Origin of the sequence: Streptococcus mitis B6 (genome assembly GCF_000027165.1) — a bacterium.
Lineage (GTDB): Bacteria > Bacillota > Bacilli > Lactobacillales > Streptococcaceae > Streptococcus > Streptococcus mitis_AR.
This window is the reverse complement of sequence record NC_013853.1, coordinates 1,899,177-1,956,847: the sequence shown is the minus strand read 5'-3', so window position 1 is coordinate 1,956,847 and position 57,671 is coordinate 1,899,177. Positions and strand designations below refer to the sequence as shown.

Genomic DNA, 57,671 nt, shown 5'->3' with positions numbered 1-57,671 from the left:
GTTTGTAAAAAAAGGCGACAAAGTTCGCGTAATCGCTGGTAAAGATAAGGGAACAGAAGCTGTTGTCCTTACTGCCCTTCCAAAAGTAAACAAAGTTATTGTTGAAGGTGTTAACATCGTTAAGAAACACCAACGTCCAACTAACGAGCTTCCTCAAGGTGGGATTATCGAAAAAGAAGCAGCTATCCACGTGTCAAACGTTCAAGTTTTGGACAAGAATGGTGTAGCTGGTCGTGTTGGTTACAAATTTGTAGACGGTAAAAAAGTTCGCTACAACAAAAAATCTGGCGAAGTGCTTGATTAATCACGAAGGAAAGGAGAAGTATAATGGCAAATCGTTTAAAAGAAAAATATCTTAATGAAGTAGTTCCTGCTTTGACAGAACAATTCAACTACTCATCAGTAATGGCTGTGCCTAAAGTGGATAAGATCGTTTTGAACATGGGTGTTGGTGAAGCTGTATCAAACGCTAAAAGCCTTGAAAAAGCTGCTGAAGAATTGGCACTTATCTCAGGTCAAAAACCACTTATCACTAAAGCTAAAAAATCAATCGCCGGCTTCCGTCTTCGTGAAGGTGTTGCGATCGGTGCAAAAGTTACCCTTCGTAGTGAACGTATGTACGAATTCTTGGATAAATTGGTTTCAGTTTCACTTCCACGTGTACGTGACTTCCACGGTGTTCCAACAAAATCATTTGACGGACGCGGAAACTACACACTTGGTGTGAAAGAACAATTGATTTTCCCAGAAATCAACTTCGATGACGTTGACAAAACTCGTGGTCTTGATATCGTTATCGTAACAACTGCTAACACTGACGAAGAGTCACGTGCATTGCTTACAGGCCTTGGAATGCCTTTTGCAAAATAATATAGGAGGTAAATCTAATGGCTAAAAAATCAATGATTGCTAAGAACAAACGTCCAGCGAAGTTCTCTACTCAAGCTTATACTCGTTGTGAAAAATGTGGTCGTCCACATTCAGTTTACCGCAAATTTAAACTTTGCCGTATTTGCTTCCGTGAATTAGCTTACAAAGGACAAATTCCTGGTGTAACAAAAGCATCTTGGTAATTTAAGATATCAAGGACGTCAAAACTCTAAGTGAAAATAGGAAACTTGACGAAGAAACTGAAGTTTCTAGGAAAGTTTATCTTTTTCACACAGAGTTTAGCCCGAGTTCAGTTGGGCTTGCCAATTTGAACACGAGCTACAGCTTTGGCAAAAAAGACCAGTTTTCTTTGGAGCATCGCTCCTGCATCAAATTGCCTATTTTTGCTCTTGCTGTTACGCTCTTTGTATCATGTATTAACTAGCAAGTGCAACTTGCAAACTACTAGTAAGAGGAGAAAAACAAAATGGTTATGACTGACCCAATCGCAGACTTCCTAACTCGTATTCGTAACGCTAACCAAGCTAAACACGAAGTACTTGAAGTACCTGCATCAAACATCAAAAAAGGGATTGCTGAAATCCTTAAACGCGAAGGTTTTGTAAAAAACGTTGAAATCATCGAAGATGACAAACAAGGCATCATCCGTGTATTTCTTAAATACGGACCAAACGGTGAAAAAGTTATCACTAACTTGAAACGTGTTTCTAAACCAGGACTTCGTGTCTACAAAAAACGTGAAGACCTTCCAAAAGTTCTTAACGGACTTGGAATTGCTATCCTTTCAACTTCTGAAGGTTTGCTTACTGATAAAGAAGCACGCCAAAAGAATGTTGGTGGTGAGGTTATCGCTTACGTTTGGTAATTGATGATGTGAGAGCGTTAAAAGAATGCAGTGAAAATAGGAAGTTTGTAGCAGGAGAGCTGCTCCAAGACAAACTTATCTTTGTCACCAAATTCTTAGCTCAAACTCAAATCAAGATACAAAGCTCGTAAAGAACAAAGCAAAATTAGAAAGTCGGAGAAGTTTGCATACAAACAAGCCAACTTATCTATTTTGCACAGTTCTTAGAGCGTGTTTAGTTCAGCTCTTGAACTAAATAAGTATCTGAACCCCGTGAAAACTGGCCGTTCTGGCCTGACAATTTAACAGGAGAATTAAAAACATGTCACGTATTGGTAATAAAGTTATCGTGTTGCCTGCTGGTGTTGAAATCACTAACAATGACAACGTTGTAACTGTAAAAGGACCTAAAGGAGAACTTACTCGTGAGTTCTCAAAAGATATTGAAATCCGTGTGGAAGGTACTGAAGTAACTCTTCACCGTCCAAACGATTCAAAAGAAATGAAAACTATCCACGGAACTACTCGTGCCCTTTTGAACAACATGGTTGTTGGTGTATCAGAAGGATTCAAGAAAGAACTTGAAATGCGTGGGGTTGGTTACCGTGCACAACTTCAAGGATCTAAACTTGTTTTGGCTGTTGGTAAATCTCATCCAGACGAAGTTGAAGCTCCAGAAGGAATTACTTTTGAACTTCCAAACCCAACAACAATCGTTGTTAGCGGAATTTCAAAAGAAGTAGTTGGTCAAACAGCTGCTTACGTACGTAGCCTTCGTTCACCAGAACCATATAAAGGTAAAGGTATCCGTTACGTTGGTGAATTTGTTCGCCGTAAAGAAGGTAAAACAGGTAAATAATGTTGAGTGGTTGATTTTCAACCACCAACCTATTTTCCAACTTTGTGCATAGCACACGATTTAAAACTAAAGAGGTGAAAACTGTGATTTCAAAACCAGATAAAAACAAACTCCGCCAAAAACGCCACCGTCGCGTTCGCGGAAAACTCTCTGGAACTGCTGATCGCCCACGTTTGAACGTATTCCGTTCTAATACAGGCATCTACGCTCAAGTGATTGATGACGTAGCGGGTGTAACGCTCGCAAGTGCTTCAACTCTTGACAAAGAAGTTTCAAAAGGAACTAAAACTGAACAAGCCGTTGCTGTCGGTAAACTCGTTGCAGAACGTGCAAACGCTAAAGGTATTTCAGAAGTGGTGTTCGACCGCGGTGGATATCTATATCACGGACGTGTGAAAGCTTTGGCTGATGCAGCTCGTGAAAACGGATTGAAATTCTAATAGGAGGACACTAGAAAATGGCATTTAAAGACAATGCAGTTGAATTAGAAGAACGCGTAGTTGCTGTCAACCGTGTTACAAAAGTTGTTAAAGGTGGACGTCGTCTTCGTTTCGCAGCTCTTGTTGTTGTTGGTGACCACAACGGTCGCGTAGGATTTGGTACTGGTAAAGCTCAAGAAGTTCCAGAAGCAATCCGTAAAGCAGTAGACGATGCTAAGAAAAACTTGATCGAAGTTCCTATGGTTGGAACAACAATCCCACACGAAGTTCTTTCAGAATTCGGTGGAGCTAAAGTATTGTTGAAACCTGCTGTAGAAGGTTCTGGAGTTGCCGCTGGTGGTGCAGTTCGTGCCGTTGTGGAATTGGCAGGTGTGGCAGATATTACATCTAAATCACTTGGTTCTAACACTCCAATCAACATTGTTCGTGCAACTGTTGAAGGTTTGAAACAATTGAAACGCGCTGAAGAAGTTGCTGCCCTTCGTGGTATTTCAGTTTCTGATTTGGCATAAGAAAGGGGATAAAATGGCTCAAATTAAAATTACTTTGACTAAGTCTCCAATCGGACGCATTCCATCACAACGTAAAACTGTTGTAGCACTTGGACTTGGCAAATTGAACAGCTCTGTTATTAAAGAAGACAACGCTGCTATCCGTGGTATGATCACAGCAGTATCTCACTTGGTAACAGTTGAAGAAGTAAACTAATGAATCTTTAGGGGATGTGCAGTATACCATCCCCTAAAACTAGATATAGTCATCTATGATGACGTCGTATAGGCGAGTTGATGGGGGAGACAACCTTTTCTCCCTTATCGGCGCTAGCATTTTACAAAAGAGGAGAAAATAAAAATGAAACTTCATGAATTGAAACCTGCAGAAGGTTCTCGTAAAGTACGTAACCGCGTTGGTCGTGGTACTTCATCAGGTAACGGTAAAACATCTGGTCGTGGTCAAAAAGGTCAAAAAGCTCGTAGCGGTGGCGGAGTTCGCCTTGGTTTTGAAGGTGGACAAACTCCATTGTTCCGTCGTCTTCCAAAACGTGGATTCACTAACATCAACGCTAAAGAATACGCAATTGTGAACCTTGACCAATTGAACGTCTTTGAAGATGGTGCTGAAGTTACTCCAGTTGTTCTTATCGAAGCAGGAATTGTTAAAGCTGAAAAATCAGGTATTAAAATTCTTGGTAACGGTGAGTTGACTAAGAAATTGACTGTGAAAGCAGCTAAATTCTCTAAATCAGCTGAAGAAGCTATCACTGCTAAAGGTGGTTCAGTAGAAGTCATCTAAGAGAGGTGACCTATGTTTTTTAAATTATTAAGAGAAGCTCTTAAAGTCAAGCAGGTTCGATCAAAAATTTTATTTACAATTTTTATCGTTTTGGTCTTTCGTATCGGAACTAGCATTACAGTTCCTGGTGTGAATGCCAATAGCTTGAATGCTTTAAGTGGATTATCCTTCTTAAACATGTTGAGCTTGGTGTCAGGGAATGCCATGAAAAACTTCTCAGTTTTTGCTCTTGGTGTTAGTCCCTACATTACGGCCTCTATCGTTGTCCAACTCTTGCAAATGGATATTTTACCCAAGTTTGTAGAGTGGGGTAAACAAGGGGAAGTAGGTCGAAGAAAATTAAATCAAGCTACTCGTTATATTGCTCTTGTTCTAGCCTTTGTGCAATCTATCGGGATTACGGCTGGTTTTAATACTTTGGCTGGAGCTCAATTGTTGAAAACAGCTCTTACTCCACAAGTCTTTATCATGATTGGTATCATCTTAACAGCTGGTAGTATGATTGTGACTTGGTTGGGAGAGCAAATTACAGATAAGGGATACGGAAATGGTGTTTCTATGATTATCTTTGCCGGGATTGTTGCATCAATTCCTGAGATGATTCAGGGCATATATGTGGACTACTTTGTGAACGTCCCAAGTAGCCGTATCAACTCATCTATCATTTTCGTAATCATTTTGATTATTACTGTATTGTTGATCATTTATTTTACAACTTATGTTCAACAAGCAGAATACAAAATTCCAATCCAATATACTAAGGTTGCACAAGGTGCTCCTTCTAGCTCTTACCTTCCTTTGAAGGTAAACCCTGCTGGAGTTATCCCTGTTATCTTTGCAAGTTCGATTACTGCAGCGCCTGCGGCTATTCTTCAGTTTTTGAGCGCTACAGGTCATGATTGGGCTTGGGTAAGAACAGCACAAGAAATGCTGGCAACAACTTCACCAACTGGTATTGCCATGTATGCTTTGTTGATTATTCTCTTTACATTCTTCTATACGTTTGTACAGATTAATCCTGAAAAAGCGGCAGAAAACCTACAAAAGAGCGGTGCCTATATCCACGGAGTTCGTCCTGGTAAAGGTACAGAGGAATATATGTCTAAACTTCTTCGTCGTCTTGCAACTGTTGGTTCTCTCTTCCTTGGTGTGATTTCTATTTTACCGATCGTAGCAAAAGATGTTTTCGGACTTTCAGAAGCGGTCGCTTTTGGAGGAACCAGTCTTTTGATCATTATCTCTACAGGTATTGAAGGAATCAAACAATTGGAAGGTTACCTATTGAAACGTAAGTATGTTGGTTTCATGGATAGAACAGAATAAAAGTATTTACTGATACTCTTCGAAAATCTCTTCAAACCACGTCAGCTTTATCTGCAACCTCAAAGCAGTGCTTTGAGCAGCCTGCGGCTAGCTTCCTAGTTTGCTCTTTGATTTTCATTGAGTATGAATTAGTAAATACTGAGGGAGTGGAGGTTTAAACTCTAACATTTGTGAGAGTTTGGTCTCCCCTCTTCTATTTTGTTTTTAAATAGGGGTGAAAAGACTTTTTGCTTCTATTTAAAAATAAAATAAGGAGATCGAATCATGAATCTTTTGATTATGGGCTTACCTGGTGCAGGTAAGGGAACTCAAGCAGCAAAAATCGTAGAACAATTCCATGTTGCACATATCTCAACAGGTGATATGTTCCGCGCTGCTATGGCAAATCAAACTGAAATGGGTGTTCTTGCTAAGTCATACATTGACACGGGTGAATTAGTTCCTGATGAAGTTACAAATGGGATCGTAAAAGAACGTCTTTCACAAGATGATATTAAAGAAACAGGATTCTTATTGGATGGTTACCCACGAACAATTGAACAAGCTCATGCCTTGGATAAAACATTGGCTGAACTTGGCATTGAACTAGAAGGTGTCATCAACATTGAAGTGAATCCAGATAGCCTCTTGGAACGTTTGAGTGGTCGTATTATCCACCGCGTAACTGGAGAAACTTTCCACAAGGTTTTTAACCCACCAGTTGACTATAGAGAAGAAGATTACTACCAACGTGAAGATGATAAACCTGAGACAGTCAAACGTCGTTTGGATGTAAATATTGCTCAAGGAGAGCCAATCATTGCTCACTACCGTGCCAAAGGTTTGGTTCATGACATCGAAGGTAATCAAGATATCAATGATGTCTTCTCAGATATCGAAAAAGTATTGACAAATTTGAAATAAAGCGTTTTTCACACTTGCAAAAATCCGCTACAAATGTTATACTGAGATAGTCTGACTTATAATTGTTGTCTCTGTGTCTAGAGGCATCGAATCGAAATTTATGGAGGTGCTTTTGCGTGGCAAAAGACGATGTGATTGAAGTTGAAGGCAAAGTAGTTGATACAATGCCGAATGCAATGTTTACGGTTGAACTTGAAAATGGACATCAGATTTTAGCAACAGTTTCTGGTAAAATTCGTAAAAACTATATTCGTATTTTAGCGGGAGATCGTGTTACTGTCGAAATGAGTCCATATGACTTGACACGTGGACGTATCACTTACCGCTTTAAATAATCGAAAAACTTGGAGGGATAAGAAATGAAAGTAAGACCATCGGTCAAACCAATTTGCGAATACTGTAAAGTTATTCGTCGTAATGGTCGTGTTATGGTAATTTGCCCAGCAAATCCAAAACACAAACAACGTCAAGGATAAGATAGAAAGGAGAAAACATGGCTCGTATTGCTGGAGTTGACATTCCAAATGACAAACGCGTAGTAATCTCATTGACTTATGTTTATGGTATCGGACTTGCAACATCTAAGAAAATTTTGGCTGCTGCTGGAATCTCAGAAGATGTTCGTGTACGTGATCTTACATCAGATCAAGAAGATGCTATCCGTCGTGAAGTGGATGCAATCAAAGTTGAAGGTGACCTTCGTCGTGAAGTAAACTTGAACATCAAACGTTTGATGGAAATCGGTTCATACCGTGGTATCCGTCACCGTCGTGGACTTCCTGTCCGTGGACAAAATACTAAAAACAACGCTCGCACTCGTAAAGGTAAAGCTGTTGCGATCGCTGGTAAGAAAAAATAATATAGGAGGTAAAAGTCTTGGCTAAACCAACACGTAAACGTCGTGTGAAAAAGAATATCGAATCTGGTATTGCTCATATTCACGCTACATTTAATAACACTATTGTTATGATTACTGATGTGCATGGTAATGCAATTGCTTGGTCATCAGCTGGTGCTCTTGGTTTCAAAGGTTCTCGTAAATCTACACCATTCGCTGCTCAAATGGCTTCTGAAGCTGCTGCTAAATCTGCACAAGAACACGGTCTTAAATCAGTTGAAGTTACTGTAAAAGGTCCAGGTTCTGGTCGTGAGTCAGCTATTCGTGCGCTTGCTGCCGCTGGTCTTGAAGTAACAGCAATTCGTGATGTGACTCCAGTGCCACACAATGGTGCTCGTCCTCCAAAACGTCGCCGTGTATAATCATCGCATTACACTGCTTTTCGTTTAAGAGGGAGTAACTAAATGATCGAGTTTGAAAAACCAAATATAACAAAAATTGATGAAAATAAAGATTATGGCAAGTTTGTAATCGAACCACTTGAACGTGGCTACGGTACAACTCTTGGTAACTCTCTTCGTCGTGTACTTCTAGCTTCTCTACCAGGAGCAGCTGTGACATCTATCAATATTGATGGTGTGTTACATGAGTTTGACACAGTTCCAGGTGTTCGTGAAGACGTGATGCAAATCATTCTGAACATTAAAGGAATTGCAGTGAAATCGTACGTTGAAGACGAAAAAATCATCGAACTGGATGTTGAAGGTCCTGCTGAAGTAACAGCTGGTGACATTTTGACAGATAGCGATATTGAAATTGTAAATCCAGATCATTATCTCTTTACAATCGGTGAAGGTTCTTCTCTAAAAGCGACTATGACTGTTAACAGTGGTCGTGGATATGTACCTGCTGATGAAAATAAAAAGGATAATGCACCAGTTGGAACACTTGCTGTAGATTCTATTTATACACCAGTTACAAAAGTCAACTATCAAGTGGAACCTGCTCGTGTAGGTAGCAATGATGGATTTGACAAATTAACCCTTGAAATCTTGACAAATGGAACAATTATTCCAGAAGATGCTTTAGGGCTTTCAGCACGTATTTTGACAGAACATCTTGATTTGTTTACAAATCTTACTGAGATTGCTAAGTCAACTGAAGTGATGAAAGAAGCTGACACTGAATCTGACGACCGTATTTTAGATCGTACGATTGAGGAACTGGACTTGTCTGTGCGTTCATACAACTGTTTAAAACGTGCCGGTATCAATACTGTGCATGATTTGACAGAAAAATCTGAAGCAGAGATGATGAAAGTACGAAATCTTGGACGCAAGAGTTTGGAAGAAGTGAAACTCAAACTCATTGATTTGGGTCTTGGATTAAAAGATAAATAAAGGAGGAATACATGGCTTACCGTAAACTAGGACGCACTAGCTCACAACGTAAAGCAATGCTTCGCGATTTGACAACTGACCTTTTGATCAACGAATCAATCGTGACAACTGAAGCTCGTGCTAAAGAAATCCGTAAAACTGTTGAAAAAATGATTACTCTAGGTAAACGTGGTGATTTGCATGCACGTCGTCAAGCAGCTGCTTTCGTACGTAATGAAATCGCATCTGAAAACTATGATGAAGCAACTGATAAGTACACTTCTACTACAGCACTTCAAAAATTGTTCTCAGAAATCGCACCTCGTTATGCTGAACGTAACGGTGGATACACTCGTATCCTTAAAACTGAACCACGTCGTGGTGATGCAGCGCCAATGGCGATCATCGAATTAGTATAAAATCATCAATTTTGTTGAGTGTTATGATGATGGAGTCTTGTGCTCTTAGTCTAGCTCTGGTCTACCGCTAGGATTTCGGTCCTAGCGGGAACACTCATCATAAGTTGGGATAGTAGACGCTTGTTTACGAAATTGTTTTTTGCTTAAGAACAACTTCGTAAGCAGGCGTTTTTGAGTATTTTCGTTAGAATTATGCTATACTATTTGAAAAGAATCCTGTTTAATGTTCAGGTTTCTTATTTTAAGAAGAATTGGAGTTTGCTTATGAAAGCGATTATAACTGTTGTTGGTAAAGATAAATCTGGAATTGTTGCAGGTGTTTCTGGTAAAATTGCAGAATTGGGTTTGAATATTGATGATATCTCTCAAACTGTCTTGGATGAATATTTCACGATGATGGCTGTCGTCTCTAGTGATGAAAAGCAGGATTTTACTTATCTGCGAAATGAGTTTGAAACTTTTGGGCAAACTTTGAATGTGAAAATCAATATTCAGAGTGCAGCGATTTTCGAAGCTATGTATAATATCTAGGAGGTGCACATGGATATTAGACAAGTTACTGAAACCATCGCCATGATTGAGGAGCAAAATTTCGATATCAGAACTATTACCATGGGGATTTCCCTTTTGGACTGTATCGATCCAGATATCAATCGTGCTGCGGAGAAAATTTATCAAAAGATTACGAGCAAGGCAGCTAATTTAGTGGCTGTTGGCGATGAAATTGCAGCTGAGTTGGGAATTCCTATCGTTAATAAGCGTGTATCGGTGACTCCTATTTCTCTGATTGGAGCAGCGACAGATGCGACAGACTATGTGGTTCTGGCAAAAGCGCTTGATAAGGCTGCGAAAGAGATTGGTGTGGATTTTATTGGTGGTTTTTCTGCCTTGGTACAAAAGGGGTACCAAAAGGGAGATGAGATTCTTATCAATTCTATTCCTCGTGCTTTGGCTGAAACGGATAAGGTCTGCTCGTCAGTCAATATCGGCTCAACCAAGTCTGGCATCAATATGACGGCTGTAGCAGATATGGGACGAGTTATCAAGGAAACGGCTAATCTATCAGATATGGGAGCGGCCAAGCTGGTTGTATTCGCTAATGCTGTTGAGGACAATCCATTTATGGCGGGTGCCTTCCATGGTGTTGGTGAGGCAGATGTTATCATCAATGTCGGAGTTTCCGGTCCTGGTGTGGTAAAGCGTGCCTTGGAAAAAGTTCGTGGACAGAGCTTTGATGTAGTAGCAGAAACAGTTAAGAAAACTGCCTTTAAAATTACTCGTATCGGTCAATTGGTTGGTCAGATGGCTAGTGAAAGACTGGGTGTGGAATTTGGTATTGTGGACTTGAGTTTGGCGCCAACTCCTGCGGTTGGAGATTCTGTAGCACGTGTCCTTGAGGAAATGGGGCTAGAGACAGTTGGTACGCATGGAACGACGGCTGCCTTGGCTCTCTTGAATGACCAAGTTAAGAAGGGCGGAGTTATGGCTTGCAACCAAGTCGGTGGTTTGTCTGGTGCCTTTATCCCTGTTTCTGAGGATGAAGGAATGATTGCTGCAGTGCAAAATGGCTCTCTTAATCTGGAAAAACTAGAAGCTATGACGGCTATCTGTTCCGTTGGTTTGGATATGATTGCCATTCCGGAGGATACACCTGCTGAAACCATTGCGGCTATGATTGCAGATGAAGCTGCAATTGGTGTCATTAACATGAAAACAACAGCTGTTCGTATCATTCCAAAAGGAAAAGAAGGTGATATGATTGAGTTTGGTGGTCTATTAGGAACTGCACCTGTTATGAAGGTCAATGGGGCTTCGTCTTTCGATTTCATCTCTCGCGGAGGACAAATCCCAGCACCAATCCATAGTTTTAAAAATTAAGAAAGTAGGAGAAAATGATGAAAAAAGAAATGAAACATGCTTTAGTAGCTTTAGGACTGTCGACTTTACTAGTCCCAACTTTTACCAATCAAGTAGTTTATGCACAGGAAGAAAGTCATGAAACTGCTACTAGTGTAAGTCCAGAAGAGGTTAGGAAAGTAATTGCAGAATATAAAAAAGCAAACCTAGAGTATATTGAGAAAGACAAAGAAAAACTACTTAAATTAGTTGAACAATTAGACTGGAGTTTAGTTTCTTTCTCACAAAACGATGTAGCATTAGTTAGAAATAAAATATCAGCACATTTTAGTAGAATTATTAGAGAGTTTATAGATTCTATTGATAAAGAAGAAAAGGAAATATTATCACATATAGGAGAATGGGAATATAGAAAAGAAAGATTTCAATTTCGTGAACCTCAAAATGAGAATAGAAATTATAATCTAGAAATAAAATGGTATATTTTTAGTACAATAGTAGAGAAGAAGAAAGAACTTGTCACTGCTCAAATTAAGAAAAATCCGCATTATACAAATCTTGAAAGAGAAAAAATGTTGCAATATATCAATCCCAATTATAGTTGGGGAGGACCAGGTGGACCTAATTGGTTAGATCAATATGAAGTATATAATGGTAAAGAGCAATTAACTGAATTTTTAAAAAGGTTACCAACTTTTCTATCAGATGATTTTCAAGCATTTTCATTAGCACCTACTGAAAAGAATATCAGAGAAGTTAATGCTGTTGCCTTTATGGAGAAGACAGCCATTAGTAATGACGATTCACTTTCGAAAGCAGATAAAGTTTCTATGTTTAGTAAGATTGATGACATAGTAGGAGAAGCTGTTAAAAAGATAAAAACAGAAGCGGATATACATGAGGATGGTAATTACAAAAATAGTCGAATGCTATCCCCTGAAGAGTTATCTGTCTTTACTAAGCGTATTGAAGATGTTTACCAAGGAAAAGCTAATCCTAAGGTTACGAAAGAGGAAGCTATTCAAGCGGTTTCTACTGGAACTTCATCCTCAGTTTCAACTTCATCTCAATCTACTGTTACATCTAATGAAGAGACTAAGAAAAATCATCAAGCAAGTAAGTGGTTTAAAGAGTCTGGCAAATGGTACTATAATGACCTTTCGGGTAACCTTGTAAGAAACCGTTGGGTAGGGCGTTATTATCTAAAAGCAGATGCTTCAATGGCTGCAAGTGAATGGATTTATGATGAAGATTATAAGAGCTGGTTTTATGTAGATTCAACTGGTAGTTATGTGGAGAAAGCTTGGCAGGGCGAATACTACCTAAAACGTGGCGGTTACATGGCTAAGAGTGAGTGGGTATTTGATTCTCAGTATGATAGTTGGTACTATCTTAACCAAGACGGCAAGTACGCTCGTAACCAATGGATTAAAGATGGAGATAAGTGGTATTACTTGTTAGCTGATGGGAAATTGGCAAAAAATATGACCATTAATGGCTATAAAGTAAACGAAAAAGGTGAATGGGTATAATTTTTTAAGCTCTATTTAAGGTTGGATGTGTATACTATAATCATTAAATAAAGACCTCCTAATATTATTTGAAACAGATAACTCTGATTTAGTTTGAATTTGATTTTCATCTAATATCTTTATTTAATAGAACTCCTAAACTTTTTCATAATAATCTCCTGCAAAAGTCACCTGTCTGGGTGGCTTTTGTTTTATCATCCATGATATAATAGAAGCAAACGGAGGACGGAAAATGGTAAAAGTACGATTGTATTTGGTACGTCATGGCAAGACCATGTTTAACACGATTGGTCGAGCGCAAGGTTGGAGCGATACTCCCTTAACAGCTGAAGGTGAGCGAGGGATTCAAGAATTAGGAATCGGTTTGCGAGAGTCTGGTCTACAGTTTGAGCGTGCTTATTCGAGTGATTCTGGTCGCACCATTCAGACAATGGGAATCATCCTTGATGAACTTGGTTTGCAGGGAAAAATCCCTTATCGCATGGACAAGCGTATCAGAGAATGGTGTTTTGGTAGCTTTGACGGGGCCTACGATGGCGATCTTTTCATGGGCATTATTCCTCGTATCTTTAATGTGGACCATGTTCACCAATTGTCTTATGCTGAACTGGCTGAGGGCTTGGTAGAGGTTGATACAGCTGGTTGGGCTGAGGGCTGGGAAAAACTCAGTGGCCGAATCAAGGAAGGTTTTGAAGCGATTGCCAAAGAAATGGAAGAACATGGTGGGGGCAATGCTCTTGTCGTTAGCCACGGAATGACCATTGGAACCATTGTTTATCTGATTAATGGCATGCATCCGCATGGTCTAGATAATGGTAGCGTGACGATCCTTGAATATGAGGACGGCCAGTTTAGCGTAGAAATTGTCGGCGACCGTAGTTACCGAGAACTAGGACGGGAGAAGATGGAAGAGACAAATAGTTAATAGAAGTTAGCTCCAAATGGGGGCTAATTTTTTATACTGCTAAATAAGCTGGATTTGCGATTCAGTCTTTCTTGCTATCCAAGTCTAAAAGAACATTTCTCGTCTTTCAAATTCCCCCAAAAATGGTATAATAGTAACATCACAAAATTGGAGAGAGACCATGAGTTTTTATAATCATAAAGAAATTGAGCCTAAGTGGCAGAGCTACTGGGCAGAACATCATACATTTAAGACAGGAACAGACGCATCAAAACCTAAGTTTTATGCGCTTGATATGTTCCCTTATCCGTCTGGAGCTGGTCTGCACGTAGGACACCCAGAAGGTTATACTGCAACCGATATCCTCAGTCGTTACAAACGTGCGCAAGGCTACAATGTCCTTCACCCAATGGGTTGGGATGCTTTTGGTTTGCCTGCAGAGCAATACGCTATGGATACTGGTAATGACCCCGCAGAATTCACAGCGGAAAACATTGCTAACTTCAAACGCCAAATCAATGCGCTTGGATTTTCTTACGACTGGGATCGTGAAGTCAATACAACAGATCCAAACTACTACAAGTGGACGCAATGGATTTTCACTAAGCTTTACGAAAAAGGCTTGGCCTATGAAGCTGAAGTGCCAGTAAACTGGGTTGAGGAATTGGGAACAGCCATCGCCAACGAAGAGGTCCTTCCTGACGGAACATCTGAGCGTGGAGGCTATCCAGTTGTCCGCAAACCAATGCGCCAATGGATGCTCAAAATCACGGCTTACGCAGAGCGTTTGCTCAATGACTTAGATGAACTAGATTGGCCAGAGTCTATCAAGGACATGCAACGCAACTGGATTGGTAAATCAACTGGTTCCAATGTAACCTTCAAGGTTAAGGGAACTGATAAGGAATTTACTGTTTTTACCACTCGTCCTGATACTCTTTTCGGTGCGACTTTCACCGTTTTGGCTCCTGAGCATGACTTGGTTGACGCTATCACAAGTCCAGAGCAAGCAGAGGCAGTAGCAGACTATAAACACCAAGCCAGCCTCAAGTCAGATTTGGCTCGTACAGACCTTGCCAAAGAAAAAACAGGGGTTTGGACTGGTGCTTATGCCATCAACCCTGTCAATGGTAAGGAAATCCCAATCTGGATTGCGGACTATGTTCTTGCTAGTTATGGAACAGGTGCTGTCATGGCTGTGCCTGCCCACGATCAACGTGACTGGGAATTTGCCAAACAATTTGACCTTCCAATCGTCGAAGTACTTGAAGGTGGAAATGTAGCAGAAGCTGCCTACACAGAAGATGGTCTTCATGTCAATTCAGACTTCCTAGATGGACTCAACAAAGAAGACGCTATTGCCAAGATTGTGTCTTGGTTGGAAGAGGAAGGTTGTGGACAAGAGAAAGTTACCTACCGTCTCCGCGACTGGCTCTTTAGCCGTCAACGTTACTGGGGTGAGCCAATCCCAATCATTCATTGGGAAGATGGAACTTCAACAGCTGTCCCTGAAAGTGAATTGCCACTTGTTTTGCCTGTAACCAAGGACATCCGTCCCTCAGGTACTGGTGAAAGTCCACTAGCTAACTTGACAGACTGGCTTGAAGTGACTCGTGAAGATGGTGTTAAAGGTCGTCGTGAAACCAACACCATGCCACAATGGGCAGGTTCAAGCTGGTATTACCTTCGATATATTGATCCACACAATACTGAGAAATTGGCTGATGAGGATCTTCTCAAACAATGGTTGCCAGTAGATATCTACGTGGGTGGTGCAGAGCATGCTGTACTTCACTTGCTCTACGCTCGTTTCTGGCATAAATTCCTCTATGACCTCGGTGTTGTTCCAACTAAGGAACCATTCCAAAAACTCTTTAATCAAGGGATGATTTTGGGAACCAGCTACCGTGACCACCGTGGGGCTCTTGTGGCAACCGACAAGGTTGAAAAACGTGACGGTTCTTTCTTCCATGTGGAAACAGGAGAGGAGTTGGAGCAAGCGCCAGCCAAGATGTCTAAATCGCTCAAGAACGTTGTTAATCCAGACGACGTGGTGGAGCAATATGGTGCCGATACCCTTCGTGTCTATGAAATGTTTATGGGACCACTCGATGCTTCCATCGCTTGGTCAGAAGAAGGTCTGGAAGGAAGTCGTAAGTTCCTCGACCGTGTGTACCGTTTGATTACAAGTAAAGAAATCGTTGCGGAAAACAATGGTGCTCTAGACAAGGTTTATAACGAAACCGTTAAAGCTGTCACAGAGCAAATCGAGTCCATGAAATTCAACACAGCCATTGCCCAACTCATGGTCTTTGTCAATGCTGCTAACAAGGAAGACAAACTCTATGTGGATTACGCCAAAGGCTTCGTCCAATTGATCGCTCCATTTGCGCCTCACTTGGCAGAAGAACTCTGGCAAACAGTCGCAGCAACAGGTGAGTCTATCTCTTACGTAGCTTGGCCAACATGGGACGAAAGCAAATTGGTTGAAGACGAAATCGAAATCGTTGTTCAAATCAAAGGTAAAGTCCGTGCCAAACTCATGGTTGCTAAAGACCTATCACGCAAAGAGTTGCAAGAAGTAGCTCTTGCTAACGAAAAAGTCAAAGCAGAGATTGACGGTAAAGAAATCGTGAAAGTGATTGCGGTACCTAATAAACTCGTTAATATTGTCGTTAAATAACGAGTTTATTAGCTCTATCTGCCACCTTCAATAGTCCACTGGACTATTGAAGCCAACCAAGCTTGTAAATATCGTAACGAAATAAATTTAAAAGTCCTTCAGAGTAGAATCTGGAGGATTTTTAATCAAAAAATATAATTCTATTCCCACTATCACACCACTTAACCTGGCATTTTAACCACTTGTCTTTGAAAGCCGTTTTTCCGACGGCTTTTTTGTTAGACTAAATGTGTTAGAAGGAGGGAGAAATATGATTTTACAAGCTAAACATTTAACAAAACGGTACGGCAATTACACGGCTGTTGACGATATTCAATTACAGTTTGAAAAAGGAAGTTTCAATGCTACTTTGGGTCCCAACGGTGCAGGAAAATCAACAACTATTTCCATGTTAATCGGTTTGAAAGAAGCAACACAAGGTCAGGTGCTATATGCTCCAAATACGAAAATCGGAGTTGTTTTTCAAGCTAGTGTACTGGACGAGATGTTGACAGTTAGGGAAAATCTCACGATTCGTGCTCAACAGTATAAGGGGATTGAAGCAAATCGTGTAGAGGATTTGATCCATCAACTGGGTTTGGCTGCCTTCCAGAAACAACTCTATGGAACTTTGTCAGGTGGACAAAAGCGTCGGGTTGATATCGCGCGTGCTCTTCTTTCGAAACCAGATATCCTTTTCTTGGATGAGCCAACAACGGGACTCGATATTCAGACTCGCAAATCTATCTGGGATCTCCTGTATCGACTACAAAAGGATGAAGGAATGACCATTGTTTTAACGACGCATTATCTGGATGAAGCTGATGAAGCGGACCAGATCTATATCGTTGATCATGGAAAAGTGATTGCGAAAGGTTCTGCGACAGCTATCAAGAGTCAGTATGCATCTAATATCCTAAAAATTCGTTTTAAAGAAATGAAGGACTTAGAAAAATGGCTACAGACTGAAATGACAGTAGAAGCAGAAAATGAGTTGGAATATCTTTTTTATCCAAAAACGTCACTCGAAGCCATTGAATATTTGGCACAAGTTCGAGAGGAAATTGATTCTTTTGAGTTTCGCCCAGGTACTATGGATGATGCCTTTATTGCACTTACAGGAAGAGAGGTTCGCTAATGCTAGCTTTATTGAAACGGAACTTTACCTTATATTTTCGTAATCGTTCAGGAGTATTTTTCTCATTATTGGGGGCATTGATTTCCTTCCTCCTTTATATCATTTTTCTGCAGAAGAACTTGACGGATGCTTGGTCCCAACTCCCTGATAAAACGAGCCTTTTAAATAATTGGCTGATGGGTGGAACCTTGGCTGTGACTGGGATTACAACCAGTTTTACGGCTCTTACACAAATGGTGCAGGATCGTGAACATCAAGTGGATCAAGATTTATTCTTGACAGATTTAGGTAGCTGGGGCTTACAGGCCTCCTATCTAATCAGCAGTATTGTCATTTCTTTTGTGATGCAGTTGTTTATGTTTGTGGTGATGAGCCTGTATTTTCAGGAGGCCCCAGTTTGGAGTCATCTAGCAGAAGTAGCTTTGATCATGTTGCTCAGTAGTGTGCTTTCTAGCTTGGTCAATGCTATTTTGATTCACCGGTTTCAATCTGTGGATAGCCTTGGAAAGCTAGCCACCATAGTGGGAACAGCTTCTGGATTTCTAGTGGGGACTTATGTCCCTCTTGGAGTATTGCCTAACTTTGCTCAACTTCTTATGAAGTGTACACCTGCAACCTATATTGCCTCTCTCTATCGACAAGTCCTTATGAAAGAACAACTAGCAGATACCTTTGTCGGGAATAGCGATTTATTAGCAGAATTTCAAGAAAAAATGGGGATCGAGTTAAAATGGCAGGAGCTGTTGACAAAGGAGAAAACATATCTTATAGTGGTAAGTATCAGTCTTGTAGCTATCCTTCTTTGGCTTTTATTGGTTAAAGTGTCTAGCAAGAGAAAATAAAGATGTATGGGAGTAAAGATGAAGATTCATTTTGAGATAACCCCAGAATTTTCAGAAAAGGATCCTCACATTCTCATTCAGGCAGCTCAGTTAACTGACCAAGCTCGAGAAGTGATGGATTATTTAGAACAATTTTCAACGAGCAATCAGGTGGTCATTCCTATTCGAACGGATGATCATCTGGTTATGGTGAAAATTGAGGATCTTATTCTAGCAGATATCGATAAGAACTTGTTGACCATTTATACGGTAGACGGGATTTATAAAACTAAGGAAACATTGATAAATTTTCAGAATCGGATTAATCGGCGTAACTTTATACAGATATCACGTCATTCAATCATAAACATTGACCACTTAGAATCGTTATCAGATAGTTTTTCAGGGAACATGATGGCTAAAATGACTCGGGGCATCAAATCTAGTGTGAGTCGGAAATACGTTAAGTCCTTAATGAATTATCTAGGTTTATAGGAGAAAATCATGAAACGATTAATTGATTATTTTGTATCGGGAATGCGTACGGCTTCCTTCTTTTATTTGAGTATGATGTTATTAGCTCAGTGTTATCCAAGCATTACCTATCCTGCACCAATGGCAAAAAATATTCTAGCTCTGTTTTTAATGGGTGGAATTATGGGGGTATTGACTTTAATACTTGAAAAGCTAGAGTTTCTTGCTTTTAGTATGCGTGTTGGAGTTCATTTATTAGTGACAGCTACTATTTTAGTATTGACCTCTCTAATTTTTGGCTGGGGTGCAGCCTTGTGGAGCCCTTTGCTTTGGTTCTTTTTCTTGTTAATTTATGGATTGATATGGCTGTATCAAATTTGGCGGACTCACAAACTCACCCAACGAATTAATCAAGCCTTAGAGGATAAAAGACAGAAAGCGGGTCACTAATATAGTGTTGAAAATGAAGTTTTAAGCCAGTGCTAGTTTCCAAAGAGAACAATTTGTGATATACTATTTTCAGCGTAAAACAAGGAGAAGAAAGATGCCAGTAAATGAATATGGTCAGATGATTGGTGAGTCAATGGAAGGTTATACACCAGGTGGACTGCCTTCTATTGATTTCTTAGAAGGGCGATATACGATTATAGAAGCTCTATCGGTGGAAAAGCATGCAGAGGATTTATTAGCTGTTTATGGCCCAGATAGTCCTCGTGAGATGTGGACCTACCTTTTTCAACCACCTGTGGCTAATCTAGAAGAGTTAATGGTAGCTTTGAAGCAGATGATTGAGCGAAAGGATCGCTTTTACTACGCGATTATCGATAAATCAACTGGTAAAGCTCTGGGTACTTTTTCGCTTATGCGCATTGACCAAGCCAATCGCGTCATTGAAGTTGGAGCAGTGACCTTTTCTCCGACTCTCAAGCACACAAGAATGGGGACAGAAGCCCAGTTTTTATTAGCCCGTTATGTCTTTGAAGAGCTCAACTATCGCCGTTATGAGTGGAAATGTGATGCACTAAATCTACCTTCTAGAAAAGCAGCAGAACGTTTGGGCTTTATCTACGAGGGAACCTTCCGTCAGGCAGTGGTTTATAAGGGGCGCACCAGAGATACGGATTGGATGTCTATGATCGATAAGGACTGGCCCAAAGTCAAAGCTCGTTTGGAAACATGGTTGCGTCCTGAAAATTTTGACAAAAATGGACGGCAGTACAAGAGCTTGAGAGAGCTTTAATAGGTGTTGAGATGATTACTATTAAAAAGCAAGAAATTGTCAAGCTAGAGGATGTTTTGCATCTCTATCAGGCTGTCGGTTGGACAAATTATACCCATCAACCTCTGATGCTGGAGCAGGCCTTGTCTCATTCACTAGTGATTTATGTGGCGCTTGATGGCGATACTGTGGTGGGCTTGATTCGTTTGGTTGGAGATGGTTTTTCATCAGTTTTTGTTCAGGATTTAATCGTTTTACCAATCTATCAGCGTCAAGGGATTGGTAGTGTCTTGATGAAAGAGGCTTTAGAAGATTACAAAGATGCCTATCAAGTCCAGCTGGTGACAGACCAGACAGAAAGAACCTTGGGATTCTATCGTTCTATGGGCTTTGAAATCTTATCCACCTATAATTGTATAGGAATGACTTGGATGAATCGTAAAAAATAACAAAACTTGTTTGTTCTTAAGCAAAGTTTAAGGATGATCTAGTATTATATAGTCATTAAATAAAGACCTCCTAACTTTATTTAATGAAATCCTAAAACTTTTTTCATCATAATCTCCTAATGAAGTCACCCAATCAGGTGGCTTTTTTGTGGGGTGAGGTGATGGTAATAGAAATTTTTTGCAAAATGGTAGAATCTGCGAAAAGTTAAGCTAGTTTTAAGCTTCGTCATGTATCATATAGTTATTAAATAAAGACCTCCTAACTTTATTTAATAAAATCCTAAACTTTTCTTTTTCATAATAATCTCCCTTAACTCCACCCAATCAGGTGGAGTTTTTTGGCTCTATTTCAGGCTTTTGGGGAGTTTTATAAATATCATTTTCCGATAACTTTCTCTTAAACTTGAAAGTCTTGTTGTAAAGCGGTTAAAGCTGGTAAATTCCCAAACTAACTTCCACCGCTAATCCAAGTGGAAGTTAGTGTGATAAAAATCGTAAAAACCAGTGAGAATCCGTGTCAGGGTAAGTTCCACTGGTTTTACTCATGCTTGATTTCATCGCTTTTGTAACCAAAATGAATCGAAAAAAAGAGCGCACAAAATCCCCTCATCTGAAAGCGTTTCAGATTAAGTTCCGCTATGGTGGAAGTTAGTGTGAGACGTTTGAATGGGGTTGAAGATTAGTTTTTAGAACTTATGTTGGAGTAATGTAGACGACTGGCAGACGTCTTCTGCAGGTATTTTAGAAATGCCTAGAAGCTTAGGAATCTCTTCTCCATAGGTAAAGGCAAAGAGTTCATAGGCTGACTTTCCATTCAAAGCAGCACGTTTGACACTGTTGACATGAGAACAAACGAGATTGATGTCCTCTTGAGTTAAATTGTCAAAAGAAGTTCCTTTAGGTAGAATGTCGCGAATCAGCGTATGATTTTTCTCAATTCTGCCTTTCTGGTCAGAGCGATTGGGTTCACAAAAGAAGAGTTTACTCTCTCCCCGCACATCCATTTCTATATCATCGACTCTGGCAAACTCTCCACCATTATCTGTCAGGATGACAGGAAAGAGTTGGAAGAAATCTTTGTCAGCTTGGTGAAGAGTGTTCTTGAGTTTATAGAGGTGTTTGGTAACCTCAAGGGCAGTTTTATTATCCAGCAGTCTAGCGAAGATAAAGTTACAGAAAGAGAGATTGAAGGTGAGTAGAACTTTACCTCCCATTCTGCCCATAACCGTATCCATTTCCAGCCAAGAGTCTAGTTGATTCAGTGCTAAATAGTTTTGGAAATCCTCATAGGAGCGACCTTTTTTAGCTTCTTTAGGAATGGAGGGGAGATTACGTTTCCGTCTTTCTTTGAATTTAACGGCTCTGGCTAGGTCAATAGGAGCGATAGATAGGTATCCTTTTCGGATATGTCGATATACAGTTGAGGAGCTGACATCAAGGTTATGAGTTTTGAGGATATGATAGATGTGTTGTCCCTTTTTAACCCCATCAGAAATGACTTTGTCCATTTCCCAGAAGGTCTTGGAATTGAGGGGAGTTCCTTCACGTGCTTCGACAAGAGTTTGTTCGTACTGTTTTTGAGCTTGCTTAGCTAGGTAGAAAATCTTCTTATAGTCACAATTTTGTCTTCTTTTAGGACATCCATTACAGACAAAGGGAGCTTTATCGAGTAGAGGGCAAGGAAGGTTATGGCATGTAGACTCTCGGACTTGTCTGTTTCGTTTGACTTCTTTGGAAACAGTAGTTGGGTCTTTTAGAATGGATTGTCCAATAGCTTTGAAGGTTTCACCGCGCTCTAAGCCTAGTTGGATGTCATTACGGTCTGAAAGGGTAAGGTGTTTATGTTTTGTCATAGTAGACCTCATTTCTAACTCAAACGTCTCATACTTAATTCCACCATAAAAATCCGTTTTAGACTAATTTCCACTTCGGTTAGGTAAGTGGAAGTTACTTTGAGAAGTTAGCAGCGGTTAAAGCTTGAGAAGCTGAGGATGTAAAGTTTTGACAAATTTTGTGAACTATGGGATAATAAAAGGGAATTAAGTATTGTGTCTATATCATAGGCTAGAAAAGACCCCAAGCTCACGACCAAATAAGCTTGGGGTCTTTTTGACACTATTTGTCCTTGTTTAGCCATTTATCGACTAATCGAAGAACGACACCGACCACAATTGGTCCGATGATAGTTTTAAGTATTGTATCCATCATGGGCTATCTCACCTCCTTTCGCAGGCGGTGTAGCAGTGCCGTAAAATATTATATCACATAAGTGCTAAAGTTGGGAGTGGCCTAATCAAGTGAAGTTTTTTGGCTCTATTTCAGGCTTTTTGGGACTATTCTAAAAATCATTTTCCGATATTTTTCGGATTTTGGTCGGGGAATTGGCGGGGACTTTTTGAGATTTTGGCGGGGATTTTTTATCGAATATGAGTAAGAAATAGGTCTGTTGTCGCTTCAGCAAGTTCAACCTCACTTTGAATTTAAGTGACTGTTAATTGAAGGACTAGAACTACTGTAATAATGCTCTTGGTTGTCAAGGAGTGAGTCATCATATTGTTAGCCGGCGGTTAAAGCTTGAAAAGCCGAGGATATAAACCTTTGACAAAATTTTTGAACTGTGGGATAATAAAAAGGAATTGAGTACTAGTTCTATATCATAGGCTAGAAAAGACCCCAAGCTCACGACCAAATAAGCTTGAGGTCTTTTTTGACACTATTTGTCCTTGTTTAACCATTTATCGACTAATCGAAGAACGACACCGACCACAATTGGTCCGATGATAGTTTTGAGTACTAATTCCATCATGGGCTATCTCACCTCCTTTCGTAGGCGGTGTAGAAGTGTCGTAGAATATTATACCACATAAGTGCTAAACTCAGGAGTCACCTAATCGGGTGGCTTTTTTGTTTGTGGCTTGGTTTTTTGATATAATAGAGCCATGAGTAGAATTTTAGATAATGAGATAATGGGGGATGAGGAGTTAGTAGAACGCACGCTCCGTCCTCAGTATTTACGTGAATATATCGGACAGGATAAGGTCAAGGACCAGCTCCAAATCTTTATCGAAGCTGCCAAAATGCGGGATGAAGCGCTGGATCATGTGCTCTTATTTGGCCCTCCAGGCTTGGGAAAAACGACCATGGCTTTTGTTATTGCCAACGAACTAGGTGTAAATCTCAAGCAGACGTCTGGGCCTGTCATTGAAAAAGCTGGTGATTTGGTAGCGATTTTAAATGACTTAGATCCTGGGGATGTCCTTTTTATTGATGAGATTCATCGCTTGCCCATGTCGGTGGAGGAGGTGCTTTATAGTGCCATGGAGGACTTCTACATTGATATCATGATTGGGGCTGGTGAAGGTAGTCGCAGTGTTCATTTGGAGTTACCACCTTTTACATTGATTGGTGCGACGACTCGGGCTGGTATGCTCTCAAATCCGCTACGGGCACGTTTTGGAATTACAGGTCATATGGAGTATTATGACCATGCTGATTTGACGGAAATTGTCGAGCGGACGGCAGATATTTTTGAGATGGAAATTACTCATGAGGCAGCATCTGAGTTGGCTCTACGTAGCCGTGGAACTCCTCGTATTGCCAATCGTCTCCTCAAGCGCGTGCGCGATTTTGCCCAGATAATGGGGAATGGGGTGATCGATGATCTTATTACCGATAAGGCTTTGACTATGCTGGATGTTGATCATGAAGGTTTGGACTATGTGGACCAAAAAATCCTTCGCACCATGATTGAGATATACGGTGGTGGCCCTGTCGGATTAGGAACTCTCTCTGTTAATATTGCCGAAGAGCGTGAGACTGTAGAAGACATGTATGAGCCTTACTTGATTCAAAAAGGCTTTATCATGCGGACACGTTCTGGACGGGTGGCGACTGCTAAGGCATATGAGCATTTGGGGTATGAATACAATGAAAAATAAGCAAGAAATCCTAGAGGCTTTTAGAAAAAATCTAGATATGATGGCTATTCTGACTGTCATCCGAAACTTGGAGTTGACAGATTCCTGGTTGGCAGCAGGTTCTGTCAGAAATTTTATCTGGAATCTCTTGTCAGACAAATCCCCTTTTGACTGTGAAACAGATGTAGATGTGATTTTCTTTGATCCAGATTTTTCTTATGAGGAAACCTTATTACTGGAGAAAAAGCTGAGAGAGGATTTTCCTCAGTACCAGTGGGAATTGAAAAATCAGGTCTATATGCATCAGCACAGTCCTCACACTGCTCCCTATACCAGTTCTCGTGATGCTATGAGTAAGTATCCAGAACGGTGTACGGCAGTTGGACTGCGCTTGAATGAAGAATCAGATTTTGAACTCTTTGCACCTTATGGTTTGGAGGATATTTTGAATTTTCAAGTTCGTCCAACTCCTTATTTCTTAGAAAATGAAGACCGAATGGAACTTTATCGAACACGTCTATCCAAGAAAAATTGGCAGGAGAAATGGAAAAATTTGATTTTTAAAAATACTTAAGGAAACTTTAAGCTAGGGAGTGTATACTAAGTCCATAAGTTAAGAAGACCTTAACTTAAACTCCTAAAACTTTTTCATAATAATCTCCCTATAAAAAATAAAGTCGCCCAATCAGGCGGCTTATTTTTTTGAAAAATGGGCTTTGTACCTGAGAATAATACTCAATGAAAATCAAAGTGCAAACTAGGAAGCTAGCCGCAGGTTGCTCAAAACACTGTTTTGAGGTTGCAGATAGAGCTGACGTGGTTTGAAGAGATTTTCGGTAAATTCCCAAACTAACTTCCACCGCTAATCCAAGTGGAAGTTAGTGTGATAAAAATCGTAAAAACCAGTGAGAATCCGTGTCAGGGTAAGTTCCACTGGTTTTACTCATGCTTGATTTCATCGCTTTTGTAACCAAAATGAATCGAAAAAAAGAGCGCACAAAATCCCCTCATCTGAAAGCGTTTCAGATTAAGTTCCGCTATGGTGGAAGTTAGTGTGAGACGTTTGAATGGGGTTGAAGATTAGTTTTTAGAACTTATGTTGGAGTAATGTAGACGACTGGCAGACGTCTTCTGCAGGTATTTTAGAAATGCCTAGAAGCTTAGGAATCTCTTCTCCATAGGTAAAGGCAAAGAGTTCATAGGCTGACTTTCCATTCAAAGCAGCACGTTTGACACTGTTGACATGAGAACAAACGAGATTGATGTCCTCTTGAGTTAAATTGTCAAAAGAAGTTCCTTTAGGTAGAATGTCGCGAATCAGCGTATGATTTTTCTCAATTCTGCCTTTCTGGTCAGAGCGATTGGGTTCACAAAAGAAGAGTTTACTCTCTCCCCGCACATCCATTTCTATATCATCGACTCTGGCAAACTCTCCACCATTATCTGTCAGGATGACAGGAAAGAGTTGGAAGAAATCTTTGTCAGCTTGGTGAAGAGTGTTCTTGAGTTTATAGAGGTGTTTGGTAACCTCAAGGGCAGTTTTATTATCCAGCAGTCTAGCGAAGATAAAGTTACAGAAAGAGAGATTGAAGGTGAGTAGAACTTTACCTCCCATTCTGCCCATAACCGTATCCATTTCCAGCCAAGAGTCTAGTTGATTCAGTGCTAAATAGTTTTGGAAATCCTCATAGGAGCGACCTTTTTTAGCTTCTTTAGGAATGGAGGGGAGATTACGTTTCCGTCTTTCTTTGAATTTAACGGCTCTGGCTAGGTCAATAGGAGCGATAGATAGGTATCCTTTTCGGATATGTCGATATACAGTTGAGGAGCTGACATCAAGGTTATGAGTTTTGAGGATATGATAGATGTGTTGTCCCTTTTTAACCCCATCAGAAATGACTTTGTCCATTTCCCAGAAGGTCTTGGAATTGAGGGGAGTTCCTTCACGTGCTTCGACAAGAGTTTGTTCGTACTGTTTTTGAGCTTGCTTAGCTAGGTAGAAAATCTTCTTATAGTCACAATTTTGTCTTCTTTTAGGACATCCATTACAGACAAAGGGAGCTTTATCGAGTAGAGGGCAAGGAAGGTTATGGCATGTAGACTCTCGGACTTGTCTGTTTCGTTTGACTTCTTTGGAAACAGTAGTTGGGTCTTTTAGAATGGATTGTCCAATAGCTTTGAAGGTTTCACCGCGCTCTAAGCCTAGTTGGATATCATTACGGTCTGAAAGGGTAAGGTGTTTATGTTTTGTCATAGTAGAGCTCATTTCTAACTCAAACGTCTCATACTTAATTCCACCATAAAAATCCGTTTTAGACTAATTTCCACTTCGGTTAGGTAAGTGGAAGTTACTTTGAGAAGTTAGCTGAAGAGATTTTGGTAACTTCTAAAACTAACTTCCAGTTTCCCACAACCTAGCTTTTAGTATGAGAAAAACGCGTGAAATCAGTGGAAATCCGTCTTAGACTAACTTCCACTGGTTTTCTTTTTCTTGATATATAAGGGTTCAAAAGCGAAAAGACTCAGAAAAAAGTGCACGACAAATAGCCCTAAAACAGAGTCGTCTTAGAGTAAATTCCAGTTGCTAGCGTTTAGTGTGAGACTTTTCGATGGTGATAAGATGTGTAGTTAGAGGGGAAAATTCCCTTTATTTCAATAAATCAGGTGATAGGTGTGTGTCTTCTGGTTTGACAAATTGGCAACCCAGAAGAGCAGCGATGTCCTCGCCAAAGGTGAAGGTGAAGATGTCGTAAGCAGATTTTCCTTGAAACTCTTCTCGTTTCAAGGAATTGACATGGGAAATGACTAGATTGACGTCTTTCTGAGTCAGCTGGTCAAAGGAAGTGCCCTTGGGAAGAATGGCTCGCAAAACCGTATGGTTCTTCTCAATCCGCCCCTTCTGGTCAGGACGGCTAGGGTCGCAGAAGTAGAGGTGAGACTTCCCATCAATGTCTCGCTCAAGCTCCTCCACATAGGCGAACTCAGATCCGTTGTCTGTGAGAATGACAGGGAACAGCTGATGGAACGCACACCCTCCGTCCATGACTCTTTCTTTCAAAGCTGCGAATTTAGTGGCGACCTCCAGAGCGGTCTTGTTGTTCAAAAGCAGGGCGAAGAGGAAGTTGCAGAAGGAAACGTTGAAGGTGAGCAGTAGCTTTCCACCAGGTCTGCCGATGACCGTGTCCATTTCCAACCATTTGAAGAAATCATCTGTTTCTCGTAACTCTTGGAAATCTTGATAGGTCCGCCCAATTTTCAGCTCTTTAGGAATAGCTACTTTTCTGGATTTTCTGCGTTCCTTGAACGTGACCATCCGAGGGAAATCAATGGGCTTGGCTGTCAGATAGCCCAGCTTGGCATGCCGATACACCGTAGCTTTCGACACAGGTAGGTTATGTGTCTGAATGATATGGTAGATGCTTTGTTTCTTCTGGATGCCTTGGGTTAAGACCTTGTCCATCTGATAAAAACTTTCCTTGTTTAGGGGAATTCCCTGTCTGGATTCCCTCAACATAGTCTCGTACTGCTCCTGTGCCTTTTTCGCGTAGTAAAGATAGCGGTTAAACCCACAATCCGTCCTCTTTTTTGGACAGTTGTTACAGACATAAGGAGCTTTTTTGAGAAGAGGGCAATCCGTGCAATCAGATTTGACGGATGTTGGATGCATGATGCGATTGCGCTTGATTTCCTTTGAAATCGTTGACGGGTCTTTCCCCATCTTCTCAGCGATGGAACGGAAAGTCTCCTGTTGGCTGATTCCAGTTTGGATGTCAATACGGTCTTCTAGAGTGAGATGTTTTTGTTTTTTCGTCATGAGGTGCCTCCTCACGAAAAGTCTCAGACTTAATTCTAGCATAATTCATCGTCTGAGACTAACTTCCAGTTTTGGGAGAGAGATGGAAGTTACTTTGAGAAGTTACGCTGAAGAGATTTTCGAAGAGTATAAATAGCTTAGTGATAGAAGAAAATGGGGAAATATGGTATAATGAAATGATAGATTTTTGAATAGGAATAAGATCATGTTTGGATTTTTTAAGAAAGATAAGGCTGTGGAAGTAGAGGTTCCGACACAGGTTCCTGCCCATATCGGCATCATCATGGATGGAAATGGGCGTTGGGCTAAAAAACGTATGCAACCGCGAGTTTTTGGACACAAGGCGGGCATGGAAGCATTGCAAACTGTGACTAAGGCAGCCAACAAACTAGGTGTCAAGGTGATTACGGTCTATGCTTTTTCTACAGAAAACTGGACCCGTCCAGATCAGGAAGTCAAGTTTATCATGAACTTGCCAGTAGAGTTTTATGATAATTATGTCCCGGAATTGCATGCGAATAATGTTAAGATTCAAATGATTGGGGAGACAGACCGCCTGCCTAAGCAAACTTTTGAAGCACTGACCAAGGCTGAGGAATTGACTAAGAACAACACAGGTTTGATTCTTAATTTTGCCCTCAACTATGGTGGACGTGCTGAGATTACACAGGCTCTTAAGTTGATTTCCCAGGATGTGTTAGATGCCAAAATCAACCCAGGTGACATCACAGAGGAATTGATTGGCAACTATCTTTTTACCCAGCATTTGCCTAAGGAGTTACGAGACCCAGACTTGATTATTCGTACCAGTGGAGAATTGCGTTTGAGCAATTTCCTTCCATGGCAGGGAGCCTACAGTGAGCTCTATTTTACGGACACCTTGTGGCCTGATTTTGACGAGATAGCCTTGCAGGAAGCCATTCTTGCCTACAATCGTCGTCATCGCCGATTTGGAGGAGTTTAGGAGGAAATATGACACAGGATTTACAGAAAAGAACCTTGTTTGCAGGGATTGCTCTGGCTATTTTCCTACCAATTTTAATGATTGGGGGACTCTTGCTTCAGATAGCAATTGGAATCATAGCCATGCTAGCCATGCATGAACTTTTGAAGATGAGAGGTCTAGAGACCATGACAATGGAGGGCCTCTTGACCCTCTTTGCAACCTTTGCCTTGACCATTCCTTTGGAGAATTACCTGACTTTTTTGCCAGTTGATGGGAATGTGGTTGCTTATAGTGTATTGATTTCAATCATGTTAGGAACGACTGTTTTTAGTAAGTCTTATACGATTGAGGACGCTGTTTTTCCTCTTGCTATGAGCTTCTACGTGGGCTTTGGTTTTAATGCTCTATTAGATGCTAGAATTGCAGGTTTAGATAAGGCTCTCTTAGCCTTATGTATCGTCTGGGCGACAGACAGTGGTGCCTATCTTGTTGGGATGAACTATGGTAAACGAAAACTAGCTCCAACAGTTTCTCCAAATAAAACCTTTGAGGGCGCCTTGGGTGGTATTTTAGGTGCGATTTTAGTAACCATCATCTTTATGATGTTTGACAGAACAGTTGCTCTTCCGTATGGAATTTACAAGATGTCAGTCTTTGCTATTTTCTTTAGCATTGCTGGACAATTTGGTGATTTACTAGAAAGTTCGATTAAGCGTCACTTTGGTGTCAAGGATTCTGGGAAATTTATCCCTGGACATGGTGGTGTTTTGGATCGTTTCGATAGTATGTTGCTTGTATTTCCAATCATGCACTTGTTTGGACTCTTTTAATCAAAAGACGGAGGAAATACTATGCTCGGAATTTTAACCTTTATTCTGGTTTTTGGGATTATTGTAGTGGTGCACGAGTTCGGACACTTCTACTTTGCCAAGAAATCAGGGATTCTAGTGCGTGAATTTGCCATTGGTATGGGACCCAAAATCTTTGCTCACATTGGCAAGGATGGGACGGCCTATACCATTCGAATCTTGCCTCTGGGTGGCTATGTTCGCATGGCTGGTTGGGGTGATGATACAACTGAAATTAAGACAGGAACTCCTGTCAGTTTGACCCTTACTGATGATAGTAAGGTTAAACGCATCAATCTTTCAGGTAAAAAATTAGATCAAACAGCCCTCCCTATGCAGGTGACCCAGTTTGATTTTGAAGACAAGCTCTTTATCAGAGGATTGGTTCTGGAAGAAGAAAAAACATTTGCAGTGGATCACGATGCAACGGTTGTGGAATCAGATGGTACTGAGGTTCGGATTGCACCTTTAGATGTTCAATATCAAAATGCGACTATCTGGGGAAAACTGATTACTAACTTTGCAGGTCCTATGAACAACTTTATCTTAGGTGTCGTTGTTTTTTGGATTTTAATCTTTATGCAGGGGGGTGTCAGAGATGTAGCTACCAACCAGTTTCATGTCATGCCCCAAGGGGCTTTAGCTAAGGTAGGAGTGCCAGAAACGGCTCAAATTACCAAGATTGGCTCACATGAGATTAACAACTGGGAAAGCTTGATTCAGGCTGTAGAAGCAGAAACTAAAGATAAGACGGCCCCAACCTTGGATGTGACTATTTCTGAAAAGGGTAGTGACAAGCAAGTCACTGTTACTCCAGAAGAAAATCAAGGTCGTTACCTTCTAGGTGTTCAACCGGGGATTAAGTCAGATTTTCTATCCATGTTTGTAGGTGGTTTTACAACCGCTGCTGACTCGGCCCTCCGAATTCTCTCAGAACTGAAAAATCTGATTTTCCAACCGGATTTGAACAAACTAGGTGGACCTGTTGCCATCTTTAAGGCAAGTAGTGATGCTGCTAAAAATGGAATTGAAAATGTCTTGTACTTCTTGGCAGTGATTTCCATCAATATTGGGATTTTTAATCTTATTCCGATTCCAGCATTGGATGGTGGTAAGATTGTGCTCAATATCCTGGAAGCCATCCGCCGTAAACCATTAAAACAAGAAATTGAAACCTATGTCACCTTGGCCGGAGTGGTCATCATGGTTGTCTTGATGATTGCTGTGACCTGGAATGACATCATGCGACTCTTTTTTAGATAATCGAGGAATATTATGAAACAAAGTAAAATGCCTATCCCAACGCTTCGCGAAATGCCAAGCGATGCTCAAGTTATCAGCCACGCTCTTATGTTGCGTGCTGGTTATGTTCGTCAAGTCTCAGCAGGTGTTTATTCTTACCTACCACTTGCCAACCGTGTGATTGAAAAAGCTAAAAATATCATGCGCCAAGAATTCGACAAGATTGGTGCCGTTGAGATGTTGGCTCCTGCCCTCCTCAGTGCAGAATTGTGGCGCGAATCAGGTCGTTACGAAACTTATGGTGAAGATCTTTACAAACTAAAAAACCGTGAAAAATCAGACTTCATTCTAGGTCCAACTCACGAAGAAACATTTACAGCTATCGTTCGTGATTCTGTTAAGTCTTACAAGCAATTGCCACTCAACCTTTACCAAATCCAACCTAAGTATCGTGATGAAAAACGCCCACGTAATGGACTTCTCCGTACACGTGAGTTTATCATGAAGGATGCTTACAGCTTCCACGCTAACTATGATAGCTTGGACAGTGTTTACGATGAGTATAAGGCTGCTTATGAGCGTATTTTCACTCGTAGTGGCTTAGACTTCAAGGCTATCATCGGTGACGGTGGAGCCATGGGTGGTAAGGACAGCCAAGAATTTATGGCCATTACACCTGCGCGTACAGACCTTGACCGCTGGGTTGTCTTGGACAAGTCAGTTGCCTCATTTGATGAGATTCCTGCAGAAGTGCAAGAAGAAATCAAGGCAGAATTGCTTAAATGGATGGTTTCTGGTGAAGATACCATTGCCTACTCAAGTGAGTCTAGCTATGCAGCTAACTTGGAGATGGCAACAAATGAGTACAAACCAAGCAACCGTGTTGTCGCTGAAGAAGAAGTGACTCGGGTTGTAACACCAGATGTTAAATCAATTGATGAAGTGGCAGCCTTCCTAAACGTCCCAGAAGAACAAACAATCAAGACCCTCTTCTACATGGCAGATGGTGAGCTTGTTGCAGCCCTTCTAGTTGGAAATGACCAGCTCAATGAAGTTAAGTTGAAGAACCACTTGGGAGCAGATTTTTTTGACGTTGCGAGCGAAGAAGAAGTGGCAAGTGTTGTTCAAGCAGGATTTGGTTCACTTGGACCAGTTGGTTTGCCGGAGAATGTTAAAATCATTGCCGACCGTAAGGTGCAAGATGTCCATAATGCAGTTGTCGGTGCTAACGAAGATGGCTACCACTTGACTGGTGTGAATCCAGGTCGTGACTTTACTGCAGAATATGTGGATATCCGTGAAGTTCGTGAGGGTGAAATTTCTCCAGACGGACAAGGTGTCCTTAACTTTGCGCGTGGTATCGAAATTGGTCACATCTTTAAACTCGGAACTCGCTATTCAGCAAGCATGGGAGCAGATGTTTTGGATGAAAATGGCCGTGCTGTGCCAATTATCATGGGATGTTACGGTATCGGTGTCAGCCGTCTCCTTTCAGCAGTGATGGAGCAACACGCTCGCCTCTTTGTTAACAAAACACCAAAAGGTGAATATCGTTACGCTTGGGGAATCAATTTCCCTAAAGAATTGGCACCATTTGATGTGCACTTGATTACTGTCAATGTCAAGGATGAAGAAGCGCAAGCCTTGACAGAAAAGCTTGAAGCAAGCTTGATGGGAGCTGGTTACGAAGTCTTGACAGATGACCGTAACGAACGTGTTGGTGTTAAATTCAGCGATAGCGACTTGATTGGATTGCCAATCCGTATCACTGTTGGGAAGAAAGCGGCCGATGGCATCGTAGAAGTTAAGATTAAAGCGACTGGTGATACCATCGAAGTTCATGCAGATAACTTGCTTGAAACGCTTGAAATCCTTAGTAAGAAATAAAAACTATAATCAGAAGAAAAACAAGGAAAAAATGTAACTAGTTTTTACCTTGTTTTTTCTGTATAATGGGAAAAATGAGTAGATAAAGAGGTAAATGTATGCTAAGATTTCCAAAGGATTTTGTCTGGGGATCCTCTACTTCTGGACCGCAGACAGAAGGACGTATAGCTGGTGACGGTAAGGGAGATAATCTCTGGGATTATTGGTACCAAGCGGAGCCAAATCGCTACTATAATGGAATTGGTCTAGATAAAACATCGACCTTTTATGAAAACTGGGAACAGGATATTGAGCTACTGGTAGAAACTGGTCACACGGCCTTTCGGACTTCTATTCAGTGGTCACGGATTTTTCCACAAGGCTGTGGGAAAGTCAATCCTCAAGGTGTAGACTTTTACCGTAAGGTTTTTGAGGCTATTAAGGCCAAAGGGATTCGTCTTTTAGTCAATCTTTACCATTTTGATCTGCCTTTTGCTCTTCAAGAGGATGGTGATGGTTGGGAAAATAAGGCGACTGTCTCAGCCTATGAAGACTATGCTCGTTTTTGTTTTGAGACTTATGGAGATTTAGTGGATCAATGGATTACCTTTAACGAGCCCATCGTTCCAGTAGAATTCGGCTATTTTTACGATGCACATTATCCACATAAGGTGGATGCAGAAGCGGCGGTTAAAGTAGCCTACCACACACAATTGGCTAGCAGTCGGGCGGTTAAGGCTTGTCATGAACTCTTGCCTGATTCCAAGATTGGGATTGTCCTCAACTTGACACCGGCTTATCCACGTAGCCAGCATCCTGCTGATGTCAAGGCAGCTCGTATTGCGGACCTTTTTCAGGCCCAATCTTTCTTAGATCCGTCTGTTTTGGGGACTTATCCACAGGAGTTGGTAGAAATCTTACATGAATACGGTCTCTTGCCTGATGCTACAGAGGAGGAGTTGGAGCTCATTCGTGAAAATACGGTGGACTTCCTCGGTGCCAACTACTATCAACCTTTGCGTGTTATGGCTCCTCGATTTGCTAAGCATCCAGAGAGTCCACTCTTACCAGAACATTTTTATGAGCCTTATGTGATGCCTGGACGTAAAATCAATCCTCACCGTGGCTGGGAGATTTATGAGCAAGGGATTTATGATATCGCCCAAAATATCAAGGAAAATTATGGCAATATCGAGTGGATATTGACTGAGAATGGAATGGGTGTTGAAGGGGAAGAAAAATTCCGTGAGAATGGAATGATTCAAGATGATTACCGTATTGAATTTGTAAAAGGTCATCTGCGTGAACTTCACCGTGCCATTGAAGACGGAGCCAATTGTAAGGGCTACTTAATTTGGACCTTTATCGATTGCTGGTCATGGCTCAACAGCTATAAAAATCGCTATGGTTTGGTCGAATTAGACTTGAAAACGCAAGAACGTCGTCTGAAGAAATCGGGTCACTGGTTCAAGGAATTAAGCGATAATAATGGATTTTAAAAAGGACTCTGGCTGATTATCCTAATTGGTCAGAGTTTTTTGGTTGCAAAAAAGTTAATTTGAACTATACCAATTTTTGCTCTTGACAAGTGAAAGAAACAAGTATATACTGTTTTTGCTGATTCTATAAAAGAGGAATTAGACTATACCAATTTTAAGGAGAAAGCACAGCTTGCCTGTGTCGTATATACTATGTGTGGAATTGTTGGTGTTGTTGGAAACACAAATGCAACTGATATTTTGATTCAAGGACTTGAAAAGCTCGAATACCGTGGTTATGATTCTGCGGGGATTTTTGTCCTAGGTGGTGCTGAAAGCCATCTAGTCAAGGCTGTAGGTCGTATTGCAGAATTGTCTGCTAAGACAGCTGGTGTTAAGGGAACAACTGGGATCGGACATACTCGTTGGGCTACTCACGGAAAACCAACGGAAGACAATGCTCACCCACACCGCTCTGAGACAGAACGTTTTGTCTTGGTTCACAATGGGGTGATTGAGAACTACCTTGAAATCAAGGAAGAATACCTTGTAGGTCACCACTTTAAGGGGCAAACAGATACTGAAATCGCCGTTCACTTGATTGGAAAATTTGCGGAAGAAGATGGCTTGTCAGTTCTTGAAGCCTTCAAAAAAGCCCTTCATATCATCCGTGGTTCTTATGCCTTTGCCTTGGTTGACTCACAAAATCCTGAAGTCATCTACGTGGCTAAGAATAAATCACCACTCTTGATTGGTCTTGGGGAAGGCTACAACATGGTTTGTTCAGATGCTATGGCTATGATTCGTGAAACCAACCAATACATGGAAATTCATGACCAAGAGTTGGTAATCGTCAAGGCTGATAGCGTAGAAGTTCAAGACTATGATGGTAACAGCCGTGAACGTGCTAGCTATACTGCTGAGCTTGATTTGTCAGATATCGGTAAGGGAACTTACCCTTACTACATGCTCAAGGAAATTGACGAGCAACCAACGGTTATGCGTAAACTCATCCAAGCCTACACAGATGAGGCTGGTCAAGTTGTCGTAGACCCAGCTATCATCCAGGCTGTTCAAGACGCAGACCGTATCTACATCCTTGCAGCTGGAACATCTTACCACGCAGGATTTGCTTCTAAGAAGATGTTGGAAGAATTGACAGATACACCAGTTGAACTTGGAATCTCATCTGAGTGGGGCTACGGTATGCCACTTCTCAGCAAGAAACCACTCTTCATCTTTATCAGCCAGTCTGGTGAAACAGCGGATAGTCGTCAGGTTTTGGTCAAGGCTAATGAAGTGGGAATCTCAAGCTTGACAGTGACAAACGTACCAGGTTCAACTCTTTCACGTGAGGCCAGCCATACTATGCTCCTTCATGCAGGTCCTGAAATTGCCGTAGCATCAACAAAGGCTTATACAGCACAAATCGCAGCCCTTGCCTTCCTAGCAAAAGCAGTTGGAGAAGCAAATGGCAATGCCAAAGCGCAAGCCTTTGACTTGGTTCATGAGTTGTCAATCGTAGCTCAATCTATCGAATCAACTCTTTCAGAAAAAGAATTGATTGATAGCAAGGTTAGTGAGCTTCTTGAAACAACTCGCAACGCCTTTTACATCGGGCGTGGTCAAGATTACTATGTAGCCATGGAAGCAAGCCTTAAACTCAAAGAGATTTCTTACATCCAGTGTGAAGGCTTTGCGGCAGGAGAACTCAAGCACGGAACTATTGCCTTGATTGAAGAAGGAACGCCTGTCTTGGCTCTCTTGTCAGATCCAGTCCTTGCTAACCACACTCGTGGAAATATCCAAGAGGTGGCAGCCCGTGGTGCCAAGGTCCTCACTATCGCAGAAGAGAATGTTGCTAAAGAGACAGACGACATCGTGCTTATGACCGTCCACCCTTACCTCTCACCAATCTCAATGGTTGTGCCAACGCAATTGGTCGCTTACTTTGCAACACTCCACCGTGGCCTTGATGTGGACAAACCACGTAACCTTGCTAAATCAGTAACGGTAGAATAGCTAAAAAGTCTAGTTATCTAGGCTTTTTCTTGTGAGCAGATTGGTTGCTTGTACTCAAGATTCGTGTTATACTCTTCGAAAATCAAATTCAAACCACGTCAGCTTCACCTTGCCGTACTTAAGTACAGCCTGCGGCTAGCTTCCTAGTTTGCTCTTTGATTTTCATTGAGTGTTAGAATAATTTGTCAAAATGAAGGACCGGAATAGACAAGGAGAATCACTGTGGTAGAATTGGGAATTTCAACATTTGGGGAAACAACGGAGCTTGAGGGGACTGGGCAAACTTACAGTCATGCTGAACGCATTCGCCAGTTGCTGGCAGAGATTGAACTGGCTGACAAGGTTGGTTTGGATGTGTATGGGATTGGGGAGCACCATCGAGCGGATTTTGCGGTATCTGCGCCAGAGATTGTCCTGGCAGCTGGGGCAGTCAATACCAAGAAAATCCGTTTGACCAGTGCAGTCAGCATTCTCTCAAGTATGGATCCGATTCGCTTGTTCCAACAGTATGCCACTATCGATGCTTTGTCAAATGGACGTGCGGAGATGATGGCCGGAAGGGGTTCTTTCACGGAATCTTTTCCCTTGTTTGGATATGATTTGAAAGACTACGAAGCCCTTTTTGATGAGAAATTAGACTTGCTTCAGTTAGTCAATGAAAAGACCAAGTTAGACTGGAAAGGTCGATTGACCCAAACAATCTCTGGCAAAGAAGTTTATCCCCGTCCAGTTCAGGATAAATTACCCTTGTGGATAGCGACAGGTGGTCATGTCGAATCAACAGTGAAGATTGCTCAGGCAGGTCTACCGATTGTTTATGCTATTATCGGTGGCAATCCTCGTTATTTTAAAAAGTTGATTCAGGCTTATCGTGAGATTGGGAGCGAAGCAGGCTATGCCAGTCAGGAACTAAAGGTTGGAGCTCATTCTTGGGGTTGGATTGCTGAAGATGGCGAGCAGGCTGTGAAAGATTATTTTCATCCGACCAAGCAAGTGGTGGATGCTATTTCCAAAGACCGTCCGCACTGGCAGGAATTGCGTTATGAGCAATATTTGGAGCAAGTTGGGCCAAATGGTGCTATGTTTGTGGGCAATCCAGATCAGGTGGTCGAAAAATTGATTCGTATGATTGAGAATTTAGGTTTGGATCGCTTTATGTTGCACCTACCTCTTGGCTCCATGCCTCATGATCAAGTTCTAAGAGCTATTGAACTCTTCGGCACGCAAGTGGCTCCAAAAGTACGGGCTTATTTTGCCATGAAAGATGCTTAATAAAAAATCCTAATCAAGCTTATTAGGAAAATAAATATTGTACAAAAATCAATCCCCCGGAGCGTTAAGGCTTGGGGGATTGTTCTATAGGAGGGCTAGTTTAGTTCTCTCTTTTGTTTTTTAACAAGAACCCGAGACCTAGAAGGGAAAGAATGCTGATTCCTGCAAACAGGAGTTTGTGATCGTTTTTGGTTCCTGTATTTGGAAGTTCAGCTTGTTTAGCTAGGGGTGCAGGTGTATTATCCTTGCTAGAGTTTTCTACCGATTCGTTTTGAACTTCCTCTTTTACAGATGATGCTTGTGCTTCTTGTGCTGGTTGTTGAGCTTGTGAATCAGCTGTAGATTGGCTAGGTTTATTTTCCGCATCAGCTACTTTGGCATCTGGTTTAGTAGAGTCAGGTCTAGCTTGTGGAGCTGGAGTTTGCTGTTCCGGTTTGACTACTCGGTTTGACATATTGTCTTGGATATTATATTGCCCTTGTTCTTGTTTTAAGCTAGAAAGGTCAAATTCTGGTTTATCTTCCACAGCTGGGGCAACGATGGCACCGCCTTGAGAGACTCGAAGAACAGTAGCTGTAAGGGCATTTAATTTCAAGCCTTTTTCAGTCCATTCGAGTCCTTTCGGGTTGGTAATTCCGACTGGCCCTGCTTGGTTTTCATCTGCCAAAACTTCAGCATTTCTGAGGTGGGCAAAGGCAGTTCCTAAGTTAAATTCGCGAGTTTTTTCGTCCGCATTGACAAAGACTGCGTAGATATCCCCATTTGGAGCAGTGATTTGGTAGCCAATTACTACGTCCTCTTTTTCCACGCCGTTTTGGCCTGGGACAGTGATGAGGTGGACGCGGTCTTTGATATCTTGGAGACTCTTAAGTCGGAAGGCATCTGTAGATTGACGAAGGGCAATCAAACCTTTCATATAGTCACGGCTCTTGACATTTTCAGGATATGCTTTTCCATCTGTAGCCTTAGTCCAGTCAAACTTGTTAACAGCATCACTCGAATCGTAAGAGTCATGGATGAAGTAAGGATAGTCAAATGGGTTGCCGTCCTTATCACGCAACAAGTGAGATTTGTTTGGAACCTTGTCTTCTGCGACTGGAGTCTTGTAGGCTGGGTCACGGAATTGTTTGGTGCGACCATATTCCTGACCAGAGTGGATAAATGGAGTTCCTTGAGCTGTCAAGACCATGAGGTTTCCAAGTCGCAAACGACGGTGGATTTCAGCATAGTTCTCAGCCTTGCTTGGGTCTTTTTTGATAGATTGGGCAATGATGTCAAAGAGGGTCAAGTTATCATGGGCTGCGATATACTGGATAACATCTCCAGGACTATCTGCTTCAAAGTTGGTTGGTTGAGCAATGAGATTTTTGAAGATGGTGTTGATATCACGCTTACCACCTGTGATAAAGGCAGGTTGCCCTTCGTTTGGATAACCAGATTTGAGGTTGTTACGGATGTCATCTGAGAAGACTGCTACAGTATCGGTATGTTTCATCCAATCTTGGTCAGCAGCTTTAGTAGGCATATTTTCATCACCGGCATAGGTTCTCCAACCTTCACCAAGCATGATTAGGTTTGGATTGAGGGCGCGTGCAGCCTTGTAAGCTTCTTCGATAGAAGCGGCATCATGGTCTCCCATCATATCGAAACGGAAGCCATCCACTTTGTAGGTATCAACTAGATATTTGATAGAGTCAACTAGGAGTCGTTTGGTCATATGGTGGGTTGTCCCCAAGCGTCCACCACCAAAGCTAGTGCGAGGTGTACCATCAGCATCCATAAAGTGGTAGTAGTTTGGTTCTAAGTCTTCAAAGATATCTACCTTGGCTGTATGGTTATAAACGACATCCAGGATGGCTCCCATACCACGTTTGTGGATCTCGTTGATGAGGTTTTTAAATTCTGCGATTCGTTTTTCTGGATTCTTAGGATCGCTTGAATACATACCAGTCAAGGAGAAGTAGTTTTGAGGGTCATAACCCCAGTTGTAGTTGCTGTTGCTTGAAGCATAGTCAGACAAGCGTTCATGGTTTTTCAATTCATTGACAAAGTAGTAAGACAAGACTGGAAGGAGCTGGATGTGGGTCACACCCAAGTCTTTGAGATAGTCTAGCTTTTCAATAAAGGCTTCAAAGGTACCAAATGGTTTGGTCAAGTCTTTTGCAATGGCGGGATCTGAAGTGAAGTCACGCACATGAGCTTCATAGATAACGGCATCTTCACGAGTCTTGAAGTTGTGAATCTTACCATAAGTCAAGTCTTGCGGTCCTAGTTTGGCTGGATCTACAAAGGCAGCTTTAGCCACTTTATGGGCATCGTCAATCTTGGCATCGTCACTATTCCAAGCAGCGAGGGACTTAGCGTAAGGATCGAGTGCAAGAACAGTTTTGCCCTGACGCTCGATTTGGTATTGATAATAGTATCCAGTGAAATCTGTGATGCCTAGTTTGTTTGTGCCATCTAGAGTTTGTTTCCAAGTTCCTCTTTCCCCTTTTTCAAGAGCGACAGTTCCAACCACTTTTTCAGGATTATTCTTGTCGTAGACAACGACAGAAACCTTATCAGCACTTGGTGACCAGAGAGTCAAATCAACTTCTTTTCCTTCTTCTTTTAGGTCAGCTCCAAGTTTACCATCATAGCTGTATGTCTCATCTTTAAGTCGCCAGCTTGTTTTGGTAGTGAATTGGTCGGAATTGTAGCTAACAGTATAGGGATGTTTTGTGTCAGAGAAATCTCCGCTGTAGGTCACTTTCTTACCAGCTTCATCGATTGCAACATCAGTAATAGCTACTTTATTTCCTAGGTGATTAGTGATGTTGGAGTGTTTGAGGATATCCTCTTTTTTAGCACCGACAAGTGTTGAAAAACTACTCTCAATGCTAGAAGTGCCTACGTGTTGGGCTCCTGTCATACGGATATCATGGACATAGTATGGATTTGTGTAAATCGATTCATCATCGTCTTTTAGGAAAATTTGGCTATGATTTTTTAAATCTGTGAACTTATAATCTTCTTTACGGATTTTCACATCGTCTCCTTGTTTGTTTCTGTCTAGTAATAAAAATCCAAGGTCTTTAGCTGCATCTTTGAGTGGAATATCGATATAGCGACCATATTTGCCTGTAGCCGTAAAGTCTGTTCCGTTAGGCCATTCACCACTACTTGGCTCTTTCACATCTCCCCAGTACCAGAGAGACTTTTTGTCATAGTTGCCATCTGTGCGGTAGTAGTTGACGCGAATAGTTCCTGCAGGCTGTGGTTCGTAAGAGAAAACCTTGTGATCTTGGTCTAACCAAGCCTCATTCATCTTTGGTGCCAGTTTTTCTACCGATTTATCGCCGGTTAGATTTTTCCCAGCTGTATTATTGATGAGGAAGCTAATTTTCTTGGCTTGTTCTCCCTTTAATTTGACATCTAGGTAATAGCCATAGTCATCTTTTTTGGCATCTTTGAAGGACAAGGCTCCGTTAGGCCAGTTTTCAGATGGTTTTTCAACATCGTCCCAAGTCCATAGTCCTTGAGAATCCTTGTTTTCTTCAGGAAGTTTTTTGACATGGATACGGAAGTAGTTGTCTTCGATGGGCTCTTCTGCCTTAGTTTCAGTCGTTACTGGACTCGTAGAAGTAGTTGGCTCATTTGAACGATCTTGTCCAGTTTGTGGTGCTGAATCGGCTGGAGTTGCAGCAGGAGTTGGTGCCTCTGTTGCAGGTTTTTCTTCTTTTTTCTCTAGGGAAGCGTTTGCACTATCGGGTGAAGAAAGAACGCTTTCGTTCTTACCAGCGATGTTTGTTGCATCAGTAAGAGGTTGAGCAAGGGCAGTAGTAGCTTCATTATCAGTTCCCTTATTGCTTGTAGTATTTTCATTAGCTGAGATAGTTGGTGTAGCCATGGCAAGCAGAACAAGGCTTGCTCCAATAAGGACAGAACCAGTTCCATTCTTGAGGGAACGGATGCTGTAGACCATTTTTTTCTCAGTTTGAGCTGGTGTTTTTCTCATGATGATTCTCCAATCAATAAATTTCTATATCAGTATAGCATGTAGTAAAACAATATGCAAGCGTTTTCTCGAAATTAAACTAAAAGAAAAATCGCAACAGGTTTTGCTACGATTTAGCTAGTATTTCTCATAGGAAAAGATTTTGTCAAAAATTCGTCAATCCCCTTGAAAAATCTAGCTAAATAGGGTATAATATGAATAATCATTTGTCGTAGGTTTTGTCTGAAATATTGTCCAGACAAGGCTCACAGCAGTTAAATCTTCTGAAAAAGTCAGATTTAGCTGCTCTTTTTGTGCTTTTTTTCAGGATTTCGCGTGTTTGTAACAAAGACTTAAAGATTCTGAAAATTCATCAAGAGGACACGGTGATAGGGGTTTTTAAAACCATATGACGATTAGAAAAGCCTGATTGACAAGGCTTGGAACTTATTTACAAAGGAGAATCATCTTGGCAGGACATGACGTTCAATACGGGAAACATCGTACCCGTCGTAGTTTTTCAAGAATCAAAGAAGTTCTTGACTTACCAAATTTGATTGAAATTCAAACTGACTCATTCAAAGATTTCCTAGACCATGGTCTGAAGGAAGTGTTTGAAGATGTATTGCCAATTTCAAACTTCACAGACACAATGGAGTTGGAATTTGTTGGATATGAAATCAAGGAACCAAAATATACGCTAGAAGAGGCTCGTATTCACGATGCTAGCTACTCAGCACCAATTTTTGTAACCTTCCGCTTGATCAATAAAGAAACAGGCGAAATTAAAACCCAAGAAGTTTTCTTTGGTGATTTCCCAATCATGACAGAAATGGGTACTTTCATCATCAATGGTGGTGAACGTATCATCGTATCTCAGTTGGTCCGCTCACCAGGTGTTTACTTTAACGATAAAGTTGATAAAAACGGTAAAGTGGGCTACGGTTCAACTGTTATCCCTAACCGTGGAGCTTGGTTGGAACTTGAAAGCGACTCAAAAGATATCGCCTACACTCGTATCGACCGTACTCGTAAGATTCCATTTACGACATTGGTTCGTGCGCTTGGTTTCTCAGGTGATGATGAAATCTTTGATATCTTTGGTGATAGCGAATTGGTTCGCAACACTGTTGAAAAAGATATCCACAAGAACCCAATGGACTCTCGTACAGACGAAGCCTTGAAAGAAATTTACGAACGCCTTCGTCCAGGTGAGCCTAAGACTGCTGAAAGCTCACGTAGCTTGCTTGTGGCTCGTTTCTTTGACCCACGTCGTTATGACTTGGCAGCTGTCGGTCGTTACAAAATCAATAAAAAACTCAATGTTAAAACACGTTTGCTTAACCAAACTATTGCTGAGCCATTGGTAGACCCTGAAACAGGCGAAATCTTGGTAGAAGCTGGAACAGTCATGACTCGTAGCGTGATTGAAAGTATTGAAAGCCATTTGGATGGCGACTTGAACAAGATTGTCTACATTCCAAATGATGCAGCCGTTGTGACTGAGCCAGTTGTTCTTCAAAAATTCAAGGTTGTTGCTCCAACTGATCCAGACCGTGTTGTAACTATTATTGGTAATGCTAACCCAGATGACAAGGTTCGTACGGTGACTCCTGCAGATATCCTTGCTGAGATGAGCTACTTCCTCAACTTGGCTGAAGGACTTGGCCGTGTAGATGATATCGACCACCTTGGGAACCGTCGTATTCGTGCGGTTGGTGAATTGCTTGCCAACCAAGTACGCCTTGGACTTTCTCGTATGGAACGTAATGTCCGTGAACGTATGTCTGTTCAGGACAATGAAGTCTTGACACCACAACAAATCATCAATATCCGTCCTGTAACAGCTGCGGTGAAAGAATTCTTTGGTTCATCACAGTTGTCACAGTTCATGGACCAACACAACCCACTTTCTGAGTTGTCTAACAAACGCCGTTTGTCAGCCTTGGGACCTGGTGGTTTGACACGTGACCGTGCTGGATATGAAGTACGTGACGTGCACTACACTCACTATGGTCGTATGTGTCCAATCGAGACACCTGAAGGACCTAACATCGGTTTGATCAATAACTTGTCATCTTACGGACATTTGAACAAGTATGGTTTTGTTCAAACACCATACCGTAAAGTTGACCGTGAAACAGGTGTTGTTACGAACGAAATCGTTTGGTTGACAGCCGATGAAGAAGATGAATTTACTGTAGCACAGGCTAATTCTCGTCTGAATGAAGATGGAACATTTGCTGAGAAAGTTGTCATGGGTCGTCACCAAGGGGTCAACCAAGAGTATCCAGCTAATGTTGTTGACTACATGGACGTATCACCAAAACAGGTAGTTGCCGTTGCGACAGCATGTATTCCTTTCTTGGAAAACGATGACTCCAACCGTGCCCTCATGGGAGCCAACATGCAACGTCAGGCTGTGCCATTGATTAATCCAAAAGCACCTTACGTTGGTACTGGTATGGAATACCAAGCAGCCCACGATTCAGGAGCTGCTGTGATTGCTCAGTATGACGGCAAAGTTACCTATGCAGATGCTGACAAGGTAGAAGTTCGTCGTGAAGATGGTTCATTGGACGTTTACCACATCCAAAAATTCCGTCGTTCAAACTCAGGTACTGCTTACAACCAACGCACTCTCGTAAAAGTTGGCGATGTCGTTGAAAAAGGCGATTTCATTGCTGACGGACCTTCTATGGAAAATGGAGAAATGGCGCTTGGACAAAACCCAATCGTTGCCTACATGACTTGGGAAGGTTACAACTTCGAGGATGCTGTTATCATGAGCGAACGCTTGGTGAAAGACGATGTCTACACATCTGTTCACCTTGAAGAATACGAATCAGAAACACGCGATACAAAGCTTGGGCCTGAAGAAATCACTCGTGAAATTCCAAACGTTGGTGAAGATGCCCTTAAAGACCTTGACGAAATGGGTATTATCCGTATCGGTGCTGAGGTTAAAGAAGGCGACATCCTTGTAGGTAAAGTAACACCTAAGGGTGAGAAAGACCTTTCAGCTGAAGAACGTCTCTTGCACGCTATCTTCGGAGATAAATCTCGTGAAGTGCGTGATACTTCTCTTCGTGTACCACACGGTGCCGATGGTGTCGTTCGTGATGTTAAGATCTTTACACGTGCAAATGGAGATGAATTGCAATCAGGTGTTAATATGCTGGTTCGCGTCTACATCGCTCAAAAACGTAAGATCAAGGTCGGAGATAAGATGGCCGGACGTCACGGAAATAAAGGGGTTGTCTCTCGTATCGTTCCTGTAGAAGACATGCCTTATCTTCCAGACGGAACTCCAGTCGATATCATGTTGAACCCACTTGGGGTGCCATCACGTATGAATATCGGTCAGGTTATGGAGCTTCACCTTGGTATGGCTGCTCGTACTCTTGGTATTCACATCGCAACACCAGTCTTTGACGGAGCAAGTTCAGAAGACCTTTGGTCAACTGTTAAAGAAGCAGGTATGGATAGCGATGCCAAAACGATCCTTTACGATGGACGTACTGGTGAACCATTTGATAACCGTGTTTCTGTCGGAGTCATGTACATGATCAAACTCCACCACATGGTTGATGATAAATTGCACGCGCGTTCAGTCGGACCTTACTCAACCGTTACCCAACAACCACTCGGAGGTAAAGCTCAGTTTGGTGGACAACGTTTCGGTGAGATGGAGGTTTGGGCTCTTGAAGCCTATGGTGCGTCAAATGTCCTCCAAGAAATCTTGACTTACAAGTCTGACGATATCAACGGACGTTTGAAAGCTTATGAAGCCATTACAAAAGGAAAACCAATTCCAAAACCAGGTGTTCCAGAATCCTTCCGAGTTCTTGTCAAAGAATTGCAATCTCTTGGTCTTGATATGCGTGTCCTTGACGAAGATGAGCAAGAAGTGGAACTTCGCGACTTGGATGAAGGAATGGACGAAGATGTCATCCACGTAGATGACCTTGAAAAAGCCCGCGAAAAAGCAGCACAAGAGGCTAAAGCAGCCTTTGAAGCTGAAGAAGCTGAAAAAGCAACAAAAGCGGAAGCAACAGAAGAAGCTGCTGAAGAATAAGCAGTTCACTTAGAATAGAAAGGGAAGAAATAGTGGTTGATGTAAATCGTTTTAAAAGTATGCAAATCACCCTAGCTTCTCCAAGCAAAGTCCGTTCATGGTCTTATGGAGAAGTCAAAAAACCTGAAACAATCAATTACCGTACCTTGAAACCAGAACGTGAAGGACTCTTTGATGAAGTTATCTTTGGTCCTACAAAAGACTGGGAATGTGCTTGTGGTAAGTACAAACGCATTCGTTACAGAGGGATTGTTTGTGACCGTTGTGGGGTTGAAGTAACGCGTACAAAAGTTCGTCGTGAGCGTATGGGGCACATCGAGTTGAAAGCTCCTGTATCTCACATCTGGTACTTCAAGGGGATTCCAAGCCGTATGGGCTTGACCCTTGATATGAGCCCTCGTGCCCTCGAGGAAGTTATCTACTTTGCGGCTTATGTGGTGATTGATCCTAAGGATACACCACTTGAGCACAAGTCTATCATGACAGAGCGCGAATACCGTGAGCGCTTGCGTGAGTATGGTTATGGATCATTCGTTGCCAAGATGGGTGCCGAAGCTATCCAAGACCTTTTGAAACAAGTAGATCTTGAAAAAGAAATTGCTGAACTCAAAGAAGAGTTAAAAACAGCTACTGGACAAAAACGTGTCAAAGCCATCCGTCGTTTGGATGTTTTGGATGCCTTTTACAAATCTGGAAACAAACCGGAATGGATGATTCTCAACATCCTTCCAGTTATTCCACCAGATCTTCGTCCAATGTTGCAGTTGGATGGTGGCCGTTTTGCCTCATCTGACTTGAACGACCTTTACCGCCGTGTTATCAACCGTAACAACCGTTTGGCTCGCTTGCTTGAGTTGAATGCACCAGGTATCATCGTTCAAAATGAGAAGCGTATGCTTCAAGAAGCGGTTGACGCTTTGATTGACAATGGTCGTCGTGGTCGTCCAATCACAGGACCAGGTAGCCGTCCACTGAAATCATTGAGTCACATGCTTAAAGGTAAACAAGGACGCTTCCGTCAAAACTTGCTCGGTAAACGTGTTGACTTCTCAGGACGTTCCGTTATCGCCGTTGGTCCAACTCTTAAGATGTACCAATGTGGTGTGCCACGTGAAATGGCGATCGAGCTCTTTAAACCATTCGTGATGCGTGAAATCGTTGCCCGTGATATCGTGCAAAACGTCAAAGCAGCTAAACGCTTGGTGGAACGTGGAGATGAGCGTATCTGGGATATCCTTGAAGAAGTGATTAAAGAACACCCAGTACTTTTGAACCGCGCACCGACCCTTCACCGTTTGGGTATCCAAGCCTTCGAGCCAGTCTTGATTGATGGTAAGGCTCTTCGCTTGCACCCACTTGTCTGTGAAGCCTACAATGCCGACTTTGACGGGGACCAAATGGCCATCCACGTACCGCTTTCAGAAGAAGCCCAAGCAGAAGCTCGTATCCTCATGCTAGCTGCTGAGCATATCTTGAATCCGAAAGATGGTAAACCAGTTGTTACTCCATCTCAGGACATGGTTTTGGGTAACTACTACTTGACTATGGAAGAAGCTGGTCGTGAAGGTGAAGGAATGGTCTTCAAGGACCGTGACGAAGCGGTTATGGCTTACCGTAATGGTTATGTTCACCTTCACTCACGTGTTGGTATCGCAACAGACAGCCTCAACAAACCTTGGACAGAAGAGCAAAAACACAAGGTCTTGCTTACAACAGTTGGTAAAATCCTCTTCAACGACATCATGCCAGAGGGTCTACCATACTTGCAAGAACCAAACAATGCCAACTTGACAGAAGGCGTTCCAGCTAAATACTTCTTGCCACTTGGTGGAGATATCAAGGAAGCTATCAGCAAACTTGAACTCAACCCTCCATTCAAGAAGAAAAACCTTGGAAATATCATCGCTGAAATCTTCAAACGTTTCCGTACGACAGAAACTTCTGCCCTACTTGACCGTATGAAGAACCTCGGTTACCACCACTCAACTCTTGCAGGATTGACAGTGGGTATTGCCGATATCCCAGTCGTTGATGACAAGGCTGAAATCATTGAAGAATCACACAAACGTGTAGAACAAATCACCAAACAATTCCGTCGTGGTATGATTACAGACGACGAGCGTTACAATGCCGTTACAGCTGAATGGCGTGCTGCCCGTGAAAAACTAGAGAAACGTTTGATTGCCAACCAAGATCCTAAGAACCCAATCGTTATGATGATGGACTCTGGAGCCCGTGGTAACATTTCAAACTTCTCACAACTTGCTGGTATGCGTGGTTTGATGGCGGCTCCGAATGGTCGTATCATGGAATTGCCAATCCTTTCAAACTTCCGTGAAGGTTTGTCAGTACTCGAAATGTTCTTCTCAACTCACGGTGCTCGTAAAGGGATGACCGATACGGCCTTGAAGACTGCCGACTCAGGTTACTTGACTCGTCGTCTGGTTGACGTTGCCCAAGACGTGATCATTCGTGAAGATGACTGTGGAACAGACCGTGGTCTCTTGATCCGCTCTATCACAGAAGGCAAAGAGATGATTGAGTCTCTTGAAGAACGTCTCAATGGTCGTTACACTAAGAAAACGGTTCGCCATCCAGAAACTGGTGAAGTCATCATCGGCCCAGATGAATTGATTACCGAAGACAAGGCGCGTGAAATCGTCAATGCTGGTGTGGAAGAAGTAACTATCCGCTCTGTATTTACATGTAACACTCGTCATGGTGTCTGCCGTCATTGCTACGGTATCAACTTGGCGACTGGTGATGCGGTTGAAGTGGGTGAAGCAGTCGGTACAATCGCTGCCCAATCTATCGGGGAACCTGGTACACAGCTTACAATGCGTACCTTCCACACGGGTGGTGTTGCCTCAAATACCGATATCACGCAAGGTCTTCCTCGTGTCCAAGAAATCTTTGAAGCCCGCAATCCTAAAGGGGAAGCAGTTATCACAGAAGTCAAAGGACAAGTTACTGCAATCGAAGAAGATGCTTCAACTCGTACTAAGAAAGTCTTTGTTAAGGGTGAAACTGGCGAAGGTGAATACGTCGTTCCATTTACAGCTCGTATGCGTGTTGAAGTTGGAGACCAAGTAGCGCGTGGTGCTGCTCTTACAGAAGGTTCTATCCAACCAAAACGTCTCCTTGCAGTCCGTGATGTCTTGTCAGTTGAAACTTATCTTCTCGGTGAAGTACAAAAAGTTTACCGTAGCCAAGGGGTAGAAATCGGTGACAAACACATCGAGGTAATGGTTCGTCAAATGATCCGTAAAGTCCGTGTCATGGATCCAGGTGACACAGATCTTCTCATGGGTACCCTCATGGATATCAATGACTTTACAGATGCCAACAAAGATGTCCTTATCGCAGGTGGAGTTCCAGCGACAGGTCGCCCAGTTCTTATGGGAATTACCAAAGCCTCACTTGAAACAAACAGTTTCTTGTCAGCGGCTTCCTTCCAGGAAACAACTCGTGTCCTTACTGACGCAGCTATCCGTGGTAAGAAAGACCATCTCCTTGGACTCAAGGAAAATGTTATCATCGGTAAGATCATCCCAGCAGGTACTGGTATGGCTCGTTACCGTAACCTTGAACCACATGCTATCAACGAAGAAGAATACCTTAATCCTCCAGTAGAGGAAGAAGGGAATGAAGAAACAACAGAAGTAGTTGTGGATACTGCCGTTGAAACTGTGGAAGAAACAGTAGAATAAAAGAGATGAGAGAGCCTTCGGGTTCTCTTTCTCTTTTCTGAAAACTTTCTCCATTTTTCCATGAAATGTGGTAAAATAAAAGAAAGAAGCTGACAAAGGAGACGGGTATGGAACAAACATTTTTTATCATTAAACCAGACGGTGTAAAAAGAGGACTAGTGGGGGAAGTGTTGAAACGCATCGAACAACGTGGATTTACAATCGAAAAATTGGAGTTGCGTACAAAGGTTTCAGAAGAGTTGATTGACCAGCACTATCAGGACTTGGTTGGTCAAAGTTTTTACCCACCGATTCGTGAATTTATGACTTCAGGACCGGTTCTTGTAGGTATCATTTCTGGTCCCAAAGTAATTGAAACTTGGCGGACTATGATGGGTGCGACTCGTCCAGAAGAAGCTTTACCAGGAACGATTCGAGGTGATTTTGCAAAAGCTGCTAGTGAAAACCAAGCTATCCAAAATGTTGTACATGGTTCAGATTCAGAAGAGTCAGCTAAGCGAGAAATTGCTCTTTGGTTTGACGGAAAGTAGTAAAGGTTTGATGTAAGGGTTACTTGCATCAAACTTTTTTGCATTTTAGAGTAGAAAACTGACAGTTGAGAAATATTCTAGCAATGGGGAGGATTTCTAGCCTATAATAAGAGCAAGTAAGGGAGGAAGAATGATGGAAAAAATGAAAAAGCAAATTCGTATTTTGTTATTGCTGACAGTTTTTGGTATTAGTAGCTGTTCTTGTTTAAGTTTATCGACTTGGGCCTTGATGTTAAATCAAAACTGCTTCTATTATTTAGTTGGCATGTTGCTCCTTGCCAGTATTGGGGCAGGGATAAACTACTATAGTGGACAGCGAAATCAATCTTATTCAGTTTTTAAGGAAGACAAGCAACAATTCTTGTATAGTCTGTTGCTCTTAGTAAATATTTTGGGTTTAGCTTTAATTGTCATAGAACATATCCTTGCAGGAAATACATCTGTAGAAGGGTTTGTGGAAGCCTTTCTACCGAGTTTCTTTTTCTTATTTGGTATTGATTTGCTAGTCTTTTTACCGATTCAGAAGTATGTAAATGGATTGAAAAAGATTTTGGGAAAGAAGGAGATGTGTTTTATTAGTGGACTAGCTATTCTAGTCTTTCTCAGAAATCCTTGGATGCTATTATCTATGACATTTTATATTACCTTAGGAATGCTATTTCTAGGACTGTTGGTGCCAAAAGTCATTCGCTGGGAAGTTTCATTTTACAGCCATTTGATGAGAGATATCTTGTTAGTTGTCTTCTTGCTGTTTCTATTTTAAGAACAAAAGAAGAGATAGTTCAAGTTTTACAATTTATAATATGGAATTCACAGATAATGTCTCGACAAAGAATAACTTTTTGGTATAATAGAAATATGTACACTAAAAACGAAGAAGAGTTACAGTTCTTAGGTGAACGTTTGGGCTGTTTATTAGAAAAGAATGATGTTTTAATTCTAACTGGAGAACTTGGAGCAGGCAAAACGACCTTTACAAAAGGTCTTGCTAAAGGTTTACAGATTACTCAAATGATTAAAAGTCCAACCTACACTATTGTGAGAGAGTATGAAGGTAGACTTCCTCTTTATCATTTAGATGTTTATCGTATTGAGGGGGATGCTGATTCTATTGATTTGGATGAGTTTCTCTTTGGTGGTGGGGTGACTGTCATCGAGTGGGGGAATCTTTTAGGTGATGCCTTACCAGATACTTATTTAGAATTGAAAATTCTAAAAGAAGAAGACGGTCGCAGATTACATTTCCAAGCAAAGGGTTTGCGTGCAGAAAAACTCTTAGAGGAGCTTCAACATGGAGTATGAATTGCTCATTAGAGAAGCAGAACCTGGTGATGCTGTTGAGTTAGTATCATTTTTAAATCGTGTCAGTGTAGAAACAGATTTTACCAGTCTGGACAGGGAAGGTATTCTGTTGACAGATACTGAGATGGAGTTGTTTTTGGATAAACAGGCTTACTCGGAAAATCAAATCACTTTACTGGCCTTGCTGAATGATGAAATTGCTGGTCTTGTAAATATCACAGCTGATCAACGTAAGAGAGTTCGTCATATCGGTGATCTCTTCATTGTGATTGGTAAGAAGTATTGGAATAATGGGCTGGGAAGTTTGTTACTTGAAGAAGTAGTAGAATGGGCGCAGGCTAGTGGCATTCTTCGTCGACTTCAACTCACTGTCCAAACTCGTAATCAAGCTGCAGTTCATTTATATCAAAAGCATGGCTTTGTAATTGAAGGTAGACAAGAGCGCGGTGCGTACATAGAAGAAGGGGAATTTATCGATGTTTACCTGATGGGTAGGCTGATAGATTAATAGAAATATGGTTAAAAAAATTATTGGAATGGTGCTAGCTTTTCTAGCAGTGACAGTTTTGGGTGTGGGTGTTTTTGCTTATACGATTTATCAACAAGGAACAGAAACTTTATCACGGACCTATAAAAAAATTGGGGAAGAAACCAATGTTATTGAGGCGACTGAACCCTTAACGATTCTTTTGATGGGGGTTGATACTGGAAACGTGGAACGAACGGACCCTTGGGAGGGAAATAGTGATTCTATGATTCTCTTGACGGTTAATCCGCACACGAAAAAGACAACAATGTTGAGTTTAGAGCGAGATATTTTGACGAAAATTCAGCATAAAGATGGGCGGATTGAGGAAGAAAAACTAAATGCTGCTTATGCCAATGGTGGTGCAGAGTTGGCTATTTCAACTATTCAGAAGATGATGAATATTCATATTGATCGCTATATTATGGTCAATATGCACGGATTGCAACAATTGGTTGATGCAGTAGGTGGAATTACCGTTAATAACACGCTAGGATTCCCGATTTCTATCAGTGACCAAGAGGAATTTAATACCATTTCTATTGGTGTTGGGCAGCAAACTCTAAATGGAGATGAAGCTCTTGTTTATTCTCGCATGCGCTACCAGGACCCAGAAGGGGACTACGGACGTCAGAAACGTCAGCGTGAAGTCATTCAAAAGGTGGTTGAAAAAGTTCTTAGCTTGAATAGTGTTAGTCACTATCAATCTATCTTAAAAGCCCTAAGTACCAATATGCAGACTAATATTGATCTATCTGCGAAAAGTATTCCAAGCTTATTAGGTTACAAGGACTCGTTTAAAACGATTGAAACCCAACAATTACGAGGAGAAGATGCTGAATTGCAAGGGACATCTTATCAAATCGTAACTGCTAACCATTTGTTAGAGATCCAGAATCTTTTGAGAACCTCACTTGATAAACCAAAGGTGACAGAGTTAGAGACAAATGCAGTCTTATATGAAGATGTTTTTGGAAACCAAAATGGTATCGGTTTGGGAACAGGTACGATTAATAATACAACAAATCAAGAAGATGTAGAATAATCTATTTTATAGTTAAAATCGTGGGAAATTTCCTGCGATTTTTTCAAAAAAATACGAATAGATAGGTAGGAGGAAACATGAAAGCAGAAATCATTGCTGTTGGAACAGAGATTTTGACAGGACAGATTGTCAATACCAATGCTCAGTTTTTATCAGAAAAACTAGCAGAAATTGGAGTAGACGTATATTTTCAGACGGCTGTGGGAGACAATGAAGCTCGTCTCTTGTCTTTGCTTGAGATTGCCAGTCAACGTAGTAGTCTGGTGATTTTAACAGGTGGTTTGGGACCAACTGAGGACGATTTGACCAAACAAACCCTAGCTAAATTTTTAGGGAAAGAATTAGTCTTCGATCCTCAGGCTCAGGAGAAGTTAGATGTCTTTTTTGCCCAGCGACCAGACTATGCCCGAACACCAAATAACGAAAGACAAGCTCAAATTGTAGAAGGAGCGACTCCACTGCCCAACGAAACAGGACTGGCTGTGGGAGGCATTTTGGAAGTCGATGGAGTGACCTATGTCGTCCTTCCCGGTCCACCAAGTGAATTGAAACCCATGGTCTTAAACCAACTTCTACCCAAGTTGATGACAGGGAGTAAGCTATATTCCCGAGTTCTTCGTTTCTTTGGAATTGGCGAGAGCCAGTTGGTTACGATTTTGTCTGATTTGATTGATAATCAAACAGATCCGACCTTGGCCCCTTATGCTAAGACAGGAGAAGTCACTCTGCGTCTGTCAACAAAGGCTAGCAGTCAAGAAGAGGCGAATCAAGCGCTGGATATCTTGGAAAATCAAATCTTGGACCGCCAGACTTTCGAAGGAATTTCTTTACGAGACCTCTGTTATGGTTATGGAGAGGAGGCTAGCTTGGCCAGCATTGTGGTAGAAAAACTGAAAAAACAAGGGAAAACTATCACGGCTGCAGAGAGTTTGACGGCAGGTCTTTTCCAAGCCAGAGTAGCGGATTTTTCGGGTGCTTCAAGTATATTTAAGGGTGGTTTTGTAACCTATAGCTTGGAGGAGAAATCAAAGATATTGGATATTCCTGTCAAGGACTTGGAAGAACAGGGTGTGGTGTCTGAATTTACAGCACAGAAGATGGCTGAACAGGCACGAATCAAGACCCAGTCTGATTTTGGCATTAGCTTGACTGGAGTAGCAGGGCCAGATAGTCTAGAAGGTCATCCAGCTGGGACAGTTTACATAGGCTTGGCACAGGAGCAAGGAACTGAGGTCATCAAGGTCAATATTGGAGGCAGAAGCCGAGCAGATATACGTCACATTGCGGTTATGCATGCCTTTAACCTAGTTCGCAAGGCTTTATTAAGTGACTAACTTTTGATATAATAGTAGATAGGTCTGAGGACCATTAGAATGTAGGAGAATAGAATGGCGAAAAAACCAAAAAAATTAGATGAAATTTCAAAAAAATTCGGGGCTGAACGTGAAAAAGCCTTGAATGACGCTCTTAAATTGATTGAGAAAGACTTTGGTAAGGGTTCAATCATGCGTTTGGGTGAACGTGCCGAGCAAAAGGTGCAAGTGATGAGCTCAGGTTCTTTGGCTCTTGACATTGCCCTCGGTTCAGGTGGTTATCCTAAAGGACGTATCATCGAAATCTATGGACCAGAATCATCTGGTAAGACAACGGTTGCCCTTCATGCAGTTGCGCAAGCGCAAAAAGAAGGTGGGATTGCTGCCTTTATCGATGCGGAACATGCACTCGATCCAGCTTATGCTGCGGCCCTTGGTGTCAATATTGACGAATTGCTCTTGTCACAACCAGACTCAGGAGAGCAAGGTCTTGAGATTGCAGGAAAATTGATTGACTCAGGTGCTGTGGATCTTGTTGTGGTCGATTCAGTTGCTGCCCTTGTACCTCGTGCGGAAATTGATGGCGATATTGGAGATAGTCACGTTGGTTTGCAGGCTCGTATGATGAGCCAGGCCATGCGTAAGCTTGGTGCTTCTATCAATAAAACCAAAACAATTGCCATCTTTATCAACCAATTGCGTGAAAAAGTTGGGGTCATGTTTGGGAATCCAGAAACAACTCCTGGTGGACGTGCTCTGAAATTCTACGCATCAGTCCGTTTGGATGTTCGTGGAAGCACACAAATCAAGGGAACTGGTGACCAAAAAGATACCAATGTCGGTAAAGAAACCAAAATCAAGGTCGTGAAAAACAAGGTGGCTCCACCATTTAAGGAAGCCTTCGTTGAAATCATGTACGGAGAAGGGATTTCTAAGACTGGTGAACTCTTGAAAATCGCAAGCGATTTGGATATCATCAAAAAAGCAGGAGCTTGGTACTCTTACAAGGATGAGAAAATCGGGCAAGGTTCTGAAAATGCTAAGAAATACTTGGCAGATAACCCAGAAGTCTTTGATGAGATTGACCATCAAGTCCGTGTTCAATTTGGTTTGATTGATGGAGAAGAAGCTGCTGAAAACAAAAAAGATGAAGCAGCTCAAGTAGACTCTGTGAATGAAGAAGTAACTCTTGACCTAGGCGATGAGCTTGAAATCGAAATTGAAGAATAAGCTGTCAAAGTAGTGGAGAAATCCACTGCTTTTTCGATTCTTTGTTCAAGATTTCAGATTGCCTATAGTTTGCTGTTTCTTGTCGCTCATCTAGAAAGCTGATATAATAGCCTTATGAATAAAAAACGAACAGTGGACCTGATACATGGTCCTATTCTTCCTTCGCTCTTAAGCTTCGCCTTCCCAATCCTGCTATCAAATATTTTTCAACAGCTCTATAATACTGCTGATGTCTTGATTGTTGGGCGTTTTCTTGGTCAAGAATCCTTGGCTGCAGTAGGAGCGACGACAGCGATTTTTGACCTGATTGTAGGTTTTACTCTTGGTGTTGGCAATGGCATGGGAATTGTCATTGCCCGCTATTATGGAGCTCGGAATTTCACTAAAATCAAGGAGGCAGTAGCAGCCACTTGGATACTAGGTGCCCTTTTGAGTATTGTAGTGATGCTGCTTGGCTTTCTTGGTTTGTATCCTCTCTTGCAATACCTAGATACTCCTGCAGAAATTCTTCCTCAATCTTATCAATATATTTCTATGATTGTGACCTGTGTCGGTGTCAGCTTTGCCTATAATCTTTTTGCAGGCTTGTTGCGGTCTATTGGGGACAGTCTTGCTGCGCTTGGTTTTTTGATTTTCTCTGCCTTGGTTAATGTGGTTCTGGATCTCTATTTTATTACGCAATTGCATCTTGGAGTTCAATCCGCGGGACTTGCCACCATCATTTCGCAGGGCTTATCAGCGGTTCTTTGCTTTTATTACATCCGTAAGAGTGTGCCTGAGCTACTCCCTCAGCTCAAGCATTTCAAATGGGACAAGGCCTTATACTCCGATCTCTTGGAGCAAGGTTTGGCTATGGGCTTGATGAGTTCGATTGTGTCCATCGGTAGTGTGATTTTACAGTCTTCTGTCAATACTTTTGGAGCCGTGATTATTAGTGCTCAAACAGCGGCACGACGCATTATGGCTTTCGCCCTTCTTCCCATGACCGCTATTTCTGCTTCGATGACGACCTTTGATTCTCAGAATTTAGGTGCTAAGCGCCTAGATCGCATTGTTCAAGGCCTTCGAATCGGCAGTCGTTTAAGTATATCCTGGGCAGTTTTTGTTTGTATCTTCCTCTTTTTTGCCAGTCCAGCCTTGGTTTCTTTCTTGGCTAGTTCGACAGATGGTTACTTGATAGAAAATGGCAGTCTCTATCTGCAAATCAGTTCAGCCTTTTATCCTATTTTGAGTCTCTTGTTGATTTATCGTAATTGTTTGCAGGGCTTGGGGCAAAAGATTCTTCCTCTGGTTTCCAGTTTTATCGAATTAATCGGGAAAATTGCTTTTGTGGTCTGGATTATCCCTTGGGCAGGCTATAAGGGAGTTATCCTTTGCGAACCCCTCATCTGGGTTGCCATGACTATCCAACTGTATTTCTCACTGTTTCGTCACCCTTTGATAAAAGAAGGCAAGGCTATCTTGGCAACAAAAGTGCAATCCTAGCTGTATTTGCTAAATAAAATCCATTTCCTCTAGTGAAAATCGAAAAAACTTGTGTTATAATAAGAAAGATTAAAATGTGAAAAAAGGAGATTCCTAATGGGACGTAAATGGGCCAATATCGTAGCCAAGAAAACGGCTAAAGATGGAGCTAACTCTAAAGTATATGCAAAATTTGGTGTAGAAATCTATGTAGCAGCTAAAAAAGGTGATCCAGATCCAGAATCAAACTCAGCCTTGAAGTTCGTTATCGACCGTGCTAAACAAGCCCAAGTGCCAAAACACGTTATCGATAAGGCTTTGGATAAGGCTAAAGGAAATACAGACGAAACCTTTACAGAAGGACGTTACGAAGGTTTTGGACCAAATGGTTCTATGCTGATCGTGGATACTTTGACTTCAAATGTCAACCGTACAGCGGCCAATGTCCGTGCAGCCTTTGGTAAAAACGGCGGAAACATGGGTGCTTCAGGTTCGGTTTCTTACCTATTTGATAACAAAGGTGTTATCGTATTTGCAGGTGAAGATGCGGACTCAGTCTTTGAGCAATTGCTAGAAGCAGATGTGGATGTGGATGATGTAGAAGCAGAAGAAGGGACAATCACAGTTTACACAGCTCCAACTGACCTTCATAAGGCTATTGTTGCCCTTCGTGAGTCAGGTATCGAAGAATTCCAAGTGACTGAATTGGAAATGATTCCTCAGTCAGAAGTGGAATTGTCAGGCGATGACCTTGAAACCTTTGAAAAACTTTACAGCGTTCTTGAAGACGACGAAGACGTACAAAAGATCTACACAAACGTAGACGGATTCTAATTTAACCTAGAGA

General features: G+C 41.7%; 54 protein-coding genes (1 of these 54 only partly in view). 48 read left to right on the top strand and 6 right to left on the bottom strand.

The genetic code is table 11. The features are described from left to right. From rplX to SMI_RS09450, 28 genes are all read left to right on the top strand, one after another. On the top strand, window positions 1–304 hold the 3' portion of the coding sequence (rplX, locus tag SMI_RS09585; protein ID WP_000497691.1) for a 50S ribosomal protein L24. It extends 2 nt beyond the left edge of the window; only the last 304 of its 306 coding nucleotides appear in the window; its start codon straddles the left edge of the window (only 1 of its three bases is visible, at window position 1); it ends in the stop codon at window positions 302–304. A gap of 23 nt (window positions 305–327) precedes the next feature. Beyond that, on the top strand, window positions 328–870 hold the full coding sequence (gene rplE, locus SMI_RS09580) for a 50S ribosomal protein L5 (RefSeq protein WP_000013543.1): 543 nt from the start codon (window positions 328–330) through the stop codon (window positions 868–870). Between the two features lie 17 nt (window positions 871–887). Then, a complete protein-coding gene (locus SMI_RS09575) occupies window positions 888–1,073 on the top strand; it encodes a type Z 30S ribosomal protein S14 (RefSeq protein ID WP_001085696.1) in 186 nt (61 codons plus the stop codon). Between the two features lie 284 nt (window positions 1,074–1,357). Then, complete coding sequence (gene rpsH / locus SMI_RS09570; RefSeq protein WP_000245504.1) at window positions 1,358–1,756, top strand: 30S ribosomal protein S8; 399 nt, start codon at window positions 1,358–1,360, stop codon at window positions 1,754–1,756. 301 nt (window positions 1,757–2,057) lie between these two features. Continuing rightward, window positions 2,058–2,594, top strand: coding sequence for a 50S ribosomal protein L6 (gene rplF, locus SMI_RS09565; protein ID WP_000086626.1), 537 nt, complete (start codon window positions 2,058–2,060; stop codon window positions 2,592–2,594). Window positions 2,595–2,677: 83 nt separating this feature from the next. Further along, the gene (gene rplR, locus SMI_RS09560) at window positions 2,678–3,034 is read left to right on the top strand and encodes a 50S ribosomal protein L18 (RefSeq protein WP_000624044.1); all 357 of its coding nucleotides are present in this window, start codon (window positions 2,678–2,680) and stop codon (window positions 3,032–3,034) included. A gap of 17 nt (window positions 3,035–3,051) precedes the next feature. Then, window positions 3,052–3,546, top strand: coding sequence for a 30S ribosomal protein S5 (gene rpsE, locus SMI_RS09555; protein WP_000874202.1), 495 nt, complete (start codon window positions 3,052–3,054; stop codon window positions 3,544–3,546). Between the two features lie 13 nt (window positions 3,547–3,559). Then, a complete protein-coding gene (gene rpmD, locus SMI_RS09550) occupies window positions 3,560–3,742 on the top strand; it encodes a 50S ribosomal protein L30 (protein ID WP_000057241.1) in 183 nt (60 codons plus the stop codon). A 144-nt stretch (window positions 3,743–3,886) separates the two neighbouring features. After that, on the top strand, window positions 3,887–4,327 hold the full coding sequence (gene rplO / locus SMI_RS09545; RefSeq protein WP_000766087.1) for a 50S ribosomal protein L15: 441 nt from the start codon (window positions 3,887–3,889) through the stop codon (window positions 4,325–4,327). A 12-nt stretch (window positions 4,328–4,339) separates the two neighbouring features. Next, the gene (gene secY, locus SMI_RS09540; RefSeq protein WP_000465403.1) at window positions 4,340–5,650 is read left to right on the top strand and encodes a preprotein translocase subunit SecY; all 1,311 of its coding nucleotides are present in this window, start codon (window positions 4,340–4,342) and stop codon (window positions 5,648–5,650) included. Between the two features lie 264 nt (window positions 5,651–5,914). Further along, window positions 5,915–6,553 (top strand): adenylate kinase, encoded by a 639-nt coding sequence (locus tag SMI_RS09535; RefSeq protein WP_001050449.1) that lies wholly within the window; start codon window positions 5,915–5,917, stop codon window positions 6,551–6,553. A gap of 116 nt (window positions 6,554–6,669) precedes the next feature. Then, window positions 6,670–6,888, top strand: a complete 219-nt coding sequence (gene infA, locus SMI_RS09530; RefSeq protein ID WP_001029883.1) for a translation initiation factor IF-1 — start codon at window positions 6,670–6,672, stop codon at window positions 6,886–6,888. Window positions 6,889–6,912: 24 nt separating this feature from the next. Then, window positions 6,913–7,029, top strand: coding sequence for a 50S ribosomal protein L36 (rpmJ, locus tag SMI_RS09525; RefSeq protein WP_001808836.1), 117 nt, complete (start codon window positions 6,913–6,915; stop codon window positions 7,027–7,029). A 17-nt stretch (window positions 7,030–7,046) separates the two neighbouring features. After that, window positions 7,047–7,412, top strand: coding sequence for a 30S ribosomal protein S13 (rpsM, locus tag SMI_RS09520; RefSeq protein ID WP_000090781.1), 366 nt, complete (start codon window positions 7,047–7,049; stop codon window positions 7,410–7,412). Between the two features lie 17 nt (window positions 7,413–7,429). Continuing rightward, window positions 7,430–7,813, top strand: coding sequence for a 30S ribosomal protein S11 (gene rpsK / locus SMI_RS09515; RefSeq protein WP_001118385.1), 384 nt, complete (start codon window positions 7,430–7,432; stop codon window positions 7,811–7,813). Window positions 7,814–7,855: 42 nt separating this feature from the next. Next, entirely contained in the window at window positions 7,856–8,791 is a 936-nt protein-coding gene (locus SMI_RS09510) for a DNA-directed RNA polymerase subunit alpha (protein WP_000568988.1), read from the top strand. An 11-nt stretch (window positions 8,792–8,802) separates the two neighbouring features. After that, entirely contained in the window at window positions 8,803–9,189 is a 387-nt protein-coding gene (rplQ, locus tag SMI_RS09505) for a 50S ribosomal protein L17 (RefSeq protein ID WP_000331493.1), read from the top strand. A gap of 264 nt (window positions 9,190–9,453) precedes the next feature. Continuing rightward, a complete protein-coding gene (locus tag SMI_RS09500) occupies window positions 9,454–9,720 on the top strand; it encodes an ACT domain-containing protein (protein WP_000644126.1) in 267 nt (88 codons plus the stop codon). A 9-nt stretch (window positions 9,721–9,729) separates the two neighbouring features. After that, entirely contained in the window at window positions 9,730–11,067 is a 1,338-nt protein-coding gene (locus SMI_RS09495) for a PFL family protein (protein ID WP_000354889.1), read from the top strand. A gap of 17 nt (window positions 11,068–11,084) precedes the next feature. After that, the gene (locus SMI_RS09490) at window positions 11,085–12,578 is read left to right on the top strand and encodes a hypothetical protein (RefSeq protein WP_000711931.1); all 1,494 of its coding nucleotides are present in this window, start codon (window positions 11,085–11,087) and stop codon (window positions 12,576–12,578) included. 232 nt (window positions 12,579–12,810) lie between these two features. Continuing rightward, window positions 12,811–13,503 carry a histidine phosphatase family protein gene (locus SMI_RS09485; RefSeq protein ID WP_000241546.1) on the top strand — a complete coding sequence of 231 codons (693 nt, stop codon included), beginning with the start codon at window positions 12,811–12,813 and terminating at the stop codon, window positions 13,501–13,503. Window positions 13,504–13,663: 160 nt separating this feature from the next. Then, complete coding sequence (leuS, locus tag SMI_RS09480; protein WP_000011806.1) at window positions 13,664–16,165, top strand: leucine--tRNA ligase; 2,502 nt, start codon at window positions 13,664–13,666, stop codon at window positions 16,163–16,165. A 250-nt stretch (window positions 16,166–16,415) separates the two neighbouring features. Then, on the top strand, window positions 16,416–17,282 hold the full coding sequence (locus SMI_RS09475) for an ABC transporter ATP-binding protein (RefSeq protein WP_000602886.1): 867 nt from the start codon (window positions 16,416–16,418) through the stop codon (window positions 17,280–17,282). Then, window positions 17,282–18,124 carry an ABC transporter permease gene (locus SMI_RS09470; RefSeq protein WP_000880500.1) on the top strand — a complete coding sequence of 281 codons (843 nt, stop codon included), beginning with the start codon at window positions 17,282–17,284 and terminating at the stop codon, window positions 18,122–18,124. The genes SMI_RS09475 and SMI_RS09470 overlap by 1 nt, the downstream gene beginning before the upstream one ends. An 18-nt stretch (window positions 18,125–18,142) precedes the next feature. Further along, entirely contained in the window at window positions 18,143–18,598 is a 456-nt protein-coding gene (locus SMI_RS09465) for a LytTR family DNA-binding domain-containing protein (RefSeq protein WP_012972604.1), read from the top strand. Window positions 18,599–18,607: 9 nt separating this feature from the next. Continuing rightward, window positions 18,608–19,027 (top strand): DUF3021 domain-containing protein, encoded by a 420-nt coding sequence (locus SMI_RS09460; RefSeq protein WP_000825499.1) that lies wholly within the window; start codon window positions 18,608–18,610, stop codon window positions 19,025–19,027. A 94-nt stretch (window positions 19,028–19,121) separates the two neighbouring features. Beyond that, window positions 19,122–19,817 carry a GNAT family N-acetyltransferase gene (locus SMI_RS09455; RefSeq protein ID WP_001144931.1) on the top strand — a complete coding sequence of 232 codons (696 nt, stop codon included), beginning with the start codon at window positions 19,122–19,124 and terminating at the stop codon, window positions 19,815–19,817. An 11-nt stretch (window positions 19,818–19,828) separates the two neighbouring features. Beyond that, window positions 19,829–20,245 (top strand): GNAT family N-acetyltransferase, encoded by a 417-nt coding sequence (locus SMI_RS09450; RefSeq protein ID WP_000628397.1) that lies wholly within the window; start codon window positions 19,829–19,831, stop codon window positions 20,243–20,245. Between the two features lie 686 nt (window positions 20,246–20,931). Here the strand turns inward: SMI_RS09450 and SMI_RS09445 are convergent. The 3 genes from SMI_RS09445 to SMI_RS09435 form a co-directional block, all read right to left on the bottom strand. Beyond that, the gene (locus SMI_RS09445; RefSeq protein WP_000160547.1) at window positions 20,932–22,098 is read right to left on the bottom strand and encodes an IS30-like element ISSmi3 family transposase; all 1,167 of its coding nucleotides are present in this window, start codon (window positions 22,096–22,098) and stop codon (window positions 20,932–20,934) included. Between the two features lie 262 nt (window positions 22,099–22,360). Further along, window positions 22,361–22,453, bottom strand: a complete 93-nt coding sequence (locus SMI_RS09440) for a type I toxin-antitoxin system Fst family toxin (protein WP_000969509.1) — start codon at window positions 22,451–22,453, stop codon at window positions 22,361–22,363. Window positions 22,454–22,958: 505 nt separating this feature from the next. Beyond that, window positions 22,959–23,051: a type I toxin-antitoxin system Fst family toxin gene (locus tag SMI_RS09435; RefSeq protein WP_000970382.1), complete on the bottom strand. Its 93-nt coding sequence runs from the start codon at window positions 23,049–23,051 to the stop codon at window positions 22,959–22,961. A gap of 133 nt (window positions 23,052–23,184) precedes the next feature. On the opposite strand from SMI_RS09435, the gene ruvB reads away from it, so the two are divergent. Together ruvB and SMI_RS09425 are read left to right on the top strand one after the other, a co-directional pair. Continuing rightward, window positions 23,185–24,183, top strand: a complete 999-nt coding sequence (ruvB, locus tag SMI_RS09430) for a Holliday junction branch migration DNA helicase RuvB (RefSeq protein WP_343287549.1) — start codon at window positions 23,185–23,187, stop codon at window positions 24,181–24,183. Then, a complete protein-coding gene (locus SMI_RS09425; protein WP_001094985.1) occupies window positions 24,164–24,736 on the top strand; it encodes a nucleotidyltransferase family protein in 573 nt (190 codons plus the stop codon). Before ruvB ends, SMI_RS09425 begins: the two co-directional genes overlap by 20 nt. A gap of 513 nt (window positions 24,737–25,249) precedes the next feature. Here SMI_RS09425 and SMI_RS09420 read toward each other — a convergent pair. After that, window positions 25,250–26,416, bottom strand: a complete 1,167-nt coding sequence (locus SMI_RS09420; protein WP_000160547.1) for an IS30-like element ISSmi3 family transposase — start codon at window positions 26,414–26,416, stop codon at window positions 25,250–25,252. 393 nt (window positions 26,417–26,809) lie between these two features. Beyond that, the gene (locus tag SMI_RS09415; protein ID WP_000163009.1) at window positions 26,810–27,976 is read right to left on the bottom strand and encodes an IS30-like element ISSmi1 family transposase; all 1,167 of its coding nucleotides are present in this window, start codon (window positions 27,974–27,976) and stop codon (window positions 26,810–26,812) included. A gap of 205 nt (window positions 27,977–28,181) precedes the next feature. Between SMI_RS09415 and SMI_RS09410 the strand changes: the two genes are divergently transcribed. The 7 genes from SMI_RS09410 to SMI_RS09380 all read left to right on the top strand — a co-directional run bounded on the left by SMI_RS09410 (window position 28,182) and on the right by SMI_RS09380 (window position 37,650). Further along, a complete protein-coding gene (locus SMI_RS09410) occupies window positions 28,182–28,940 on the top strand; it encodes an isoprenyl transferase (RefSeq protein WP_000466723.1) in 759 nt (252 codons plus the stop codon). Between the two features lie 8 nt (window positions 28,941–28,948). Next, complete coding sequence (locus tag SMI_RS09405) at window positions 28,949–29,752, top strand: phosphatidate cytidylyltransferase (RefSeq protein ID WP_000189852.1); 804 nt, start codon at window positions 28,949–28,951, stop codon at window positions 29,750–29,752. A gap of 21 nt (window positions 29,753–29,773) precedes the next feature. Then, window positions 29,774–31,033: an RIP metalloprotease RseP gene (gene rseP, locus SMI_RS09400; RefSeq protein WP_000900678.1), complete on the top strand. Its 1,260-nt coding sequence runs from the start codon at window positions 29,774–29,776 to the stop codon at window positions 31,031–31,033. A 12-nt stretch (window positions 31,034–31,045) separates the two neighbouring features. Next, window positions 31,046–32,899 carry a proline--tRNA ligase gene (locus SMI_RS09395; RefSeq protein WP_000814057.1) on the top strand — a complete coding sequence of 618 codons (1,854 nt, stop codon included), beginning with the start codon at window positions 31,046–31,048 and terminating at the stop codon, window positions 32,897–32,899. A 98-nt stretch (window positions 32,900–32,997) separates the two neighbouring features. Then, window positions 32,998–34,377 carry a 6-phospho-beta-glucosidase gene (gene bglA / locus SMI_RS09390; protein ID WP_000943496.1) on the top strand — a complete coding sequence of 460 codons (1,380 nt, stop codon included), beginning with the start codon at window positions 32,998–33,000 and terminating at the stop codon, window positions 34,375–34,377. A gap of 192 nt (window positions 34,378–34,569) precedes the next feature. After that, entirely contained in the window at window positions 34,570–36,378 is a 1,809-nt protein-coding gene (glmS, locus tag SMI_RS09385) for a glutamine--fructose-6-phosphate transaminase (isomerizing) (RefSeq protein ID WP_000334313.1), read from the top strand. A gap of 222 nt (window positions 36,379–36,600) precedes the next feature. Further along, the gene (locus tag SMI_RS09380; protein ID WP_000229797.1) at window positions 36,601–37,650 is read left to right on the top strand and encodes an LLM class flavin-dependent oxidoreductase; all 1,050 of its coding nucleotides are present in this window, start codon (window positions 36,601–36,603) and stop codon (window positions 37,648–37,650) included. Window positions 37,651–37,750: 100 nt separating this feature from the next. Here SMI_RS09380 and SMI_RS09375 read toward each other — a convergent pair whose 3' ends face one another. Continuing rightward, window positions 37,751–41,647 (bottom strand): pullulanase, encoded by a 3,897-nt coding sequence (locus tag SMI_RS09375; protein ID WP_001232748.1) that lies wholly within the window; start codon window positions 41,645–41,647, stop codon window positions 37,751–37,753. A gap of 448 nt (window positions 41,648–42,095) precedes the next feature. Here SMI_RS09375 and rpoB point away from each other — a divergent pair, with 448 nt between their 5' ends. From rpoB to SMI_RS09320, 11 genes are all read left to right on the top strand, one after another. Then, complete coding sequence (gene rpoB, locus SMI_RS09370; protein ID WP_000907176.1) at window positions 42,096–45,704, top strand: DNA-directed RNA polymerase subunit beta; 3,609 nt, start codon at window positions 42,096–42,098, stop codon at window positions 45,702–45,704. A 32-nt stretch (window positions 45,705–45,736) separates the two neighbouring features. Then, a complete protein-coding gene (rpoC, locus tag SMI_RS09365; protein WP_000228743.1) occupies window positions 45,737–49,414 on the top strand; it encodes a DNA-directed RNA polymerase subunit beta' in 3,678 nt (1,225 codons plus the stop codon). Between the two features lie 107 nt (window positions 49,415–49,521). Beyond that, the gene (gene ndk / locus SMI_RS09360; RefSeq protein ID WP_000438298.1) at window positions 49,522–49,944 is read left to right on the top strand and encodes a nucleoside-diphosphate kinase; all 423 of its coding nucleotides are present in this window, start codon (window positions 49,522–49,524) and stop codon (window positions 49,942–49,944) included. Between the two features lie 133 nt (window positions 49,945–50,077). Then, window positions 50,078–50,707, top strand: coding sequence for a competence protein (locus SMI_RS09355; RefSeq protein WP_000413915.1), 630 nt, complete (start codon window positions 50,078–50,080; stop codon window positions 50,705–50,707). A 95-nt stretch (window positions 50,708–50,802) separates the two neighbouring features. Next, entirely contained in the window at window positions 50,803–51,246 is a 444-nt protein-coding gene (tsaE, locus tag SMI_RS09350; RefSeq protein WP_000288245.1) for a tRNA (adenosine(37)-N6)-threonylcarbamoyltransferase complex ATPase subunit type 1 TsaE, read from the top strand. Further along, window positions 51,236–51,754 carry a GNAT family N-acetyltransferase gene (locus SMI_RS09345; protein WP_000455529.1) on the top strand — a complete coding sequence of 173 codons (519 nt, stop codon included), beginning with the start codon at window positions 51,236–51,238 and terminating at the stop codon, window positions 51,752–51,754. The genes tsaE and SMI_RS09345 overlap by 11 nt, the downstream gene beginning before the upstream one ends. A gap of 7 nt (window positions 51,755–51,761) precedes the next feature. Further along, window positions 51,762–52,817, top strand: a complete 1,056-nt coding sequence (brpA, locus tag SMI_RS09340; protein WP_000239268.1) for a biofilm formation/cell division transcriptional regulator BrpA — start codon at window positions 51,762–51,764, stop codon at window positions 52,815–52,817. A 77-nt stretch (window positions 52,818–52,894) separates the two neighbouring features. Then, the gene (locus SMI_RS09335; RefSeq protein ID WP_000642685.1) at window positions 52,895–54,151 is read left to right on the top strand and encodes a competence/damage-inducible protein A; all 1,257 of its coding nucleotides are present in this window, start codon (window positions 52,895–52,897) and stop codon (window positions 54,149–54,151) included. 54 nt (window positions 54,152–54,205) lie between these two features. Continuing rightward, complete coding sequence (recA, locus tag SMI_RS09330) at window positions 54,206–55,360, top strand: recombinase RecA (protein WP_001085455.1); 1,155 nt, start codon at window positions 54,206–54,208, stop codon at window positions 55,358–55,360. Between the two features lie 114 nt (window positions 55,361–55,474). Next, window positions 55,475–56,845 carry an MATE family efflux transporter gene (locus SMI_RS09325; RefSeq protein WP_001036258.1) on the top strand — a complete coding sequence of 457 codons (1,371 nt, stop codon included), beginning with the start codon at window positions 55,475–55,477 and terminating at the stop codon, window positions 56,843–56,845. 96 nt (window positions 56,846–56,941) lie between these two features. After that, a complete protein-coding gene (locus tag SMI_RS09320; RefSeq protein ID WP_000532885.1) occupies window positions 56,942–57,658 on the top strand; it encodes a YebC/PmpR family DNA-binding transcriptional regulator in 717 nt (238 codons plus the stop codon). Window positions 57,659–57,671: the final 13 nt, after the last annotated feature.

What these genes read in the sequence shown, in the direction of transcription:
- SMI_RS09485 (WP_000241546.1), top strand. Translation starts at nt 12,811, where the DNA reads ATGGTAAAAGTACGATTGTATTTGGTACGTCATGGCAAGACCATGTTT.
- SMI_RS09535 (WP_001050449.1), top strand. Translation starts at nt 5,915, where the DNA reads ATGAATCTTTTGATTATGGGCTTACCTGGTGCAGGTAAGGGAACTCAA.
- SMI_RS09355 (WP_000413915.1), top strand. Translation starts at nt 50,078, where the DNA reads ATGGAAAAAATGAAAAAGCAAATTCGTATTTTGTTATTGCTGACAGTT.
- SMI_RS09460 (WP_000825499.1), top strand. Translation starts at nt 18,608, where the DNA reads ATGAAACGATTAATTGATTATTTTGTATCGGGAATGCGTACGGCTTCC.
- rpsE (WP_000874202.1), top strand. Translation starts at nt 3,052, where the DNA reads ATGGCATTTAAAGACAATGCAGTTGAATTAGAAGAACGCGTAGTTGCT.
- SMI_RS09405 (WP_000189852.1), top strand. Translation starts at nt 28,949, where the DNA reads ATGACACAGGATTTACAGAAAAGAACCTTGTTTGCAGGGATTGCTCTG.
- SMI_RS09415 (WP_000163009.1), bottom strand. Translation starts at nt 27,976, where the DNA reads ATGACGAAAAAACAAAAACATCTCACTCTAGAAGACCGTATTGACATC.
- SMI_RS09455 (WP_001144931.1), top strand. Translation starts at nt 19,122, where the DNA reads ATGCCAGTAAATGAATATGGTCAGATGATTGGTGAGTCAATGGAAGGT.
- tsaE (WP_000288245.1), top strand. Translation starts at nt 50,803, where the DNA reads ATGTACACTAAAAACGAAGAAGAGTTACAGTTCTTAGGTGAACGTTTG.
- SMI_RS09465 (WP_012972604.1), top strand. Translation starts at nt 18,143, where the DNA reads ATGAAGATTCATTTTGAGATAACCCCAGAATTTTCAGAAAAGGATCCT.
- SMI_RS09490 (WP_000711931.1), top strand. Translation starts at nt 11,085, where the DNA reads ATGAAAAAAGAAATGAAACATGCTTTAGTAGCTTTAGGACTGTCGACT.
- SMI_RS09510 (WP_000568988.1), top strand. Translation starts at nt 7,856, where the DNA reads ATGATCGAGTTTGAAAAACCAAATATAACAAAAATTGATGAAAATAAA.
- SMI_RS09450 (WP_000628397.1), top strand. Translation starts at nt 19,829, where the DNA reads ATGATTACTATTAAAAAGCAAGAAATTGTCAAGCTAGAGGATGTTTTG.
- SMI_RS09325 (WP_001036258.1), top strand. Translation starts at nt 55,475, where the DNA reads ATGAATAAAAAACGAACAGTGGACCTGATACATGGTCCTATTCTTCCT.
- SMI_RS09475 (WP_000602886.1), top strand. Translation starts at nt 16,416, where the DNA reads ATGATTTTACAAGCTAAACATTTAACAAAACGGTACGGCAATTACACG.
- recA (WP_001085455.1), top strand. Translation starts at nt 54,206, where the DNA reads ATGGCGAAAAAACCAAAAAAATTAGATGAAATTTCAAAAAAATTCGGG.
- SMI_RS09420 (WP_000160547.1), bottom strand. Translation starts at nt 26,416, where the DNA reads ATGACAAAACATAAACACCTTACCCTTTCAGACCGTAATGATATCCAA.
- rpsM (WP_000090781.1), top strand. Translation starts at nt 7,047, where the DNA reads ATGGCTCGTATTGCTGGAGTTGACATTCCAAATGACAAACGCGTAGTA.
- SMI_RS09495 (WP_000354889.1), top strand. Translation starts at nt 9,730, where the DNA reads ATGGATATTAGACAAGTTACTGAAACCATCGCCATGATTGAGGAGCAA.
- rplO (WP_000766087.1), top strand. Translation starts at nt 3,887, where the DNA reads ATGAAACTTCATGAATTGAAACCTGCAGAAGGTTCTCGTAAAGTACGT.
- rseP (WP_000900678.1), top strand. Translation starts at nt 29,774, where the DNA reads ATGCTCGGAATTTTAACCTTTATTCTGGTTTTTGGGATTATTGTAGTG.
- rplE (WP_000013543.1), top strand. Translation starts at nt 328, where the DNA reads ATGGCAAATCGTTTAAAAGAAAAATATCTTAATGAAGTAGTTCCTGCT.
- ruvB (WP_343287549.1), top strand. Translation starts at nt 23,185, where the DNA reads ATGAGTAGAATTTTAGATAATGAGATAATGGGGGATGAGGAGTTAGTA.
- SMI_RS09445 (WP_000160547.1), bottom strand. Translation starts at nt 22,098, where the DNA reads ATGACAAAACATAAACACCTTACCCTTTCAGACCGTAATGACATCCAA.
- SMI_RS09575 (WP_001085696.1), top strand. Translation starts at nt 888, where the DNA reads ATGGCTAAAAAATCAATGATTGCTAAGAACAAACGTCCAGCGAAGTTC.
- SMI_RS09435 (WP_000970382.1), bottom strand. Translation starts at nt 23,051, where the DNA reads ATGATGGAATTAGTACTCAAAACTATCATCGGACCAATTGTGGTCGGT.
- SMI_RS09440 (WP_000969509.1), bottom strand. Translation starts at nt 22,453, where the DNA reads ATGATGGATACAATACTTAAAACTATCATCGGACCAATTGTGGTCGGT.
- SMI_RS09425 (WP_001094985.1), top strand. Translation starts at nt 24,164, where the DNA reads ATGAATACAATGAAAAATAAGCAAGAAATCCTAGAGGCTTTTAGAAAA.
- SMI_RS09410 (WP_000466723.1), top strand. Translation starts at nt 28,182, where the DNA reads ATGTTTGGATTTTTTAAGAAAGATAAGGCTGTGGAAGTAGAGGTTCCG.
- bglA (WP_000943496.1), top strand. Translation starts at nt 32,998, where the DNA reads ATGCTAAGATTTCCAAAGGATTTTGTCTGGGGATCCTCTACTTCTGGA.
- glmS (WP_000334313.1), top strand. Translation starts at nt 34,570, where the DNA reads ATGTGTGGAATTGTTGGTGTTGTTGGAAACACAAATGCAACTGATATT.
- SMI_RS09335 (WP_000642685.1), top strand. Translation starts at nt 52,895, where the DNA reads ATGAAAGCAGAAATCATTGCTGTTGGAACAGAGATTTTGACAGGACAG.
- SMI_RS09345 (WP_000455529.1), top strand. Translation starts at nt 51,236, where the DNA reads ATGGAGTATGAATTGCTCATTAGAGAAGCAGAACCTGGTGATGCTGTT.
- rplF (WP_000086626.1), top strand. Translation starts at nt 2,058, where the DNA reads ATGTCACGTATTGGTAATAAAGTTATCGTGTTGCCTGCTGGTGTTGAA.
- SMI_RS09375 (WP_001232748.1), bottom strand. Translation starts at nt 41,647, where the DNA reads ATGAGAAAAACACCAGCTCAAACTGAGAAAAAAATGGTCTACAGCATC.
- SMI_RS09470 (WP_000880500.1), top strand. Translation starts at nt 17,282, where the DNA reads ATGCTAGCTTTATTGAAACGGAACTTTACCTTATATTTTCGTAATCGT.
- rpmJ (WP_001808836.1), top strand. Translation starts at nt 6,913, where the DNA reads ATGAAAGTAAGACCATCGGTCAAACCAATTTGCGAATACTGTAAAGTT.
- SMI_RS09320 (WP_000532885.1), top strand. Translation starts at nt 56,942, where the DNA reads ATGGGACGTAAATGGGCCAATATCGTAGCCAAGAAAACGGCTAAAGAT.
- rpsH (WP_000245504.1), top strand. Translation starts at nt 1,358, where the DNA reads ATGGTTATGACTGACCCAATCGCAGACTTCCTAACTCGTATTCGTAAC.
- SMI_RS09395 (WP_000814057.1), top strand. Translation starts at nt 31,046, where the DNA reads ATGAAACAAAGTAAAATGCCTATCCCAACGCTTCGCGAAATGCCAAGC.
- leuS (WP_000011806.1), top strand. Translation starts at nt 13,664, where the DNA reads ATGAGTTTTTATAATCATAAAGAAATTGAGCCTAAGTGGCAGAGCTAC.
- SMI_RS09500 (WP_000644126.1), top strand. Translation starts at nt 9,454, where the DNA reads ATGAAAGCGATTATAACTGTTGTTGGTAAAGATAAATCTGGAATTGTT.
- rpmD (WP_000057241.1), top strand. Translation starts at nt 3,560, where the DNA reads ATGGCTCAAATTAAAATTACTTTGACTAAGTCTCCAATCGGACGCATT.
- brpA (WP_000239268.1), top strand. Translation starts at nt 51,762, where the DNA reads ATGGTTAAAAAAATTATTGGAATGGTGCTAGCTTTTCTAGCAGTGACA.
- ndk (WP_000438298.1), top strand. Translation starts at nt 49,522, where the DNA reads ATGGAACAAACATTTTTTATCATTAAACCAGACGGTGTAAAAAGAGGA.
- rplQ (WP_000331493.1), top strand. Translation starts at nt 8,803, where the DNA reads ATGGCTTACCGTAAACTAGGACGCACTAGCTCACAACGTAAAGCAATG.
- secY (WP_000465403.1), top strand. Translation starts at nt 4,340, where the DNA reads ATGTTTTTTAAATTATTAAGAGAAGCTCTTAAAGTCAAGCAGGTTCGA.